We start from the raw sequence: 57,671 nt of genomic DNA, 5'->3' as shown, positions 1-57,671 counted from the left end.
GCGATGCGGCGATCCGCATGTGCTATGTCGAGATCGAAGAACCCGACATGCACAAGCCGCTTGGTGATCTCGACCGGCTGAAGATCGCGCTGATGCACGATTGGGGTTTGAAAAGCCTCGATTTCGATTTTTATCTGCTGCCGCAGGTGCAAGGCATCCTGCGCAAGGGCAACTGGACCGCGACCGCCGCCATCTACAAGGATGCCGACTCTGAGACAGCGCGCGTCGTAGCACTTTGGCCCGGCCTCAAGAACGAAGCCTATGGGCTGGCCTGCGATATCGGCTCGACCACCATCGCCATGCATCTGGTGTCGCTGCTGTCGGGCCGCGTCGCCGCCTCGTCGGGCACCTCGAACCCGCAGATCCGCTTCGGCGAGGATCTGATGAGCCGCGTCTCCTATGTGATGATGAACCCGGACGGCCGCGAGGGCATGACGGTCGCCGTGCGGGAGGCGATCTCGGGTCTCGTCGACAAGGTCTGCGCCGAAGGCAATGTCCAGCGCAACGACATCCTGGACAGCGTCTTCGTCGGCAATCCGATCATGCACCATCTGTTCCTCGGCATCGATCCGACCGAGCTTGGCGGCGCGCCCTTTGCGCTGGCTGTCTCAGGTGCGGTGCATATCAAGGCATCCGACATCGGCCTGAAGCTTAACCAGGGCGCCAGGCTCTACATGCTGCCTTGCATCGCCGGGCATGTCGGTGCGGATGCGGCGGCGGTGACGCTGTCGGAAGGCCCGCATCGCCAGGACGAGATGATGCTGATCGTCGATGTCGGCACCAATGCCGAGATCGTGCTCGGCAATCGCCAGCGGGTGGTTGCGGCCTCCTCGCCCACCGGCCCTGCCTTCGAGGGCGCCGAAATCTCCGGCGGCCAGCGAGCAGCGCCCGGCGCCATCGAACGCGTACGCATCGATCCCGATACGCTTGAACCGAAATACCGCGTCATCGGCTCTGAACTGTGGTCCGACGAGCCGGGCTTCCTGGAAAGCGTCCAGGCGACCGGCGTCACCGGCATCTGCGGCTCCGGCATCATCGAAGTGGTGGCGGAGATGTATCTCGCCGGCATCATTTCCGAGGACGGCGTCATCGACGGCGGGCTTTCGGCGCGCTCGCCGCGCGTTACGGCCAACGGCCGCACCTTCTCCTATGTGCTGAAGGACGGCTCCGCCGCATTGACGGAAGATGGGCCGAAGATCACCATCACCCAGACCGATGTGCGCGCCATCCAGCTTGCCAAGGCAGCGCTTTATGCCGGCACCAAGCTGTTGATGGAAAAGCAGAACACCGAGCATGTCGACCGCATCCATTTCGCCGGCGCCTTCGGCTCCTTCATCGATCCGAAATACGCCATGGTGCTGGGCCTGATCCCGGATTGCGACCTCGACAAGGTCTCGGCGGTCGGCAACGCCGCCGGTGCCGGCGCGCGCATGGCGCTGCTCAATCGCGGCTACCGCCGCGAGATCGAGGACACGGTCAGCAAGATCGAGAAGATCGAGACGGCGCTGGAACCGAAATTCCAGGAGCATTTCGTCTACGCCATGGCGCTGCCCAACAAGGTCGATCCGTTCCCGAAACTGTCGGCAGCGGTGAAACTGCCGCCGCGCAAGACGGTCAGCGAGGATGGCGTTGCCGGCGACGCCGCTCCGCGCCGGCGTTCGCGCGAAGGCCACGAGGGGCGGAGGCGTGGACGGGAATAAGCGGCCCGCCCCCGCCAACACCTTTCGAAACTCATTTGCATGCAAATGTTTCCGGATCGTCTGATCCGGAAACCAAAACGCTGTTTTCGTGAAATTCGCCAGATACATGGCAGGCGCATTCAACCGGCATCGAACGGCAGGCAGGAAATATCTTTCAGCCGCCGCAACGCTCCAGGGGAGACAACGATGTCAATGCTCGAAAGCCTGAGCCGCTATGGCACCGCCATCAGACAAGCCCATGACCGCAGCAAGGCGCGGCGCCTGCTGAACAGCCTGCCGCCCGAAATCCAGAAGGACATCGGCTGGCCGGTGTCGCCGCGATCCAGTGAAAGGGCATCCCTCAGCAACGCTATCTGGAGCGCCGCGCGCTGATGACCTTCGCCGAGAAATGCAAATTGCTCGGCATGCGCCGGGAACCTCGCATGTCCCCGGCGACCACCAGCAACCGGCTGCGAGCCGCACTTTTACCGCGTCGCTGACCACTGCGGCGCGGATCAAACCGCCGTGTAGACGCGGGCGCAAATCTTGACATTTTCAGCCACGGCACAATCTTTCGATTTAGGGGGTTCTCTTAGTCGGCTTTGGCCGAAGTTCGTGTATCCGCATGCCAAGTTTGAAAAGCCATGTCGTGTCTTTTGTCTTGCGGCACAGCCGTAAGCAGGCATTTGCCAGTCCGGAAAATCTGCAGCGCTGGATCGCGGCCGCGCGCAAGACCGAGAACCACCGGCCGCCCGCCTCGCTACACCAGCGTCTCGATATCGAGATGCATACGGTCGGTGGCTTCCCCGTATACGAAATCCCACCCAAGTCCGGCGAACAGAAGCGGATTCTCTACTTGCACGGCGGCGCCTATGTCTTTGAAATCACGCCCTATCATTGGCACCTGATTGCCGACATGGCGGATCGGTTGGGCTACGCAATCACGGTGCCGATCTATCCAATTGCCCCCGAACATGATTTCCACGCCATGTTCGGGATGGTTGGCGATGTTTACCGGCAGATGCTCGCCGAGACGGAGGCCGAGGACATCGTCTTCATGGGCGATTCCGCCGGCGGCAACATGGCTGTGGTGCTGACCATGATGGCCGCCGAAGAAGGACTGTCCCTGCCGTCACGACATGTGCTCATTTCGCCGGGTCTCGACGTGTCGCTCACCAATCCCGCAGTGTTCGAGGCGGAACGCAACGACCCTTGGCTGGGCATAGCTGGCGGACGAGAGGCGATTCGTCTGTACAGTGCCGGCATCGATCCCAGCGACTGGCATATCAGCCCGGTCTATGGAGATCTGTCAGTGCTGCCAAGAACACTGCTTTTGACTGGCTCGCGCGATCTTTTGACGCCCGACAATCTGATCTTCGCGGAAAAAGCCCGCGCCGCCGGCGTTGAAATCGATCTTGTCTATGAGGAAGGCATGTTCCACGTCTGGCCGCTGATCGACATGCCGGAGGCCCGGCGCGCCCGCGAGCGCATCGTCGAATTTCTCGGGGAGAGCCGGATCGTGCAAGACACGAGACTAAGGCCTGAACAGCGCCCCGCCGAAGCGGCGGAGTAGCTCTATATTGTCGTCCTTACCAGCCGGTCAGAACTTGCCGGTTTCCCGGAACACTTCGAAGGTCGCGCGGATGTGGTCGGCGACGGCCTTGACCGGCGCGCTGGCGTCCGGCGCCACCACCATCGCCAGATTGTAGGTGCCGATGTCGGGCATGCCGTCCTTCGGGCAGAGTTCGACCATGTCGTTGCCGAGAAACGACTTCGGCAGCGGCGCCACGGCGAGATCGGACATGATCGCGGCGCGCTGGCCGGCCGTGTGCGCGCTCATATAGGCGATGCGGTAGTTGCGGCCCTCGCGGCCAAGCGCATCGAGCGCTCCGGCGCGCCAGGCGCAGCCCTCTTCCCAAAGCGACACCGGCAGCGGCTCGCGCAGATGCGCGCAGCCGCCCTTGGCGCCAGCCCAGACGATCGGCTCGGTCAGCAGCACCTCGGCGCCGAGCGCGCTGGTCTTGTAGGAATTGGTCAGCAGCGTGATGTCGAGCGCCCGGTCGTCCATGCGCCGGCGCAGATTGCTGCTCTGGTCGATGGTGACGTCGACGGCGATCGACGGATGCGACTGCGCGAAACGCTTCAGCACATGCGGCAGCACGCGCTCGCCGTAATCGTCCGGCGAACCAAGCCGCACGACACCGACAATCTCGGGAATGATGAACTTCGACACCACCTCGCGGTTGATCGACAGCAGCCGGCGGGCATAGCCGAGCAGCATCTCGCCGTCCGTGGTCAGCGACACCGAGCGGGCGTCGCGCGCGAACACGGAGCGGCCGAGAATGTCCTCCAGCTTCTTGATCTGCATGGAGACGGCCGAAGGCGTGCGAAAGACGGCATTGGCGGCGGTGGTGAAGCTGCCGGTCTCGGCAATCGCCACGAAAGTGCGCAAAACGTCGAGATCGAGCAGTGGCAGCGGATGATTGAGCGGGGCGTTCATGGCAACCGACCTTCAATTTTTCTGATACAAAACATCACTCCATTTCGTTTGATTGAACATCAGATTGGGAGGATAGTCAACTCCATCGAATGAGGCAGCTGCCACAAGCAGCCATGAAACGACCCCGACACAGACCTGCATTCGACACGAAATGAAGTTGAAACAAACCCGACGTAACCAACGCGCTGTCTGGCACCCGCCAGCCACCAAAGGAGAAAGAAATGTCTATCCTGTCGTCTCTTGGTCGCATCGCGACCGAATTCAGCGCGGCACGCGCCCGCTACCAGACCGAGCGCGCCATCCGTTCCTTGCCGATCGAACTGCAGAAGGATATCGGCTGGCCTGAGGCTTCCGACACCAAGACCGGTACTCGCAATGGCATCGGATCCTGGGCTGGAGCAAAGTAGATCGTGTGTACTATGTGCTGAAGGCCTGCCGCGCGAACCGCCCGGCAGGCCTTCTTTATTTTATTTGTATACAAATGAGTTTTGGAGCCATGTCGCCAACGCATGACGCATATGAGAAAGCCGCATAGCAGCTCCTGTTTTCACTTAATGTCTTGTAAATGATCGTAAATTTTGAGCACCTTGCCCAAATCTGTCGCAATCGATGTCGCATTTCATATCAAGCGGTTCGCTTTTGCGATTTAGTTTCTGCTTACACAAGCCTATATCAGCGCCAGCAAACGAGCTGCCCCACTCCATCAAGCGAAGGCGACCCGTCTGAGCAACCGAATGGAGATGATTATGAAGCTTTTTGCCCGCCTCTTTGCCCGCCGCGAAATGAACCTGACCACCGCTCTCGAGCGTCAGCGTCTCGCCAACACCATGCCCGGCCAGACTGGCGCCATGAATGCGGCGCGCCTCGGCTTCGTCGCCTGAAGATTTTCCAGGCAGCGCATCCCTGCCGCTGCTTTAAAACTGCAACGCCGCCTGCCTCCAGCCAGAGCGGCGTTTTTGTTCTGCGCACAGGCTGTACGCTGCCTGTCCCTTGAACAGTTCGTGCCACTTCCGGGCCCCGCTGCACGCCGATTGCCCATTTGCGACCCATGTCGCAAATTTAATCTTGTCGTAGCGGCGTAGCCGATTGACAGACATGGTTTTTCCTGATGTCGCTATGCTATTCGCGACATCCTGTTCGCGCCATGGCTGTGTGAGGTTCCCTTGAACGCCGTAAAGCATCCGATCAAGCGGTCGTTTGTATTCTTCCTTATTCCCGATTTCACCATGATCGCCTTTGCGACCGCGCTCGACCCGCTGCGCTCGGCCAATCGCATGCTCGGCTACGAGGCCTATCGATGGCGCCTCGCCAGCATCGACGGCAAGCCGGTGCGCGCCTCGAACGGAGTCGAGTGCGCGGTCAACACGTCGCTCGAGGATGAACGCAAGAAGATGGCAGGTCCCGATCGGCCGAACATGGCCATCGTCTGCAGCGGCATCAATGTCGAGCGCTACCAAAACAAGTCCGCCTTCGCCTGGCTGCGCGAGGAATACAATCGCGGCGTCGCCGTCGGCGGCCTGTGCACCGGCGCGCATATCCTCGCCGCCGCCGGCCTGTTGTCCAACAAGCGCTGCGCCATCCACTGGGAGAACCTGCCGGGCTTTTCCGAGGCGTTCCCGAAGGCCAATGTCTTTGCCGACCTCTTCGAGATCGACCAGAACATCTACACCTGCGCCGGTGGCACCGCCGCACTCGACATGATGCTGAAGCTGATCGGCGACGACTTTGACGAGAACCTCGTCAACCGCGTCTGCGAGCAGGTGCTGACCGACCGCGTGCGCAGCCCCACCGACCGCCAGCGCCTGCCGCTGCGCGCCCGCCTCGGCGTCCAGAACTCGAAAGTGCTGACCATCATCGAGTTGATGGAAGGCAATCTGTCGGAGCCGCTGTCACTGATCGAGATCGCCGATCATGTCGACCTGTCGCGCCGCCAGATCGAGCGGCTGTTCCGCACCGAGATGGGCCGCTCCCCCGCCCGCTATTATCTCGAAATCCGGCTCGACCGCGCTCGGCACCTGCTGATCCAGTCCTCGATGCCAGTGGTCGAGGTGGCGGTCGCCTGCGGCTTCGTCTCGGCCTCGCATTTCTCCAAATGCTACCGCGAACTCTACGCCCGCTCGCCGCAGCAGGAGCGCGTCGACCGCAAGCAGCTGCTGGCCGCCTGAGCAGAGGTGTCACGTGAGGCGGCTCTGGACGCCCCGAAACGTGATCTTCCTCGCCTCAAGCGTCTGTTGAGCGAGCCAAGTATCTTTCCAGATGATCAGGCTGTGTCGGTCTGACTACGCCTGCGCCGTGCGCATCGCCTCGACCCGAATATCCTCGGTCAGCCGCGCTTTCAGCGCCGAGAATTCCGGGCTGGTCTTCAGCGTGTAATGGCGCGGATGCGGCAGGTCGATGGCGACATCCGACTTGATGCGGCCAGGCCGCGCCGTCATCACGATGACGCGCGAGGCCATGAAGATCGCCTCCTCGATGTCATGGGTGACGAACAGCACCGTCTTTTGGCGCCGTTCCCAGATGCCGAGCAGCAGTTCCTGCATCAGACCGCGCGTCTGGTTGTCGAGCGCGCCGAACGGCTCATCCAGCAACAGGATCTCCGGATCGTTAGCCAGCGCCCGGGCGATCGCCGTGCGCTGCTGCATGCCGCCGGAGAGCTGCTTCGGCCAATGGTTCTCGAACCCTTTCAGGCCGACGAGATTGACGTAGGAAGCGACGACCCCGTCCCGCTCCTTTTCGGGCATTCCGCGTTCGCGCAAGCCGAAAGCGATGTTCTGCGCCACAGTCAGCCAGGGAAACAGCGTGTAGGACTGAAAGACCATGCCGCGATCCGGCCCCGGCCGGGTCACCGCCTTGCCGTCGAGCAGCACACGGCCCTCGCTCGATGCTTCCAGGCCCGCGACAATCCTGAGCAGTGTCGACTTCCCGCAGCCGGACGGCCCCAGAATAGTGATGAAGTCGTTGGCGGCGACCGCCAGGTCGATCGGCATCAGCGCCTTGACCGGCTGACCGCCGCGCACGCCGGCAAAGGTGCGCGAAACGCCCTCGATGAGAAGCTTGTTCACGCCAGGCTCCACGGAAAGAGCCAGCGGTTGAAGGCCTTGAAGGCGAAGTCGGACAACAGCCCGATCAGTCCGATGACGATGATGCCGAAGATGATCTGACCCGTCGCCAGCCGCGACTGACTGTTGATGATCATGTAGCCGATGCCGGATGACGAGCCGATCAGTTCCGCGACGATGACATAGGTCCAGGCCCAGCCGAGCACCAGCCGCAGCGTCTCGGCGACCTCCGGCGCATTGGCCGGCATGATCACCCGGTTGACGATGCCGCTGTTGGTGGAACCCAGCGTGTAGGCGGCCTCGACCAGATCGCGTCGTGTGCCGCCAACTTTGACCGCGATGATGAGGACGATCTGGAACACCGAGCCGACGAAGATGACCAGCAGTTTTTCCAGCTCGCCGATGCCGGCCCACAAGATGAGCAGTGGGATGAATGCCGACGCAGGCAAGTAGCGGGCGAAGGAGACAAAAGGCTCCAGAAACGCCTCCACCGGCTTCCAGGCGCCCATCGCGATGCCAAGCGGTACCGCGACGACCGAGGCAAGCAGGAAGCCGCCGAAGACGCGCCAGATGGTGATCAGAACGTCGAGCCAAAAACGGTCTTCGACCAAAAGCCGCCAGCCATCCCGCAGCATCGACAGCGGATCGGCGAGGAAGATGCGGTTGACGTGGCCGCCTAGCGTGATCCAAGCCCAGAAGGCCACGAAAAGCACGAAGAAGGAAATGCCGAGCACGGTTCGGATGCCCGGCGAGACTGGATGCAAGGGGCGCATCGTCAAATCGTCGCCATTTTCAAATGGTCCCCATGCTCAAATCGCGCTTTGTCCAAGAGAAGGCGGCAGCGCCAGGCGCCGCCGCTTGATGGTCAAAGGCCGAACGATCAGTTCGAAACCGGGCTGGTGTCAGCCAACGTGGTGACGTCGGGCGCTTCCTTGATCAGTCCCATCTGCAGCAGCAGTTCGCCAGCGGTCTTGGAAAAGTCCTGGAATTCCTTGGTGAAGAACTGTTTGTTCTCCGCCCGGTCGGCCCATTTCAGGTATTTCGCCGAATCCTCGAATTCCTTGGCCGACTGTTTCACGTCGGCACCCATGGTCTCGTAGGATTTCTGCGGATCGCTCTTGATCAGGTCGAGTGCATCAAAATAGCTGTCGGCCAGCGCCTTGGCGGCATCCGGATTGGTTTTCAGGAATTCGGGTGTGCAGCCCACCGTGTCGAGCACCATCGGGTAGTCGAGCGTCGTCGCCAGGATATGGCCCTGGTCCGACTTGTCGCGCACCGCCGAGATGAACGGCTCGTAGGTGACGGCGGCGTCGTTCTGCCCGGCGAGGAAAGCTTGCGCCGCCGCATCAGGCTCCAGATTGACGACGGTGACGTCCTTCGTCGACATGCCGTTCTTGTTCAGCACCCAGGCGAGCATGAAATAGGGCGACGTGCCCGGCGCCGATGACGCGACGTTCTTGCCCTTGAGATCGGCGACGGTCTTGATGTTGTTGCGGGCGACGATGCCGTCGGCGCCGTAGGATTTGTCGAGCTGGAAGATCTGCTTGGTGGTGACGCCGCTGGCGTTCCACACCAGCCAGGTCTCCACCGTGGTGGCCGCGCATTGCAGGTCGCCGCTGGCGATGGCGAGCGGCCGGCTCGCTTGCGGCACCTTTTTCAGGGTCACGTCGAGTCCGTGTTTCTCGAAGATGCCCGCCTGCTTCGCAAGCGTCAGCGGCGCGAAGCCTGTCCAGCCGCTGATGCCGATAGTGACCGAGGTGGCAGCCATCGCCGGTGCCGACAGGCCGGCGGCAAGTGTCAGAGTTGCGGTAAGAACGGCGATCCTGTTCATGTCGGTTCCCCTTTTGTTTTTGCTGGGGAATTGTCTCACAGACGCCAATCGGCTTGTCAATGAACAGCTTGGTGAGGCAACCGGCAGGCCCGGCTCTGCTGTCGGCCAATGGCTACCACCGCCAGAAATCCATCGTGGCTAATCCAAAATGGCCTCAATAATCGTCGCAGGTGCACTCCGCCGACGATATACGGTCATTCCAGTCGCTGCCGCCGAAATCGCGGATCCGGCGCCGGATCTCGATCGAGCGGCCACCCATCCGGGAGTCCTCATAGGCAATGAGTGTGCAACCCCGGCGCACAATCACCGACGACACACGGTCGTTCCAGAACTGGCCGCCGCGAAAGTTCACGGAATCGTCGGGGCCCATACCGATGGACCGACCGCGAAAATTCGCGTGCTCGAACATCATGCAGGCGGGCTCATCATTGTATTGGGCGCTGGCGGCGTCGGCAAAAAGTACGGACGCGACAGCAGTCAGGATGGCTAGACGTTTCATCTGATGTTTCCTCGGTTTTTGCCGCGGCCCCTCCGACTGGATAGCGCGGTCCGGCCAATTTGCCAATGCTTCGGTCGCCTAGCGGCTGTCAAACATCCAGCTGCGGTTGCGCCACATTTTCTCGCCGACCAGGCAGTCGGTGGCGGGCTTGTCCTGCGCCAATACCACCGGCGGATGCGTGGCTTCTTCTGCCGCCCATTGCGGCGAGGCCGGGCCGGCGAGTTCCAGCACCAGCTTGCGACGGATGGCTTCGGGAAACTGCGTCCAGTCATTGACCGGAATCATGAAGGCTCCGGGTCCGCCGATGACGCAGTCGCTGTAGTAGCGATCGAGATTGCTGACTTCGTAGGCGCCGGAAAAACCGCCTCGCGTCATCAGCGGCAGGCCGTTGATGACGATGCCTTGCTTGATCAGATCGTCGCGGGTCAGGTTGACCGGCGCGCCTTGATTGTTGGGGCCATCGCCCGAAATGTCGATGACCCGCTTCGTGCCCTGGTAGCCGCTTTCGGCGAACAGGTCATTGCCGAACTCCAGCGCTCCGGAGATCGAGGTGCGCCGCGCGCTGTTGGGCGGCTGAGCGGATAGTTGCGCAACCACCCGCTCGGCGTCGGTGCGGCTGGCGATCACCGTCCACGGCACGATGACGCGCTGCCAGTTGGTGCCGGCCCATTCGACATAGGTGACGGCGATCTTGCCATAAGCGCCATCGGCAATGGCCTGCAGCACATTGTCGTGCGTCAGTGCCGCGGCGTAGCCGTGACGCTGGATCTCGAGTTCGTCCGGAGACATCGACAGCGAGACATCGACGGCCAGCACCAGCTCGACATCGACGGGCTCGTCAGCTTGGGCCGCGGGCGTCAACCAGAGCGTCAGTGCGAACGCGGCGCAGCCTGAAAGGAAATGTCTTGCGCAGGCAAAAGCAGACATGCCGCGAAGGTAAGCGAAAACCGTCGGCTTAAAAAGAGAAAAGCCCGGCCGATGGCCAGGCTTTTGCCTTCATGCCCTTTGCGCCGGCTAGCAATCAGCTGCGCGGCTTCAAATTCTCCGGATCGTAGAGCGGCTTGTAGCCGACAGCCGCCACTTCGACCGGATATGTCTCACCGAAATACTCGATCGTGAGCTTGCGGCCTTCCTGGGCGTACGCCCACGGCAGATAGGCAAGACCGATATTCTTGCCGATGGTCGGGCCATAGGCCATCGAGGTGGTGAAGGACCGCCGGCCGAGTTCGTCGACCAGCGTCTCGCCGGTCTTCGGATCCATCACCGGCATGGTGCCGACGGGATAGCGGGCAACGCCTTTGGAATCGACATTCTCGGTCATCACCAGCGTGCACAGCATGGCCGGCTGGTGCTCGCGGGCGCGGTATTCGACGTGCTTCGCCTTGCCGCAGAAATCGTTCTCCTTGACCTTTGGACGAGCGAGATCCGCTTCGAGCAGATTGTACTCGGTCAGAAGGTCGGCGTTCTGCAGGCGCAGGCTCTTTTCCATGCGGCGCGTGTTGGCATAGGTCTCCACGCCGAAAGGCATCACGCCGGTCGAGCGCAGCGCGTCCCACACAGCGAGACCGTCCTCGTAGCGCATATGCAGTTCCCAGCCCTGCTCGCCGACATAGGAGATGCGGAAAGCGGTGACGTCCTTGCCGCCGATCCGGACCGGCTTGATCGCCGCGAATGGGAAGTTCTCAACAGAGAGCCCGTCCGGGTTTTCGACCACCTTCTGCAAGGTCGCCCGGGCGTTCGGTCCCCAGATGCCGATGGTGACGAACTTCTCGGTCACGTCGGTGATGGTGACGTCGAAACCTTTGTCCTGTGCCGTGCGGCGCATGTACTGGAAATCGCGCGGGCCAGCATCCGCGCCGTCGATCAAACGACAGCGGTCGGCCATGCGAATAACGGTAAAGTCGGCCCGCACCATGCCTTCCTCGTCGAGGAAGTGGGTGTAGATGCCCTTGCCGATGTTGTTGTCGCCGCCAATCTTGGCTGCGCACAACCATTCCAGCAGCGCGACATGGTCTGGACCTTCGATGTCGTACATGGCGAAATGCGACAGGTTGACGATGCCGCAATCCTCGCTCATGGCGAGATGTTCGGCATTGGAGACGCGCCAGAAATGGCGGTTGTCCCATTCGTTCTCACGCACCGGCACCCGGTTGCCGTATTTCTCCAGGAGATGCTCGTTGGCGGCATAGCCGTGGGCGCGCTCCCAGCCGCCGAGTTCCATGAAATAGCCGCCGAGTTCCTTCTCGCGTTCCCAGAACGGCGAGCGCCGGATATTGCGGGCCTTGGAGAACGGCTCGCGCGGATGCACCGCCGGATTGTAGACCTTCATCGCCGTCTCGGTGCAGCGGTCCCAGATGAACTGCTCCTTGGTCTGGTGCGGATAGAACCGTGCATAGTCGATGGCATGGTGATCGATTGCGGTGCGGCCGTCGGTCATCCAGTCGGCGATCAGCTTGCCCATGCCGGGACCATCCTTGACCCAGATGGCAACGGCATACCACAGACCCCGCACCTTCTGGCTTTCGCCCATCGACGGGCCGCCGTCCGCGGTTACCTGGAGAAGTCCATTGAACGAATGGCTCTCATTATAGCCGAGTTCGCCGAGGATCGGCGTCAGTTCCATGGCGCGTTCGAGCGGCGCCAGGATCTGTTCCATGTCGAGATCGCGTTGCGACGGCGAAAGCCGCGCCTGGTCCTTCTCCAGCAGGTCGCGCGGGTGGCAAAGGCGCGGATTGGTCTCTTCGTAATAACCCCATTCGATCTGCCCGCCCTCGGCGGTCTTGGGATCACCGGTGTCGCGCATATAGGCCGAGTTGCCCTGGTCGCGCAGCAGCGGCCAGCCGATCTCCTTGCCGGTGCCGGCGAACTCGTTGTAGGGGCCGAAGAAGGTCAGCGGATGGTCGATCGGCATGACCGGCAGGTCTTCGCCGACCATTTCCGCTATCAGCCGGCCCCAAATCCCGGCGCAGACGACGACATAGTCGGCCTCGATGGTGCCGCGGTCCGTTACCACGCCTGATATGCGGCCGTCCTTGACGACCAGCGACCGGGCCGATGTGTTGGCGAAGGATTTGAGCTTGCCCGACGCTTCCGCCTGGTCGACCAGCTTGCCGGCGACCGTCTGCGAACGCGGGATGACCAGACCGGCATCGGGATCCCAAAGACCACCTTGAACAATCGCTTCTTCGATGAGCGGAAATTTTTCCTTGATCTCGGCCGGCTCGATCAGGCGCGCGCGCGTGCCAAACGCCTTGGCCGAGGCGATCTTGCGCTTGATTTCTTCCATTCGGCTGTCGTCGCCGACACGCGCGACCTCGAGGCCGCCGATACGCGCGTAATGACCCATCTTCTCGTAGAAATCGATGGAGTAGAGCGTCGTCCAGCACGACAGGAAATCGTGGCTGGTGGTGTAGCAGAAGTCGGAGGCGTGCGCCGTCGAGCCGATATCGGTCGGGATACCTGATTTGTCGATGCCGACAATGTCATCCCAGCCGCGTTCGATCAGGTGATGGGCGATCGATGCGCCGACAATACCGCCCAGGCCGACGATGACGACCCTCGCCTTTTTCGGAAACTCTGCCATTGCCCGCGACTCCAAAGTGATAAAGCGGGCGGACTATAGGGCGGAGCAGCAGCACGATTGAAGCCTGTTTGCGACATTGGCAAAAAGCCGAGCGACCAGACGGCAGAATGCTTCACACCGGGCGCCTGGGGCGGTTCGCTTTCCGGTAGGCTAACTCAGGCGAAGGCCCAGATGTCCTCGGCCTGGAAACCGACCTGATAGCTACGCATCGAGATCAGCATTATTATAAAAGATCTTACTTATATACTTCGATGAAAGATAAATCTGTAAGTATATTAATTGTTGCAATCGTTATGAGATATGGCATACTAATAACTTAACGAATTAGAGCGCATGCTGGGCGGGAAAACGCGTGCTCAAAGGTCGATTTTCAATTGCGCTCCTCTTGGCTTTGGTCACCTGCGGGCACTCGCAATCCGCATCACTCGACACTGGAGACGAACGTTTTCTCTGGCTCACCTCTTCGTCGATCGATCGCGTTGCCGTGACATACTCGCAGGGAACGCTCTATGTCCCCTCAGATCTATTTCGGGAACGAAATCCGAAGGCAACCATGGATATCAAGCAAGTCGCGCTACGACTGAGCTATCCTGAACTGAAAGCTGGCCGCGGGCCAAACCCCCAGATCCGGGGGGAGGAGGATCTGCTGCCGCTTTCGGACGCACTCGGAGTGGCGGCCTCCGTTCCAGGCGGCCCACTAAAAATTCATATTCCGCAAAACCTCCTGCTTCCAATTATAAATGACCTCGATGCTGGTATTAAATTCGCCTCGTTTCGCGTAAAGGATAATGCTAAGGGGTATCTCTCTCACAATATCTACTATATTTCCGCGCCGGATCCTATGTACATTATGTGCACTGGATATTCTTCTGTATCATCGTGCATGATGAGCTTTGATAGGGCTGGATTGCGCTGGATGATCATGGCGCCTCGTAAATATCTTCGAGAGGACGTCTCTAGGTTTCACAAACGTCTTTCGGCGCTGATTGATTCATTTTCTGAAAAATAGGAGCGTATCATGCCAACTTCACAGCAGATAAACGATATTAACTCTGCATATGCGCTTACCATCTCGACGGGTGACGCGTCTCATTACTACGATGCGCTTTCCGCCGCTGGCATCTACTATGGAAGCATGGCACATGGTGTCGTGAACGCCGACTCGTTAATCGGAATTGTTGCTAACAACTATGCCAAGAACAAAATAGATGGCGATTTCGCGTCAGGACTCTTTGACCAACGTCGCGATGCGCTCATGCTGGAACTCGCTACGCGTGACTACGCTCTTCGGTCAACACAAACTGATTGGAACCTTACGGGGCGGCAAATTTCCGACTATCATGATGCAGCATACCAAACTGTTTTCCCCGAGCTCTCAGGCGCGGCGGAAGGGTGGACACCCTACTACGAGGTTCGAGCTCTCAACGACTATGATTTCTGGCTGGTCACGTCGAGTGCGGATCTGTCTCAGTATCTATCCTACTTTAGAATGAATATTCCGCTGACAGTCGGCGATGCTACGGCGAAAAACTATGCGCTCCAATGGTTCCAGGATATGGATCCATTTGTGTTTAATCTATCTCAGATGAAATTTATTATCGGGGACGATGTTCTCGCCAAAAGCTTGCTCCAGTGGGCCGCTACCCATACGGGATTCTTGGATAGCAAGCAGTCATATCTGTTCGAGCAAAAACCGTATGCCCCAGCTAACGACACCGATGCGTCTGGTTTCCTTGGCAGGTTCATTCATGGTCTCCTGATTGAGGAGGCGGTTTCAGGAACCTCAAATATCCTGCATGCCAGCACTGACTACAAGGAGATATCGTTCGACCGGAGCGATCTCCCCACAACTCCCCATGGGACTGAGTTCGATCACGTGATCAACCAGACCATCGGCACCGCAAACGAGTTGACTCTTGCAGGGTACAATTCCGAGTGGATGCAATCGGATTCCTACAAACTGTCGAACCCTTACTATTGGGGGCTCGACCCGCATAACATCGTCAATATCAACGGCGCCACCTTCATAGCCGGAAATGCGGCAACATCGGCGAACAAGGATGGAAATCTGGTTGTCCTGCAGGGTGACGTTACCAGCTTCACCTTGAACAGCACCTCTCAGTTTATTCTTGTTGGGAATGAAAAGGACAACGAGATAACCTTGGTCAATCCGGATCAGGGATTTGTCTTTTCTGGCGCTGGAAATGACCACATCATAGTCTCGGGTGTTGCAGACAACAGCTGGGGTATAATCCTGCCGGTCATGATTGATACGGGCAGCGGGAACGACACGATCGAGTTCCAGGATTCGAGTCACTTTTTTGTCGGCTATGTCATGACGCCCGATGGCGGGCATGACGTCGCTGTTGGAAATCTAGAGAAGTATTGGCCATCAGATCCCGCTTCAGACTATTCTGCTCCCTTGAATAATTTCCTATTGTCTGGATTAAGCCTCACCGATCTGGATCTAGAGAAGACATTGGTCGCGCAGCGTACAACAACGATACATGCAAGTGAGCAATGGTATGAGATAGACTATGTTACGAACTGGTGGGATGTAAAATATACCCTCAGCGGCAATGACGGAGCCACTTCAATCGAAATTGGTACATATTCATTTAGCTCCAACAAGGCCTACTACATCAGTACCGATGTGCTTTATGGAGACTACACGGTAGACTTTGGTATGTCTTCAGAATGGACAGGGTCGGCGCATGTTATTAACGGGTACTTCGGCAGATCGCAGGTTTTTAATTCATTCTCGTTGGCTTATTTGGACGAAAATGACAACGCGCACAGCGTGGCAATGAACACCGTGTTTGATATGGGATTCGACCCAGCATGGCTTGTTGCCGCTTGAAGTATGTCTTGGGTGAGTCACCTCGGTCTGGATCAGTGGCAGTAACAAGCAATATGCTTGAGCTATGCATAGGATTTTGTGCTGAAGTAGGTGGAACGAGATCTCCATGACCCGATCCCCCGAGAAGATAGGTTCTGGGGGATTTGAAAGGTCACTTGTTGCGGCGAACAAGGCGGTAATCCTCGCAACAGCGGTGATAAGCGGCGTCATAAACGTATTGGCGCTAACTGCCCCCTTGTTCATGTTGCAGGTTTATGACCGTGTGCTTGCCAGCCACAGCGTCCCAACACTGGTCGGCCTCGGGATGCTTGCGTTCGGCCTATATGCCTTTCAATGCGGCCTTGACATCATTCGTGCCCGCGTTCTTCTACGCGTCGGTGAGCGGTTCGATCACCAGCTTTCCGGGCGCGTTCACGACGCAGTCGTCCGCCTTCCACTCGAAACTCGCATGCCCAGCGACGGATTGCAGCCGCTGCGCGATCTCGACAATGTACGCAATTTTCTCTCCGGACCCGGTCCGACCGCGTTTTTCGATTTACCTTGGATGCCCTTTTATCTCGGCCTGTGTTTTCTACTTCATTTCTGGCTTGGTATGACAGCAATGGTCGGCGCGATCTTGTTGGTCTCGCTTACCGTTATTACCGATGCGTCTTCCCGCAACCCAACTCGAGAGGCACTCCGGCATAACACGGTGCGCAATGCCTTGCTGGACGCGTCCCGTCGCAATGCCGAAGCTATACGTGCGATGGGGCTTAGCAATCGCATGACCGCGCGCTGGCGCCTTGCAAATTCGGACTACCTTGCGGCAAATCGCAGGGCCAGCGATGTTGTTAGCGGCCTAGGGGGCGTTGCAAAAACACTTCGTTTGGTTCTCCAGTCCGCAATCCTGGCAGTGGGTGCATGGCTCGCTATCGAGCAGCAGGTCACACCGGGGGTGATGATTGCCAGTTCCATCATAATGGGCCGCGCACTAGCGCCCGTCGAATTGGCAATCGGAAGTTGGAAAGTGTTCCTGATGGCGAGACAGAGTTGGATCCGCCTCAGGGATTTGCTGCTGATGATGCCTGAAGAGACAACTGTCTTGGCCCTGCCCAAACCGCAATGCGAACTGCGTGCCGCAGGCATCACCGTCGTTCCCCCTGGTGAGACGAAGCCGACGGTCTTCGCAGCAAACTTCGTCATGCGCGCGGGGAGCGCGCTCGGCATTATTGGCCCTAGCGGTGCGGGGAAGTCGACGCTTGCCCGCGCTCTCGTTGGCGCCTGGACCCCGGCGAGCGGCAAAGTGCGTATTGACGACGCGTCACTCGACCAGTGGGATCAGGAGGCAATCGGTCGCCACATCGGCTACCTGCCACAGGGGGGCGAACTTTTCGATGGCACGATCGCAGAGAACATCGCCCGCTTCGAATCCGACGCGAAGCCGGAGACAATTGTATCAGCCGCGATGGCGGCTGGCGTTCATGAGCTTATCCTGCAGTTTGATAAAGGATATGAAGCCCGCATTGGAGAAGCCGGATCATCCCTTTCGGCAGGGCAACGCCAGCGGATCGGCCTTGCCAGGGCACTCTACGCCGATCCGTTCCTCGTCGTGCTCGATGAACCCAATGCGAATCTTGACGCCGATGGCGAAGCTGCTGTTGTGAAGGCAATCGCGGCCGTGAGGGAACGCAAGGGGATCGCAATAGTTATAGCGCATCGACCGAGCGCGCTAGCTGCAGTCGATTTCGTTCTCATGATGGAGGCCGGTCGGGTCAAAGCCTTCGGACCACGCGACGAAGTTCTTTCGAAAATATCAAAGGTCCCTTCTCCGAATCCTACCATGGCTGGATATCCGGGCTTTTCTGTATCGGCCAGGATGCTCGCGCCCTTCAAGATGGTCGCAGATCCGAACGAGTCAAAGCCGGAGGTCGCTGAAATCTTGATGGAGGGATCCGATGCCAAACGTTGAGGCCGAATTGGTTTCAAGATCTATCCGGCGGCACCTCTTCATTGGCGGCACTTCCTGCCTTTTCTTGGTGGGAGGCATAGGCGGGTGGGCGGCCGCAACCAATCTCTCTGGTGCAGTCGTGGCTTCCGGCACCTTTGTCGTCGATAGCTATGTCAAGAAAATCCAACATTTGACTGGAGGCGTTATCAGCGAGATTCTCATCAAGGAGGGGCAGAAGATTGCTGCCGGAGATGTACTTGTGCGCCTCGATGCAACGCAAGCGCGGGCAAACCTTGGAATCGTCACCAAGAGGCTGGACGAATTGACTGCACGGCTCGCTAGACTTGAGGCCGAGCGCGACGACGAAGACCAGATTGCGTTTCCAGGAACTTTACTTTCCCGGCTTGACAACACCGATATCGCCGCAGCCGTTCAGAGTGAGCGTCGACTGTTTGAGTTCAGGAAGGAAGACCGAGCGGGGAAGAAGTCCCAGTTGCGCGAAAGAATTAAGCAGTTCGCGCATGAGATCGATGGCCTGAAGTCTCGCGAAACAGCCTTTGATCGTGGGCTCTCTGTGCTTGATGCCGAGATCGCCTCGCTTCAAGTGCTCCGGGCAAAGGGCATTGTTTCTGTGTTGCGATTGAACGACCTGGAGCGAGAGGCGGCGACCCTCGGCGGTGATCGAGGCGAGGCGATGGCCGGCCAGGCTCAAGCAGCAGGCCGAATATCGGAAGCTAGACTGCAGATCCTGCAGATCGACTCCGACCTGAAAACTGAAGTGAGCGCCGAACTTCGTGAAGTGCAAGGTCAGATCGGAGAATATATCGAGCGAAAGATCGCGGCCGAGGATCAACTCAAGCGAATCGACATCATCGCTCCACAGGCTGGCATCGTGCACCAACTGGCATTTCACACTGTCGGCGGCGTCATTTCGCCAGGGGATGTGATTATGTCGATCGTTCCCGATAGCGGCGGGCTCGCGCTGGATGCCCAGATCGCACCGCGCGACATCGACCAGATTGAGCTTGGGCAGAAGGCAGTGCTACGCCTCTCGGCATTCAATCAGCGTACCACGCCAGAACTCAATGGGACGGTTGTCCGTATTGCAGCTGACCTGACGACTAACGAGCGCTCAGGATCTTCCTACTATCAGGTGCGCTTCGTGGTAGCGCCCGAAGAACTGGCGCGGCTAGACGGACTCATTGTTCTTCCGGGAATGCCCGTTGAGGCCTTTATCAAGACCCACGAACGGTCTGCGTTTTCATATTTCGTGAAGCCGCTTTCCGATCAGATCAGTCGTGCGTTCAGAGAGGACTAGGCCACGTCTTTGTAGCAATGGAGGGGGTCGTCTGCTCTATCTTCCTTCACACGAAGGCCCAGATGTCCTCGGCCTGGAAACCGACCTGATAGCCTGATGTCTTCAGCTTGACCACGACCTGGCCGATCTCGGCGGCCGGCAGCGCGCCGACCTCGACCTTGATCATGCCGGGACGGTAGCGCTTGAGGTCGAGTTGTTCGAAGACGATCCAGTCGGCGCCCTCGCAATCGACGAGGAAGGCGTCGATATGGGTGATGCCGTTGCGGTCGAGCAGCGTCAGCAAGGTCTCGGATGGCACCTCGATGTCCCTGAGATGCGGCGCGAACTTGTTGAAGTTGGCGTCGGCCTCGCCCCAGGCATTCTTGCCCGACATCAGATTGGTGTCGGTGACCGACGAACAGCCGATGAATTCGATGGGCAGCGTGCCGGCCTCGAGCGCGGCGGCATCGAAAGTGTGGACGGTGATCGTGCCCTTTGTCTTCGTCACCGCCACCGGCTCGATGATGAAGCGGCTGATGTCGGGGTAGTTGGCGCGCAGCCGTTTCTGATTGTAGGGGATCGGCTCGACCAGCATCGCGCGTGCACCGGGAATCCTGTGCAGCCACGGCGTCACATCGTCGAAGAGCGCGCCGTCGCAGGCGCCGACATTGACCATCTGGAACGGCCGCCCCGCCCCACCAAACCGCGCCTTCAGCGCTGCCTTGGCCAGGAATTTCGTGCCGCGCAGCGACGGCCCGCGATCGAGAACGCCACTGGGAAGACCGAGCGACAGGGCAACGCGCGCCAGGCTGGATAGCGAACTCATGACTTGTCTCCGGGAATGATTTGCATGGCAGCGCGATTCTGGCCGCGAGCCACGGCCGCCCACAACGCCATGAACGGCGTCGCCAGCAGCAGGAATGGCGGGATCAGATGCGGGAAATAGATGCGCGTGTCGTGGATCGGGAAGACGGTGAACTTCGCCAGCGCGCCGAGCACCAGTGCCGCGAACAGGATGCCGGCGCGGCGGTCGAGGCGGAAGCCGGCGCGGTCGGCAGCAAACCAGCCGGCCAGTGCCAGCACCGACACGCCGACCCAGCTGTTCAGGCTGACGGCACGCAGCAGCGAGGTGGCAAATGCCCTGAGATAGGCAACGATGGAGAATGGCGGCTCGAACCCGTCCATATTGTAATGCTGCTCGATGCTGGAGAACCACAGATGCGGCCACCAGCCGGGATGATGCGCCCAGTGCGAGATGGCGAAATAGGCAACGAAGGAAGCGGCAAAGCCGGCCAGCGCGCCCCATGCCCTCTGCCGGAACGCAACCAGCAGCACAGCAAAAACAGCAAGGAAAACAATGTTGTCCGGGCGCACCATGAAGGCGAGGAAGAGCAGGATCGCCGTCGCCACCTCGCGGCCGCGGACATAGGCATAAAGCCCGCCCAGCAACAGCGCCGATGTGAGCAGATCCGGCGTTGAGGCGCGCGCCGCATCGCCGAAATCGGCCATGATCAGCACCGCGCCGACCACCGGCGCCAAGGCCAGTGCCCCCTCGGAGCGCAGCCACATCAGGGCGATCGCGCCGAACAGCAGCACGGAGAACACTGAGACCAGGCGCATCGCCTCGACCGGCGACATCACCGCGCTCATCGTCGACAGGATCTCGGCATAGAGGAACTTGATCCGGTACATGCCGAGCAATGAATGGAAGTCGGCGGCATTCTCCGCCATGTGGCTGCGGAAGCCGCCGCCATCGTCGGTCAGCGCCTTGTAGTCACCGGCCGACACGCCCGATTTGACAGTGTTGTAGGCATAGTCATGCAGCGCCTGTGCATCGGGATAGGTGCCTTCCTCCGCTATGGCGAGATAGGGCAGCATGTCCCAATTGGCGTCGGGCATCACCCACGCGGTGAACGCTGAAAAAAGAATGTAGAGCGCGAAGGCCGCGGCGCCGATCGGTGCCGCCAGCCGCGCATAAGTCCCCACGCCCCACGCCAGACCGGCCCCGGTGAGCCGGTCGAGTGGGTTCTGTGGAGCGGGCGACTTGGTCAGCATGTCTACTCAGCGAGTTTCGGTTTAACGGACCTGGCTTTTGACGAAATCCTTCACGATCGACACGATGCCGCGCGACAGCAGACTGTCGAAAGCATCGACGAAACGATCGACATGCTCACGCTGGCAGATCAGCGGCGGCTCCAGCCGGATGACGTTGCGGTTGTACTCGGTGAAGGCGACCAGCACGTCGTAATCGCGCAGCAGCAGCGCGCCGACGAAGCCCGACAGCGAGCCCTTCAGCTTGTCGTCGAGCACGCTGACGATCGGCCGCAGCACCATCGGCAAGGTCTGCGAGAAGTCGTGGAACTCCAGGCCGACCATAAAACCCTTGCCGCGCACATCCTTGATGATCTTCGGGTACTTTTCCCTGAGCGCCTGCAGGCGCTGCAGCAAATAGTCGCCGGTGACGGCGGCATTGTCGATCAGCCCCTCGTCGTAGAGCACGTTGAGCCCCTCGATCGCGGTGACGCAGGCCTCGCCCATGCCGCCGAAGGTCGCCATGGCATGGATCATCGCCGTTTTCGGCGTGCCATAGGCCTTCATGTAGACCTCGCGCCGCGCGATCATGGCTCCCACCGCCGCCTTGCCGGCGCCGAGCGACTTGGCCAGCGCGGTCACATCGGGAATGACGCCGTAATGCTCGAAGGCGTAGAAGCGGCCCGAACGGCCGTAGCCGCACTGCACTTCGTCGGCGACCCACAGCACGCCGTACTGATCGCACAGCGCGCGCAGCTTCTGCCAATATTCGGCCGGCGCCTGAATGATGCCGCCACCGCCCTGGATGGTCTCGAGCACGATGACCCCGACCTCCGGATCGGAGCGGAACAGGCGCTCGACCGCCTCGATGTCGGCGAACGGGATGCGGACCGTGTTTTCCGCCACCTTGAAGTCGGCGCGGTAAAGCTGGCCGTCTGTGATGCCCAGCACGCCCTTGGTCTTGCCGTGGAAGGAATTCTCGGCATAGACGATCTTCGGCCGCTTCGGACCGGCCGCGCGCTCGGCGAGCTTCACCGCCGCTTCCATCGCTTCCGAGCCGGACGAACCCAAAAATACCATGTCGAGATCGCCGGGCGAGCATTTGGCGATGTTGTGCGCAAGCGCTGCCGCATATTGCGACATGAAGGCGATGGCGATTTCCTGGCGCTTCTCCTCCTGGAATTTCTTGCGTGCTTCCAGGATGCGCGGATGATTGTGGCCAAAGGCCAGCGAACCGAAGCCGCCGAAGAAGTCGAGGATCTTGCGGCCGTTCTGGTCGATGTAGAACATGCCTTCGGCACGCTCGATCTTGATCTTGTGGAAGCCGAGCAGCTTCATGAAGTGGAACTGGCCGGGGTTGAGATGCGCCTTGAACAGGTCGGTCATGCGGGCGACATCCATCGCCTTGGCTTGTTCGACGCTGATCAAATCGGGCTTGGCGATGGTGACAGGCGACAGCGCCGGCGCGCTGACCATGGTGCGCAAATTGGTCTGTTCGGGCTTGGCCATGACGGTCATTTCAATCTCCTGTCTGCGCGCACGACCAGGATCGGGCGCAACGAAAGCTGTTTTTGCAAGCCGCTATTCGGCGGGCACATGTTTGGTGGCGACGGCGTGACCGGCTTTCTTTGCGCGGTACTCGCTGTAGGCGGCGATCAGCATGTCCTCGTCGCGATATTGCGGCACCCAGCCGAGCTGACGCCCGGCCTTGGACACGTCGAGCACGCAATCCTCGTCGGCGATCAGATACTGTTCCGGGTCCATGATCGGCATGTTCAAGAGGTCAAGCAGGTCCAGCGTGCGCTTGACCGCCCAGCCCGGTGTCGGGATCAGGATCGATTTCGAGCCGGCATGCCTGATCAGATCGCCGAGCAATTTCTTGACCGGCGGCGGATTGAGCGAACCGAGATTATAGGCCTCGTTTGGCACGCCGGCCTTCCAGGCCGCGCGCGCAGCCTCGGCGCAGTCGAACACCGAGATGAACTGATAAGGATTCCTGCCCGAACCGATCATCGGCACGGGAAGGTTCCAGTCGATCAGCTTGAACAGTTTTTCCAGAATGCCGAGCCGGCCGGGACCGATGATCAGGCGCGGGCGAAACAGCGAGATCGACATGCCGCGCTTGCGCCATTCGGCGGCGAGCTCCTCTGTCTTCTGCTTCGACCAGCCATATTCGCCCAGCGGCGCCACCGGGTGCTCCTCGGTCATCGGCTGCGTGACCGTGTGGCCGTAGATCATGTCGGTCGTGTAGTGGACGAGTTTTGACGCACCGGCTCCGTCCATGGCCTGCATGATGTGCTCGGTGCCATGGAAATTCACAGGGAAGAAGAAATCGTGCCGCTTGGCGCGCACCTGGATCGGCGATAGCATCTTGGCCGACAAATTGTAGACCATGTCGTCGGCCCTGAGCCCAACCGCGGTGACCGAGGTCGGGTCGGTGACGTCGCATTGGATAAAGCGGACGGTGCGGTAGTGCGGCAGGTCGCTCTTGACGATGTCGGCGACGACAACCTCTTCACCATCGGCCACAAGTTTCGGGGCAAGATGGCGGCCGACGAAACCGTCGCCGCCGAAAATCACATGTCTCATCGAACGATCTCGTTTGCTTGGATCTTGTCGGGCGTGATGGAAGCGGTCTGGTCCTCATGCCCTTGCTCACCCAAATCCCGCCCACTTTGCGCGATCAGCACCGTGCCGACGCAGATGAAGGCGATACCGGCGATCCGCCAGCCATTGAGGTCCTCGCGGAAGACGAAATAAGCGAAGATGGCGACGGCAACATAGGCGAGGCTGAGGAACGGGTAGGCGAAGGAGAGCTCGACCTTGGACAGCACATAGAGATGCGAGGCCATCGAGATGACGAAGGTACACAGGCCAAGGAACACCCAGGGGCTGAAGACGATCTGCAGCAGCTTGACGAGCGGATTGACGCCCTCGAACGAGATCGGTCCGAGCGACATCATGCCTTGCTTCAGCATCAGCTGCGCGGCGGCATTGGTCATGACGGTAAAGAGAATGAAGACGATGTATTTCATGTGTTCCAAGCCACCCCTTCGCGCTTCCTATTACAAACCCGCAAACATTTGGTGAAGTCCCAACAATATTTTGAGTAAATCTCGTTATTAATCATCAATTAACCAAGAATTATTCGAATTTTATCTATTCGGCTGCTTCGACCGCGCCTCGTCGCGCATCCAGTCTCTTCGCGGTGCGCGCCCAGGAATCAGACATGAAGGCGTGGTCGCGGAGCCCTTCCAGCCGCTGCCATTCGGGAAAGGACGAAGCGAAGATTTCGGCCCCCATGCGGGCGTCCTTGTACGGATTGACCGCGCCGCCGGCCTCGACCGTGATGCGGTCGAGTTCCCGCAGCAGTGTCAGCGTCGTGGCGCCCCTGTTGGGGAAATCCAGTGTCAGCGTGTAGCCGGGACGCGGAAACGACAGCAGCGCCGGCGAGCGGATGGAGCCGAAGCGTTTCAGCACCGTGAGGAACGAGCCCTGCCCGGCTTGCCTTGCAGCCGCCAGCAATGCCGGCACGGCCTCGCGCGCCGTCTCTTCCGGCACCACGCTCTGGTGCTGGAAGAGCCCTTTCGGCCCATAAAGCCGGTTCCAGTCGCGCACGCCGTCAAGTGGAAAGAAGAAGCCCTGATATCCGGCCTGGCGCGGCACCGTTGCTCGGCTCTTCCTCCACCTGTAGGCAGCGTTGAAGGCGGTCAGGAACGGCCGGTTGAGCACATTGAACGGCGGCTGCACCGGTACCGAGAAATTGCCGCCGACGCGCGAGGCGGCATGCGAGCCGTGCTCGGCGTGATTGCCCGACAGCAGCAGGCCACGACCGCTGTTGCGGCCGCCGGCCAACTGATCGATCCAGGCGACCGCATATTCGTTGGCCTGATCGGCCGCCTCGGCCAGGTCGAAGAATTCGCAGAGATCACGAAACGGCGTCGCCTTTTCGACGATGTCGAGGGAATGCACCCGCATCAGCCGGATCGAGGCCGACAGGATGAGGCCGGTCAGCCCCATGCCGCCGATCGTCGCCGCAAACAGCCGCGTATTGTCTGTCGCCGAGCAGCGGTGGGTCTTGCCGTCGGACCTGAGCAGCGTGAAGCTCTCGACATGGCAGCCGAAGGTGCCGCGCCGGTGATGGTTCTTGCCATGCACGTCATTGGCGATGGCCCCGCCGAGCGTGACGAATTGCGTGCCTGGCACAACGGCGGGGAAGAAGCCGTAGGGGGCGGCGTGGGCGATGATGTCGGACAACAGCACGCCGGCCTCCGCCTCGAGAACACCGGTTTCGGCGTTGAAGGCGTGGATCCGGTTCAGCGATCGCATATCGACGACCGCTCCGGCCCCGTTCTGGCAGGAATCGCCGTAGGAGCGGCCATTGCCATAGGCAAGCAGCGACGCCGGCTTGGCCTGACCGCCCTTCAGCAGCGCGATCGCCTCGTCGGCACCGATGGCGCGCGGCGCCGGCGGCGTGGCAAGGCCAAAGCTTGGGAAACGTCCGGCGGCCATGCCTACCAGCCCCCGATGACCAGCATCACCGCACCGATCAGCACCACGATCTGGCTGCGCCAGTCGCGGATGATGAAGACGACCGGATCGTCATGCATCTCGTTGCGGCGCGCCAGGATCCAGACGCGCATGGTAAGATAAAGCACGATCGGCGCCAGCGGCCAGATCAGCCATGGATGCGGATAGAGTTCCCGCACCGCGACACTGTCCATGTAGAGCGCCAGCACCAGCGCCGAGGAGAAGGCCGAGGCCATGCCGGCCTGGGCGACGATCTCCTGGTCTTCGGTGCGATAGCCGCGACCGGCAATGCGCTCGCCGGGCGGAATGGCGGTGGTGCGCAGTTCGACGAAGCGCTTCACCAGCGCCAGCGACAGGAAGAAGAAGATGGAGAAGGCCAGCAGCCAGAACGAGACGTCGACGCCGGTCGCCGCCGCACCGGCCAGGACGCGGATCGTGTAGAGGCCGGCGAGCGTCAGCACATCGACCAGCAGCATGCGCTTGAACGACAGCGAATAGGCGGTGGTGACGACCATGTAGCCGCCGAGCACAGCCATGAATTCGGGCGACAGGAACAGCCCGGTGCCGATGCCGATCGCCAGAAGCACCGCGATCGCCCCAAGTCCGAACGGGATCGACAGCGCGCCGCTGGCGAACGGCCTGTTGCGCTTGGTGAGGTGTTTGCGGTCGAGCGCGAGGTCGAAGAAATCATTGAGGATGTAGATGGCCGATGCCACCGCGCTGAACGAGACGAATGCCAGCAGGCATTCCCAGATCATGTCGGTGTTGAAATATTCATGCGAGAGCACCATCGGCACTGCGATCAGCGAATTCTTCAGCCACTGATGCACGCGCAGCATCTTGACGATGGTCCGCAAAGTGGGCTTCGGCGCCGACACCGTCTCGGCGCCATGTGCCGCCTGCCAGCGCGCGGCATGGCGGTCGGGCGCGACGACGATCGCGTTGCGTGCGGCATCGAAGACCTGGAGGTCATGGCGGCTGTTGCCGGCGTAGTCGAAACCGCCATCGCCATAGGCTGCGATCAGCGAGGCGCGCTTCCTGCCCGAGGTGAGATTGGCGAGACCATCGGTGGCCAGCACCTGGTCGAAAATGCCGAGATGGGCCGCGATGGCGTCGGCGAACTTGCGCGGCGTACCGGTCGCCAGCACGATCTTGCGGCCCTCGGCGTGCTCGGTCCGGAGGCGGCAAAGCAGCACCTCGCGATAGGGCAGCGATGCCGGATCGATGTCGATGCGCTGCGCGATCGCCTGCTTCAGCCGCGCCGGCCCGCCGGCGATCCAGAACGGTACGAGGAAGATATAGAGCGGGTTCTTCTTGAGAAGGATGAACAGCCCTTCCCACAACAGGTCGGTTGCGATCAGCGTGCCGTCGAGATCGACCGCAAGCGGTATTGCGTTCCTGTCCGATCGCGCATCCATGTCCGTCCTGCCCTGCCCGCGTAGAGTTGCGCGCCGCTTTTCGGCGTCTTGAGGCTGGTATAGCGGGCGATGGCGTAGCGAACGTTAAAACGCACGGTTGCAGACGGCTGCCATGGCGGTATTTCCGGTGTCATTGTTAAACAACCGCTACCGGAAACGATAAAAGGCCGGGCAAATGCCCGGCCTCTACAATCGTGACGCCAAGATTACTTGATGCGGGCGACACCGCCCGAGATCTCGACCGTTTCCGAACCGGTCAGGGCTTCGAGATCGCCATTGGGCAAGGTGACGAAGCAGCCGTTCGGGCAGAACTCAACCGTTTCGCCACCGGCCAGCGCAAGGTCGGTCTTGCTGCCGCCCTCCGTTACGACCAGCGTGCGGGTCTCGGCGTCCTTGTTGACCGCGCTCGCGGCATGGACCGAGCCGATGGCGGCGACCAGGGCGACTGCAGCGACGAGAGACTTCCACATGGTGCAATATCGGTGTTCCCACCGCCTCTGTTGCATTTGGCAAGGCATTTTCGCCTTTGCATGGAGCTTATATGAGATGGAAGCTGAACCGCAACTGAATGCCCCATTCATGCCGCAATCGATTCCGGGCAGGATTGAGGTCGACGGAGTCCGAGCCTAGTCCGGGTCCGGCTTCTTGGTTTTGCGAGACTTGACCAGTCGCTTCTTCTCCGCCTCGGCTTCGGCCCTTATCTGCTCCTGTTCGGCGAAGTCGGCCTCGATCTTGTCGTCGTCCGTCGGCCAGGCCTTGGGCTTGTGGGCCTCGACCACGGCGCGCGGCGTCGAGGGGATCTCGATGTGTTCGCTGCTGAATTTTTCGAGGACGGCAAAACGGATGTCGTTCTGCGCGATGTTGCCGTTCATCACGTCGGCCAGGAACACGCGGATTTCGAATTCCAGGGCGGCGGGGCCGAAATTGGAAAACAGCACGAAGGGTTCGGGGTTCTTCAGCACCATCGGGTGGCTGCGGGCGATCTCCAGCAGGACGGCATGAACCTGCTTGACGTCGCTGCCATAGGCGACGCCGACCTTGATGTCGACGCGGCCGAGCTTGTTGCGGTGCGTCCAGTTGCCGACGGCGTTGTTGATCAGGTTCGAATTGGGCAGGATCACCGATTGCCGCTGGAAGGTTTCGATCTCGGTGGCGCGCACGCTGATCTTCTTGACCGTGCCGCTGACGTCGCCGGCAACGATCCAGTCGCCCACCTTGAACGGCCGCTCGGCCAGAAGGATCAGGCCGGAAACGAAATTGGACACCACGTTCTGCAGGCCAAAGCCGATACCGAGGGAAAGAGCGCCGGCGACCAGTGCCAGGCTGGACAGGTCGATGCCCGCCGCCGAGATGCCGACCAGTGCCGCCAGCGCGACGCCGGCATAGCCGACCGCCAGCCTGATCGAGTTGCGCACGCCGGTATCGACCTTGCCACGCGCCATGACCGAGCCGTCGAGCCAGCCCTGGAACCACCGCGTCAGGAAATAGCCTATGACGAAGACGACGATGCCGGAGAGGATGCCGGTGACCGAGATCGTCACCGAGCCGATGTTGATCCCGGTTGCGAGCTTGTAGGCCCAAGCCTGGATATCGCCGGGCTGGAAACCCCACATCAGCAGGATCAGCGGCAGGAACACCAGCACGATCATCACATTGATGGCAACGCTGACGACAAGGCCGAGCTGGTCGAGGGCCGTATCCTCGTAGCTGGAATTGGCCGACAGCCAGCGCCCGACGGAGGTGTTGGCGAAAGCACCCTCCTCGCCGATCGCCTGCGCCGACAGGAAGCCGATATAGGCGGTGATCAAGGCTGTGCCGGTGACGACGACCTGCAGCGAAACGAACAGCGCAAGGCCGATATAGCCGAGCAAGGCGGCTATGATGGTGAATAGGCCAAGGCCCAGCGACAGGTAGCGCAGCCATGCCGGCCAGGGCCGCCAGCTTCCGTCGCGCGCCTTGAACGGCCTCAGCATCGCCATCAGGATCAGGATGATGCCGACGATGATGGTGGCGACAAAACTGCGGGCGATGGTCAGCGACAGCGGCGAACCCATCTTGTCGTTGATCACCGACAGGAAGGTGTTGACGCTGATGACCACGGCCATGGCGGTGGCCAGGCGCACCAGCCAGCGCGCCGGCCCGGTTTCGACCGGGATCAGGCGCCAGTTCGGCAGCCGCGGTTCCAGCGCCGCATTGGTCAGCCGGTTGACGCAGAACACCACGCCGATGACGGTCGCCAGCGCGTTGAGGAAGAGCCCAATGTCGCCGCGCAACACATTGTAATAATTGAAAAAGAAAATCGTCGATCCAAGAAAGGCGGCAACCGCCAGCGTCGGCAGCAAGGTCGACCAGAAGGCCACCGAAAGGCGGCTGAGATAGGATGGGTCCTCATTGGTGGGGTCGGCTTCGAACACCCGCCCGAACAGACGCCTGCCGCCAACCAGCAGCACCAGCGCCAGCCCGAGCGCCACGAAGGTTGCCGCCAGGATCGCCTGGAACTTGAACTTGAAGGCAAAGCTCAACCAGGACGACACCGCCTTGTAGAGATTGCCGAACTCGTCGCGGGCGTCGGAAAACACCTGCGGGCTCAGCGCATCCGACAGCACGTAGCGCTTGGTCAAAAGATTGCGGAACAGCTCGCTGCGCATATTGCCGATCTTGTCGATCAGCCCGCTGATGCGGATCGACAGGTTCTGTGCGCTGGCAACGACCGCGTTGATCTCGGCCTTTTCCGATGCAAGCGCCTGACGCTCGCCCGTCACGATGTCGGGCTCCTGCGGCTGGCCCGCCGCCGGTGGAGGACCCAGCACCTCGATGCGATTGTTGATCTCGGTGAGCCGCGAGCGGAATACCAGCGCACTGGTGAGTGCCGCCCGCGACAGGTCCTCCAGCTGCAGACGGATCTCCACGAGTGAGGCATCGTCCTCACCGTCCTGCTGTATCTTCTTCTCGAGATCGTCCGTCTTGGCCGTTAGATCCTGGATGACCTTTTGCTGATCGGTGACCAAACCGGCCGAGCCCTGGCCGAGCGCTTGCGCCATCGCCTCAAACGAAAGCGGCGCCGAAACGACCAGCGTGAGTACCAGGATGAGACGAAGCAATCGGAAAAGCATGATTTGTTGGCGACTCATCGGCGGCAAAGGCAATTTGAAAGCCTGTCCTTGATAAAGACGGCCCTATCATGGGGCAAGCCGTCGTATCGCGAGCCCATCCGATCATTGGCCCCAACCGATCACTCACGCCGAGTGATCCCATCCCGGGCGTCGGCCAGTCGAAAGGCGATGGCGCAATATTGGCTTTGCGGATGCGGCCTGCTCTATAGTCTGCCGCATCGCCCGAACCGGATGACATCAATGGCAGAGTACTCGGCCTTTTCGCTGCTCGCGAACGCGCTCAAGGGAAACAAGGATTGGAAGCCGGCATGGCGCAAGCCTGACCCGAAGGCGTCCTATGACGTCATCATCATCGGTGGCGGCGGTCATGGGCTGGCGACCGCCTATTATCTTGCCAAGGAACACGGCATCACCAATGTCGCCGTTGTGGAAAAGGGCTGGCTCGGTTCCGGCAATGTCGGCCGCAACACCACGGCCGTGCGCTCGAATTATCTGCTGCCTGCCAACACCCGCTTCTACGAACACTCGATGAAGCTGTGGGAGAACCTGTCGCACGAGCTCAACTACAATGTCATGTTCTCGCAGCGCGGCTGCCTGAACCTGGCGCACACGCCGGCCCAGTTCGACGACTATGCAAGGCGCGGCAACGCCATGCGCCATCTCGGCGTCGATGCCGAACTGATGACGAAGGCTGAGATCAAACGCCTGATTCCGGCGCTCGATATCTCCGACAGCGCTCGCTTCCCGGTGGTCGGCGGCCTGATGCAGCGCCGCGCCGGCACCGCCCGCCACGATGCGGTGGCCTGGGGCTATGCGCGCGGCGCCGACAGGCGCGGCGTCGACATCATCGAAAATTGCGAGGTCACCGGCTTCCTGCGCGACGGCGACCGCATATCAGGCGTCACCACTTCGCGCGGCGACATCCGCGCCAGGAAGGTGGCCGTGGCGGTCGCCGGCAGCACCGGACGCGTCATGCAGATGGCCGGCATCGAGACGATGCCGATCGAGAGCCATGTGCTGCAGGCCTTCGTCACGGAATCGCTGAAGCCCTTCATCGACACGGTCGTCACCTTCGGCATGGGCCATTTCTACATGTCGCAGTCGGACAAGGGCGGCCTCATCTATGGCGGCGACATCGACGGCTACAACAGCTACGCCCAGCGCGGCAATCTGCCTGTCGTCGACGAGGTGATGAGTGAAATGCTGGCGTTGTTTCCGGGACTCGCGCGCGTGCGCATGCTGCGCTCCTGGGGCGGTGTTTGCGATATGTCGATGGACGGCTCGCCGATCATCACCGCCGGCCCCCTGCCTGGCATGTATCTCAACTGCGGCTGGTGCTATGGCGGCTTCAAGGCGACGCCGGCTTCCGGCTGGTGCTTCGCCTGGACCATCGCCAAGGACCAGCCGCACGACCTCAACGCGCCCTTCACGCTCGACCGCTTCCACCGCGGGCTGGTGATCGACGACAAGGGCCAGGGTGCAAACCCGCGGCTGCATTAGGCAATAGGTAGAGTCCAATGTTGATCACTTGCCCCTATTGCGGCCCGCGCGACGTCATCGAGTTCACCTATCAGGGTGACGGCAATCGTGAGCGTCCCGACCCCGCCTCGCAGAATTTCGAGGCGTGGAACGCCTATGTCTATGACCGGCTGAATCCGGCCGGCGACCACAATGAGATCTGGCAACATTCCGGCGGCTGCCGCGCGCATCTCAAGGTCGTGCGCAACACGCTGACGCATGAGATTTCCAGCGTTGCCTTTGCGCGGGGCGATCATGGGCCGGCCGCGCGCCGCAAGGCGGAGGACAAGGCATGAGCCCGCGCCGTGCCGACACCGGCGGCCGCATCGACCGGCTGAAAACCATCCGCTTCACCTTCGATGGCACGGCCTACACCGGCCATGCCGGCGACACGCTGGCGTCAGCCCTGCTGGCCAAGGGCGTCACGTTGTACGGGCGTTCGTTCAAATACCATCGCCCACGCGGCCTGCTCACCGCAGGCGTCGAGGAACCCAACGCGCTTGTGACGGTGCTGAAGGGCGAGGTTCGCGAGCCCAACATTCCAGCGACCATGGTCGAGATCCATGACGGGCTGGTTGCCATCAGCCAGAACCGCTTTCCCTCGCTTGCCTGGGACATCAACGCCGTCAACCAGCTCGGCGGCAAGATCCTGTCGGCCGGGTTCTACTACAAGACCTTCATGGGACCGGTGTTCGGCCCGCTCAAGGGCACGCGTTTCTGGATGTTCTGCGAACACTTCATCCGCCGCGCAGCCGGTCTCGGCAGTGCCGGATCGGCGAAAGACCCGGCCCGCTACGAACGCATGAACGCCTTTTGCGACGTGCTGGTCGTCGGCTCGGGGCCGGCCGGCCTGATGGCCACCAAGGCCGCCGCCGATCAGGGTGCGCGCGTCATGCTGGCCGATCTCGAGCCGCATTTCGGCGGTTCGGCCAACTGGTCCGAGGAAACGATCGATGGCGCGCCTGCCGCCGATTGGGCGCGGCGCACCGTCGCCCAGCTCGCAGGCCGCGACAATGTCCGGCTTCTGCCGCGCACCACGGTGTGGGGTTACTACGACAACAACACGCTTGCGGCGCTCGAACGGGTCAGCGACCACAAGGAGCACCCCGGCAAGGGCGAGCCGCGCCATCGCTATTGGGCGATCCGCGCCAAATCCGTGGTCCTGGCCACTGGTGCGTTCGAGCGGCCGCTCATCTTCCCCGGCAATGACCGGCCAGGCGTGATGCTGGCGCATGCCGCCGAGCGCTATGCCAACGAATTCGGCGTGCTGCCGGGCGAGCGGATCGCGTTGTTCACCAACAATGACAGCGCCTATCGGGCGGCTGTCGCCTTGAAGAAGGCCGGCGCCGCGGTCGTCGCCATCGCCGATGTCAGGCCGGAACTTTCGCCGGAGATGCGCAAGCTGGCCGCGGAAGCCGAGGCAGAGATCTTTGCCGGCCATGCCGTCGTCGCCACCGAAGGCGGCAAGGCGCTGTCCGGCCTCAAGCTGCAGCGCTTCGACATGGCCAATGGGGCACTCATCGGTGATGCACGCAGTATCCATGCCGATTGCCTGCTGATGTCCGGCGGCTGGTCGCCGACCATCCATCTGGCCAGCCAGGCCGGCGCCAAGGCGGAATGGAACGCCGCGCGGCAAGCTTTCCTGCCGCCAGAGCCGACACAGAGCTGGATCGGCGCAGGCGCCTTCACCGGAAGCTTCTCGACGGCCGAAGCCATCGCCGAAGGCCGCGCCGCCGGCCTCGCCGCCGCAGGCGGGCAGAGCACACCGTCCATGCTGCCGACCGTCGAAGCAGTGCCTGGCGATCCCGACCCCGCCCCGGTGTTCGAGATCAGGGCCAAGGGCAAGAGCTTTGTCGATTTCCAGCATGACGTAACGGCCGAGGACGTGCGGCTGGCTCACCGGGAAGGCTTTGTCTCGGTCGAGCATCTCAAGCGCTACACCACGCTCGGCATGGCGACCGACCAGGGCAAGAGCTCCAACGTGCCTGGCCTTGCCATCATGGCCGAGGCGCTGGGCAAGCCGATCCCCGAGGTCGGCACGACACGCTTCCGGCCGCCCTTTGCTCCGGTGTCGATCGGCTCGCTGGCTGCCGAGCGTTTTGGCGACCTGAAGCCAGAACGATTGACGCCGATGCATGACTGGCATCTGGCCAATGGCGCGACGATGTATTCCGCCGGCCTCTGGTACCGGCCGATGATCTATGGGCTTTCAGGCGAAACGGTCGAGCAGGCCTATGTGCGCGAAGCCAAGGCGACGCGCGAAAGCGCCGGCATCGTCGATGTCTCGACACTGGGTAAGATCGCGGTGCAAGGCCCTGATGCCGCCGCATTCCTCGACCGCGTCTACACCAACATGTTTTCGACGCTGGCCGTCGGCAAGGCCCGCTACGGGCTGATGCTGCGCGAGGACGGCCTCGCCTTCGACGATGGCACCACCTGGCGGCTCGGCGAGCAGGATTTTCTGATGACCACCACCACGGCCAACGCCGGCAAGGTGATGCAGCATCTGGAATATTTCCTCGACGTGATCTGGCCGGAGCTGAAAGTCCACGTCACCTCGGTGACAGACGAATGGGCAGGTGCCGCGATCGGCGGCCCGAAGGCCAGGCAGATCCTCGCCGCCTGTGTCACCGGCACGTCGGTCGACAACGCCACCTTGCCCTTCATGGGCATCGTGCGCGGCGAAATATCAGGCGTGCCGGTGATGATCTGCCGGCTGTCCTTCTCCGGTGAAATGGCCTTCGAGGTCTATTCCGGCGCCGGCCATGGCACCCATGTCTGGAAAGCGCTTGTCGAAGCCGGCAAGCCGTTCGGGCTGGTCACCTACGGTCTTGAGGCATTGGGCACCATGCGCATCGAAAAGGGCCATGTCACCGGCGCCGAGATCGACGGCCGCACCACGGCGCGCGACCTGCATCTCGACTGGATGCTGTCGAAGAAGAAGCCGTTCATCGGCTCGGCGATGATGGACCGCGAAGGCTTGATCGCATCGGACCGCCTCGAACTGGTCGGCCTGATCGCTCTCGATAACCGGCCGCTCAACGGTGGCGCCCACATCGTCGAGGAGGTTGACGAAGCCAATCCGCACGACTCCATCGGCCATATCACCGCCTGCTGCTATTCGCCGGCGCTCGGCAGACATATCGCGCTGGCGCTGGTCGAGGGCGGCAAGGCACGGCACGGCACGCGCGCCCACGTCTCCGATCCCTTGCGCAACCGGTTCGGACCGGTCGAGATCGTCTCCAACCACTTCTTCGATCCGGACGGGAGCCGCATGCATGGTTGAGCACCAATCCCCGCTTGAGCCGGAATTTCACGTCGGCTCGCACGGCAATTTCGAGCATGGCGTCGAGATCATCCTGACCGAGACGAGGCCGGGCTCGATCGTGCAACTCGCCGCCTGGCCCGGCGAGGAGAAGAGGCTGATCGCAGCCATCCGCACCGTCACCGGGCTGGCGCTTCCCGATGGCGCCGGCGGCGGAGTGAGCGACGGGGTCAAGTCAGTGTTCGGCTTCGCGCCGGGAAAGTTCACCGTTGCCGACGAGGCCGAAGGGCTGGCCGCTGCCTTTGCCAAGGTGGTGACCTCGGCCATCGGCACGGTGACCGATCTCTCGCACGGCCGCACCGCCATCCGCATTGCCGGGCCGAAGGCCGAATGGGTGCTGGCGAAATTCTTCGCCATCGACTTTTCGCTGCCGGCCTTTCCCAATGGCGCCGGCCGCTCGACCGCTCATCACGACGTCTTCGCCCAGATCCAGCGCACCGGCGCCGACCAGTTCGACATCTATGTCTTCCGCTCGTTTGCACGCTCGTTCTGGAAGGCGCTCTGCCACGCCAGCGAGGAAGTCGGCTACGAGGTGCAATAGGCGGCGCCGAAAGGTCGCATCGCTCCTGCTTCTGGCATCAACGCCAGCCGTTTCTGCCGCTAGAGACTCAGGCCGCAGGCGCCCATGGTGCGAAAATGCGGCCGCCCAACCGGCCCAGGGATATGAAATCCCTTCTTCAAGAGTCGGCACATTCGTTTGGTTCGAACATCTCCATGACCGCAGAACTATCCGCCGGCGCCACGGATCGCGCCGATGTGCCGGCCAGAGCCTTGCTCCTGCTGCCGCTGACGGTCGCCTGCGGCGTGTTCATGACCAGCCTCGACCAGAATGTCGTGGTGACCGCGCTGCCGGGCATCAGCGAAAGCCTCGGCCGTCCGCCCAGCCAGCTCGGCCTGCTGATCACCGTCTATGTCGCCAGCCTGATCATCTCGATGCCGCTTGGCGGCTGGGCCGCCGACCGCTTCGGCCTGCGCAACGTCTACTGCTTTGCCTTGCTGGTGTTCGCCGCCTCGTCGGCGCTTTGCGGGCTGTCCGACAACATCTGGACGCTGGTTGGTGCGCGTGCGTTGCAAGGCTTCGGCGGCGCCTTGATGGGCACACTAGGCCAGGTCGTCATCCTGTCGACTTTTCCGCGCAGCCGAACGCTCAAGATCAACATGTACATCTCGCTGGCCGGCCAGTCCGGACCGTTGGTCGGTCCGCTCGTCGGCGGTGCGCTGACCACCTACATTTCCTGGCGCTGGATCTTCTTCATCAACGTGCCGTTCGCGCTGGCGGCGGCAATTCTTGCCGCCTCGCTGTTTCCGACGATGACCAAGCCCGTGCGCACGCCGTTCGATTTTCCGGGCTTCCTGCTGGTCGGCAGCGGCATGGTCCTGCTGGTCTTCGGCATGGATTCGCTTGCCGCCAAGGACGCCGCGGGCGGCATCATCGCCGGCGAACTGGCGCTGGCGCTCGTCATCCTGACCATCGCCTCGTTCTACTGCCTGCGCGTGCGCAATCCGCTGCTCGATCTCAAGCTGTTGCGCATCCGTACCTTCCGCATTTCGTTCCTCACCGGCGGCGGGCTGGACACGATCGGCCTTAGCTCGGTCGTCTTCCTGCTGCCGCTGATGTTCCAGCTCGGCTTCGGCATGAGCGCGGTGCAGGCGGGATCGCTGACCTTCGTAGCCGCGGTCGGCTCGGTGGCCATGCGGTTCTTCATGCCGCGTGTCCTCAACCGTTTCGGCTTTCGCCGCGTGCTGGTCTACAACACGCCCATCGTCGCCGCCCTGGTTGCCGGCTTCGCGCTGATGCAGGCGACGACGCCGGTGTGGATCGTGCTCACTTACATCTTCGTCTTCGGCGTCTTCCGCTCCGCGCAATGGGCCTCGACCGGCAACCTCGCCTATTCCGACATCGCGCCCGAGCAGCTCGCCCGTTTCAGCGCGCTCTATTACATATTATGGCAGCTGGCGGTGGCGATCAGCGTCGGCCTGGCCGCCGCGGCATTGTCGTTTCTGGCGGGCGGCGGCCCCGCCGTCGCCGACGATTTCCGCATCCTGTTCGTGATCGAGGGCATCATCACGCTCTGCGCGCTGCTCGCCTATCTCAAGCTGACACCCCAGGACGGCGCCCATGTCAGCGGCCACGGCGCACAGATGAACACGGAATGAGGCCGGCTGGCTTATTCGCTGAACGTCACCCACTCTTGCAGCGGCACGCGGTCGGTGCGGAAGGCGTTTTCAGGTTTTGACGTATCTTCATAACCAAGCGCCATGCCGCAGACGACGATCTCCTCGTCCGGAATGTCGAGCACCGGCCTGATCTGCCGGTGATAGGGCGCGAACGCCGCCTGCGGACAGGTGTGCAGACCCCTGCCTCTAGCTGCGACCATGATGTTCTGCAGGAACATGCCGTAATCGATCCATGAACCCTGGTTGAGGCGGCGATCGATGGTGAAGATCATGCCGACCGGCGCGTCGAAGAAGACGAAGTTGCGGTCGTGCTGGGCGCGCATCTTGTCGACCTCGCGGCGACCGATGCCGAGCGCGCCATAGAGGCCGAAACCGTTGGCGCGGCGTCGCGTCAGATACGGCTCGAAGAACTGCGTGGGATAATACCGGTACTCGTCCCAATCGGCTTTTTCGGCGCGAATGCCGGAATTGAGAATGGCGTCCGATATGCGCTGCTTGCTCTCGCCCTTGGTGACATAGACCTTCCATGGCTGCATGTTGGTGCCGGATGGGGCGCGCGCCGCAACCGCCAGAATGGCGCGGATGGTGTCGTCTTCGACCATGTCGGGCAGGAATGCGCGCACCGAACGGCGCGACAGGATCGCCTCGTCGACAATCTCGGCGTCGCCCTCGATTCGGGGGTTATTTTCCAGCATGGGCCGTCCCTTACCCTTTGTCTCGATCGGACGTCCCCACTCGCCGCTCTCGGCGGAGCCTTTGCATGAACCGTCAAAATCGCGCAAGCAAATCTTGTGCATCCGTGAAAATCTGCTTGATTTTTTCATGAGCTTGATTTCTCATGAAATTTGTCGGTGATTTTTCATAAAGAGAGCGTTTTGCCTTCGACTACCGCAAGAACATTGCAGGGACCTGACGAACGCGTGCTGGCCGGCGACATCAGGGCCCTGCGCAAGGCGCGCGGGCTGACGCTCGCCGAGATCGGCCTGAAGCTAGGCCGTTCGGTCGGCTGGGTCAGCCAGGTCGAGCGTGGCCTGTCGACGCCGTCGCTCGGTGACCTCAGAGCCTTCGCCGAACTGTTCGGCGTGCCGATCAGCCTGTTCTTCAGCCATGACGTACCTGTCGAAAGCGAGCGCGGCGTGGTCGTGCGCGCCGGCAGGCGCCGCACGCTTGGCACAAGCGAATCCGGCCTGGTGGAGGAGCTTCTGTCGCCCGATCTCGGCGGTAGCTTCGAGATGGTGCGTTCGGTCTTCGCGCCGGGCGCGGAACTGAAGGCCGAGGCGCAGCGGCCGACCGAGGAAGCCGGATACGTCGCGTCCGGACTGTTCGACATCGAGATCGGAGGTGTCTGGCATCGGCTTGGCGAGGGCGACTCCTTTCGCTTCGAAGGCAAGCCCTACCGCTGGCGCAATCCGGGTGCCGAGCCGGCAATTGTCATCTGGGTGGTTTCACCACCCGTCTATTGAGTTCAAGTTTGGAGAAGAACATGGCGGGTTTGCCGAGCACGGCGCGCGTGGTGATCATCGGAGGCGGCGCCGTCGGCACCTCCGCGCTCTATCATCTCGCCAAGGCGGGCTGGACCGACTGCGTGCTGCTCGAGAAGAACGAGCTGACCTCCGGCTCGACCTGGCATGCCGCCGGCAACGTGCCGACCTTCTCCTCGTCCTGGTCGCTGATGAACATGCAGCGCTATTCGACCGAGCTTTATCGCGGGCTGGCCGACGCGGTCGACTACCCCATGAACTATCACGTCACCGGCTCGCTTCGCCTTGCCCACTCGCTCGAGCGCATGCAGGAATTCCAGCGCGCCAAGGGCATGGGCCTCTACCAGGGTATGGACATAGACATTGTCGGTGTCGACGAGATCCAGCGTCGCTATCCCTTCATCGAGACGCATGAGCTGAAAGGCGCGCTCTACGACCCGAGCGACGGCGACATCGATCCGGCGCAACTCACCCAGGCGCTGGCCAAGGGTGCGCGCGACATGGGCGCGAAGATCATCCGCTTCTGCCCGGTCACAGGCGTGCGCCGCGAGAACGACGACTGGGTGGTCGAGACGGCACAGGGTGAGATCCGCTGCGAGATCGTCGTCAATGCCGCCGGCTACCGCGCCGCCGAAGTCGGCCGGATGTTCGGCCGCGACGTGCCGATGATGGTGATGAGCCATCAGTACATTCTGTTCGAGGAGATCCCCGAACTCGCGGCATGGTCGAAGGAACAAGGCAAGAAGCTGCCGCTGCTGCGCGACGTCGACACCTCCTACTATCTGCGCCAGGAGAAGAACGGCATGAATCTCGGCCCCTATGAGCGCAATTGCCGCGCGCATTGGGCCAGCCACAATGACCCGATGCCGGAGGACTTTTCCTTCCAGCTGTTCCCCGATGATCTCGACCGGCTGGAACATTATCTGGCCGACGCCGTCGCCCGCGTGCCGATCCTTGGCACGGCCGGCCTGTCCAAGGTGATCAACGGGCCGATCCCCTATACGCCGGACGGCAATCCGCTGATCGGCCCGATGCCCGGCGTTCCCAATGCCTTCGAGGCCTGCGTCTTCACCTTCGGCATTGCCCAGGGTGGCGGCGCCGGCAAGGTGCTGGCCGAATGGGTGACCGAGGGCCGGACCGAATGGGACATGTGGTCGTGCGACCCGCGCCGCTTCACTTCCTATGCCGCGGCGCCGGACTATTGCGTCGCCAAGGGCATGGAGATCTACGGCAACGAATACGCCATCCAGTTCCCGCGCCATGCCTGGCCGGAGGGCCGCGACCGCAAGCTGTCGCCGATCCACGATCGCATCAAGGCGCTCGGAGGCCGCTTCGACGCCTATAATGGCTGGGAGCGTGCCACCTGGTACGCGCAGGACGGCGATGACATCTCCGAGGAAGCCACGCTGACCTTTCGCCGCGACGGGCCATGGCAGCATCGTGTGCGCGAAGAATGCCTGGCCGTGCGTGACGCTGCCGGCATTTTGGACCTGCCTGGGTTCTCGCGCTTCAATCTCGATGGTCCAGGTGCCGCCGAATGGCTGAGCCTGCAGGTCACCGGACTGGTGCCGAAGCCAGGCCGCATCGGTCTCGTCTATTTCGCCGACGACAAGGGCCGCATCGTCACCGAAATGTCCGTCGTGCGTCACGACGAGAACCTGATGACGCTGATCACCGCGGCGGTCGCGCAGTGGCATGATTTCGAATGGCTGAAGTCGCGCATGCCCAAGGACGCACCGTTCAAGCTGATCGACCGGACCGAAGAATTCTCGACCCAGATCCTGGCCGGCCCGAACTCGCGAAAAATCCTCGCCGATGTCTGCGAAGCCGACCTCACTCTGCCATGGCTGACGCATCAGGAGACGAAGATCGCCGGCCGCTGGGCCAAACTGGTGCGCGTCTCCTTCGCCGGCGAACTCGGCTGGGAAATCCACACCAGGATCGACGACACCGCCGCCATCTTCGATGCCGTCTGCGCCGCAGGCCAGCAGCACGGGCTGAAGCCTTTCGGCATGTACGCGCTGGATTCGCTCCGGCTTGAGAAAGGCTACCGCACCTGGAAAGGCGATCTGTCGACCGACTATTCGATCCTGCAGGGCGGGCTCGAACGCTTCGTCAAATGGGACAAGCCCGACTTCCGTGGCAAGGCGGCACTGCTGAACGAAAAGCAGCAAGGCGTGAAGAAGCGCTTCGTCACGCTGGTGGTGGAAAACCCCGGCGATTGCGACGCTCCGTCAGTTTCTACACTCTGGCATGACGGCAAGATCGTCGGCGAGACGACGTCCGGCGGCTGGGGCCATCGCATCGACAAGTCGATCGCGCTCGGCATGCTGCGCGCCGACCTGGCCAAACCAGGTACATCAGTCGAGGTCGAAATCTTCGGTGACCGCTTTCAGGCAATCGTGCAGAAGGATGAACCGCTGTGGGATCCGAAGAACGAAAGGCTGCGCGCATGAAGAAAATCATCCTCACCGATGGCGGCATGGGCCAGGAACTGGTCCGCCGCAGCCAATCCGAGCCGACGCCGCTATGGTCGGCCAGGGTGCTGATCGACGAACCGGATCTGGTGCGCGACCTGCACGCGGAATTCATCCGTGCCGGCGCACGTGTCATCACCATCAACACCTATTCTGCGACACCCGAACGCCTGGCGCGCGAAGGTGCGGAAGACCTATTCAAGCCATTGCAGAAGCGCGGCATCGAATTGGCCAGGCAGGCCCGCGACGAGGCCGGCGATGCAGCCATCGCCGGTTGCCTGTCGCCGCTTTTCGGCAGCTATGCACCGGCACTGACCATTTCCTTCGAGGAGACGCTCGAGATTTACCGCCGCATCGTTGCCGAGCAGGCCGATGGCGTCGACCTGTTCCTGTGTGAAACCATGGCGTCGGCGGACGAAGCCCGCGCAGCGGTGACCGCTGCATCGGAAAGCGGCAAGCCGGTATGGGTATCGTGGACGCTGGCTGACCACGGCAAGCCGCGGCTGCGCAGCGGCGAAGCCATTGCCACCGCGGCAAGCGCGCTCGACGGCCTGGCAGTCGCAGCGCGGCTGGTCAATTGCTGCCGGCCGGAAGCAATCGCCGCGGCTTTGCCTGAACTGATCGGCCTCGGCGGCCCGGTCGGCGCATATGCCAATGGCTTCACGTCAACCGAAGCACTTAAGCACGGCGGCACCGTCGATGTGCTGCACGCTCGTCACGACCTTGGCCCGGATGCCTATGCAGACCAGGCGATCGGCTGGGTGGAGGCTGGCGCAAGCATCGTTGGCGGCTGCTGCGAAGTCGGACCACCGCACATCGCCGCCCTGCGCGACCGGCTCGAACAGGCCGGCTACGAAATTTCGGGAGTTTTGCATGCCTAGACCATCATCGCGCATTTCCGGCATCGTGCCTTCGGGCAAGGACGGCTGGGAAGTCCATTTCGCCGCCTGGACGCGCAAGGAGGCCGGCGAAGACATCATCATGCTGTCGGTTGGCGACCATGATTTCGACACGCCTTCGCAGACCATTGAAGCCTGTGTGACCGCGGTTCGCGGCAGCAATCATCACTACACCCCGCTTCCCGGCTTGCCGCGCCTGCGCAAGGCGATGGCCGCAGCCTCGAGCGCCTGCACCGGCGTCGAGACATCGCCGGATCAGGTGATCGCCACGCCGGGCGGCCAGGCCGCACTCTACGCGGCCGTGCAGGGCGTGCTCGACCAGGGCGATCACGCCATCGTCGTGGCACCCTATTATGCCACCTATCCCAACACGTTCAGCGCCGCTGGCGCTGATTTCACCGTCGTCGAGACACCGGCCGAGGATGGCTTCCAGCCGCGAGCCGACATGATCCGCGCGGCAATCCGGCCGAACACGCGCGCCATCCTGATCAACACGCCGAACAATCCGACCGGTGCGGTCTATTCGCGCGAGCGGCTGGAACAGTTGGCAGAAGTCTGCCGGGAGCACGACCTCTGGCTGCTGTCGGACGAAGTCTACTGGACGCTCGGCGGCGGCGAGCACGTCTCGCCGCGCTCGCTGCCAGGAATGGCCGAGCGCACGCTGGTCATCAATTCGATGTCCAAGAGCCACGGCATGACCGGTTGGCGCATGGGCTGGCTGACGGGACCGGAGCAGATGATCACGCTCATGATCAATCTCAATCTGGTGACGACCTACGGCCTGCCGGCCTTCATCTCGATCGCTTGTTCCGAGGCGCTGGAGAACCGTTACGGCGTCAAGGAGATCGCCGAACGCTACGCGGCACGCCGCACCGTCTTGCTCGACGCCGTGCGGGGCATGAACGATGTCACCGTGCGCGGTTCGGAGGGCGGCATGTATGTCATGCTCGACATCTCGGCCGTCGAGCCGGACGACGAGAAATTCGCCTGGGCCCTGCTCGACAAGGAAAAGGTTGGCGTGATGCCCGGCTCCAGCTTCGGCGAGGCGGCCGCCGGCCACATTCGCATCAGCCTCTGCCAGCCCGAACCCGTGCTGCAGGAAGCTGCACTTCGTCTGCGCCGCTTTGCTTCCAGCTACCGTTGCGAGGCAGCATGATCGCCAAGGCAGTTCCCGCCAAAGCAAGAGCGGTCATCATCGGCGGCGGCGTTTCCGGCTGCTCGGTCGCCTATCACCTGGCCAAGCTCGGCTGGACCGATATCGTGCTTCTCGAACGCAAGCAGCTGACGTCGGGCACGACATGGCATGCCGCCGGCCTGATCGGCCAGCTGCGCGGTTCGCAGAACATGACGCGGCTGGCGAAATATTCCGCCGACCTCTACGTCAAGCTGGAAGCAGAGACCGAAGTCGGCACCGGCATGCGCCAGGTCGGTTCGATCACCGTGGCGCTGACCGAGGAGCGCAAGCACGAGATCTACAGGCAAGCGTCGCTGGCGCGTGCCTTCGATGTCGACGTGCGCGAGATTTCGCCCAGGGAAGTCAGCGAGATGTACCCGCATCTCAATGTTTCCGATGTCGTCGGCGCCGTGCATCTGCCGCTCGACGGCCAGTGCGACCCCGCCAACATCGCCATGGCACTGGCCAAGGGCGCGCGCCAGCGCGGTGCGACCATCGTCGAGAACGTCAAGGTCACCAAGGTCCACAGCAAGGCCGGCCGCGTCACGGGCGTGTCCTGGACACAAGGCGAAGAGCAAGGCACGATCGAGGCCGACATCGTCGTCAACTGCGCCGGCATGTGGGCGCGCGAACTGGGAGCGCAGAACGGCGTCACCATCCCGCTGCACGCCTGCGAGCATTTTTACCTCGTCACCGAGCCGATCCCCGGCCTCACCCGCCTGCCGGTGCTGCGTGTGCCCGACGAGTGTGCCTACTACAAGGAGGACGCCGGCAAGATGATGCTGGGCGCTTTCGAGCCGGTGGCAAAGCCCTGGGGCATGGACGGCATCCGTGAAGATTTCTGCTTCGACCAACTGCCGGAGGATATGGAGCATTTCGAGCCGATCCTCGAAATGGGCGTCAACCGCATGCCGATGCTGGCGACCGCCGGCATCCACACCTTCTTCAATGGTCCCGAGAGTTTTACGCCCGACGACCGCTACTATCTCGGCGAGGCGCCGGAACTGTCCGGCTACTGGATGGCGACCGGCTACAATTCGATCGGCATCGTCTCCTCCGGTGGCGCCGGCATGGCGCTGGCGCAGTGGATCAATGACGGCGAAGCCCCCTTCGACCTGTGGGAAGTAGACATCCGCCGCGCCCAGCCGTTCCAGAAGAACCGCCGCTATTTGAAGGAGCGCGTCTCTGAAACGCTTGGTCTGCTCTATGCCGATCATTTCCCCTATCGTCAGATGGCGACGTCGCGCAATGTCAGGCGCTCGCCGCTGCACGAGCATCTGAAGGCGCGCGGCGCTGTCTTCGGCGAAGTCGCCGGCTGGGAGCGCGCCAACTGGTTCGCCCGCGAGGGCCAGGAGCGCGAATACCGCTATTCCTGGAAGCGCCAGAACTGGTTCGACAATCAGCGCAAGGAACACCTTGCGGTCAGGAATGGCGTCGGCCTGTTCGACATGACCTCGTTCGGCAAGATCCGTGTCGAGGGCCGCGACGCCTGTGCTTTCCTGCAAAGACTATGCGCCAACGACATGGATGTCGCGCCGGGCAAGATCGTCTACACCCAGATGCTCAACCAGCGCGGCGGCATCGAGAGTGACCTGACGGTCTCGCGGTTGTCCGAGACGGCGTTCTTCCTCGTCGTCCCAGGCGCCACGCTGCAGCGCGATCTGGCTTGGCTGCGCAAGCACGTCGCCGACGAGTTCGTCGTCGTCACCGACGTAACGGCGGCCGAAAGCGTGCTCTGCCTGATGGGCCCGGACGCGAGAAAGCTGATCCAGAAGGTCAGCCCGAACGATTTCTCCAATGAGAAAAATCCGTTCGGCACGTATCAGGAGATCGAAATCGGCATGGGCCTGGCTCGCGCCCACCGCGTCACCTATGTCGGCGAACTCGGCTGGGAGCTCTATGTCTCGACCGACCAGGCGGCCCATGTCTTCGAGGTGGTCGAGGAGGCAGGTGTGGATGTCGGCCTGAAACTCTGCGGCCTGCACACGCTGGATTCCTGCCGCATCGAAAAAGCGTTCCGGCATTTCGGCCATGACATCACCGACGAGGACAATGTGCTGGAAGCCGGCCTCGGCTTCGCGGTGAAGACCGCCAAGGGCGACTTCATCGGCCGTGACGCGGTGCTGCGCAAGAAGGAAGCCGGCCTGTCACGCCGGCTCGTACAGTTCCGGCTGAAGGATCCGGAACCCCTGCTCTTCCATAACGAGGCGATCCTGCGCGACGGTAAGATCGTTGGTCCGATAACGTCTGGCAATTACGGCCATCACCTCGGCGGCGCCGTCGGGCTGGGCTATGTGCCTTGCGAGGGCGAGAGCGAGGCGGATGTGCTGGCGTCGTCCTATGAGATCGAAATCGCCGGCGAGCGTTTTGCGGCGGAAGCCTCGCTGAAGCCGATGTACGATCCGAAATCGGAGCGGACGAGGATGTAGTGCCTTCTCGCCTCCCCCTTTGTGGGGGGGAAGGAAGGGAAAGTCGCCCTCTCAAAACCTTTCCAGCTTCCCTCGCACCTTCGCCAGAAACGCCGCCCTTGTCGCCGGCGTCGAGGCATCCATCAAATAGTGCGCCAGGAAAAACGTCCGGCAGCGCGTGGCGCACAGCGCCCGCATGCCGCGCAGCAGGGTCTTGCGTCCCGGCTGGCCGACGACGACGCTCCACCAGGTCGGCGCGCCGCAGGTGGTGATGACGCCGACCTTGGTTACATGCGTCATCAGCGACTTGATCCGTCCCTTGCCGGTCGGCAGCTTGAAGGCGACGTCCGTCGCCCACACCCGGTCGAGCCAGCCCTTCAGCATCGCCGGCAGTCCGTACCACCAGGTCGGATAGACGAACAGGATCGCTTCGGCCCAGTTGAGCAGTTCGAAATGCGGCTTCAGTGCCGGGTCCTGCGGCGCCTGGTCATTGTAGGAGCGCCGCTCGTCGCAGCCCATCACCGGGTCGAATTTCTCCGCATAGAGGTCGAGCAGCCGCACCTCCCAGCCTCGTCGCATCAGCACGTCGATGGCAGTGTCGCGGATGGCGGCGCAAAAGCTCTCGGGTACCGGATGGCAGTAGACCACCAGTGCGCGCATCAGAACTCATCCATGCGGGCCGCGACCTTGGTCGTGAAAGCCTTGCGCGAGCCGTCGGTAGACAGGTTCATCGCGTAGTGCGCGAGGTAGGTCACCGGCGCGCCCGGTTTGACGGTGGCGCGCAGCATCCGCTTGATCAGCCTGCGCGGCGGATCGCCCATCAGCAGGGCGCGGAACCGGCTGCCGCCGTAGGTGGTCACCGCCGCAACCTTGCGAATGTTGTGCAGCGACGGCTGCGCCTTGCCGTCGACCAATTTGAACGACACGCCGGGCAAGAACACGCGATCGAAAAAGCCTTTCAGGATCGCTGGAAAGCCATAGTTCCAGACGGGATAGGAAAGCACCAGCGCATCGGCGCGCAGCAGGCGCTCGACATAAGGCGCGACAGCGTCGGCGGGGCCACGTGGGTTGTGGTAGTCCAGCCGCTCCTGGCGCGTCAGTCGCGGATCGAAACCCTCGGCATAGAGATCGCAGTCGTCGACCGTATGGCCCGCCGCCGTCAGGCGCTCGACGATCATCCGGTGCAGGCCGGCATTGAAGCTGGTCTCGACCGGATGGGCGTAGAGGACGAGGATGTTCATCATCCTACCTTCTGCAGCCCCCTGAACAAAAAAGTCCGCCCGGAACGGTAGTCGTAGTCCGGGTTCTCCCAGGCGATCATCTTGCCGGGGTTGAGGAGCCCTTGCGGATCGGTCTGGCGCTTGAAGGCGAGTTGCACCGCGTCGGTCTGCTTCATGCCGCCCTCTTCCAGCGTGTAGCGATGCGGGTTGAAGATCGGGCAACCGTTCGCTTCATGCAGGCGCACGATCTCGTCGAGCCGCGCTTCGGTCGTGAACTTGACCAGCGGCAGGCCGAAGCAGGTAATGTTGCCGTCCAGCCGCACGAATTCGAGATGCGAGAAAACCTCGCCCGGAAACATCGCATCCATCTTCTCGACAAGCGCCAGCTGGTTGGGAAAGGGATAGAGCGACTGCAGATAGGTGATCGAAGGGTCGACGCGCAGCGCCCTCAGCGTGGTGTGGTTCCAAGCCAATTCATAGGCCGGCGGCAGGCCTTTTTTCTCATCCGGCGTCGCCGTGGCCGCATTGTAGATCACCTCGCCGCCGGCACGCCGGGTGAAGGCAAGAAAAGCGTCCAGCCCGGGCTGCGCCACCATGACGACGCAAATGCTCTGCCCGTCGCTCAGGAATTTCTGGTGCCGCTTGAAATAGAGCTGCGGCACGGGTGCCGCTATCGGCGTGATCAGCTTGGTCAGGATGCCATCCTGACAGGCCAGCGCATTGCCATAGCGGGCCGCATCCATGAAAGCGTCGAAGCCGACAATGACGTCGATCCAGTCATACGCCGCGGTCAGCGGCATCTCGACTTCCGATATGATGCCGTTGGTGCCGTAGGCATGGGTCACCTTGTGCAGATCCGCGCCGGTGAGCTCGAGCGCTTTCGGCTCGGCCTCCATGGTCACCACGCGCAGCCGAAGCACATTGCCGAAATCGCGCAACCCGCCGAAATTGATCGAGCCGATGCCGCCCGAACCGCCGGCGATGAAGCCGCCAATCGAGGCTGTGTTGTAGGTGGAGGGCGATAGCCGCAGTTCCTGCCCGGAATGCGCCCGCGTTGCCTTGTCGATATCGGCCAGGATCGCCCCCGGCCCGGTCACGACGCGACCCGGAGCGATCGACTTGATCTCGTTCATCTCGGCAAGGTTGAGCACGACGCCGCCGGAGAGCGGCATCGCCTGGCCGTAATTACCGGTGCCGCTGCCGCGCGGTGTCACCGGCACGCCATGACGATGACTGGCGGCAAGCACGCGGATCAGTTCGGCCTCGTTCTTCGGCGTCACGATCAGGTCGCCGGTGACATGGTCGAGCTGCTGCTTCAGCACCGGGCTGTACCAGTAGAAGTCACGGCTCTTCTGCTGGACGATGGCCGGATTGTCGTCGACCTTCAGGCCTTCGAGATCGCGTTTGAGCGCCGAAACATCCATCATTCCACCATCAGTTCGTCGAGTTCGGCATAATCTGGCAATTGGCGGTCGATCGCCTTGCCGCCGCGCACCACGATGCGATCCGATTCGGGCCGCGACAGCAATTCCGTCCAGCTTCGGCCTTTGAACACGATGAAATCGGCATCACCGCCGGCAGCCAGCGTGCCGAAGCCATCAAACCGCATCACCTTGGCCGGCGTCGCGGTGACCGCTTGCGGCCAGTCGGCGACCGGATGATCGAAATGCAGGATGCGCGTCGCCATGCGGTAGACCTCCAGCATGTCGAGATCGCCATAGGCATAGAAGGGATCACGCGTGTTGTCGGAAGCAACCGCCACCGGAATGCCCCTCGCCTTCATCTCGTGCAGCAGCGTCACGCCACGCCAGCGTGGCGTGGTGCCGTCGGCGCGCCGGTCCTGCAGATAGAGATTGCACATCGGCAGCGAGACGACGGCGAGCCCCGCTTTCGCCACCTTGTCCAGCGTGTCGAGCACGTCGAGATCCGGCTGGCGCGCCAGCGAGCAGCAATGGCCGACGAGGATCTTTCCTTCGAAACCGTTCCACAGAGCGGCCTCGGCGATCTTCTTCAGCGATATGGCGGAAATGTCGTTGGTCTCGTCGGCATGGAAATCGAGATCGAGGCCATGCTTGATGGCCTGCGCGAAGACGTGATCGAGCAGCTCTTCGAGGTCCGGCGCCATATAGGTGACGACACCGAGCACGCCCTTTGCCGCGGCAACCCTCTTTGCCAGCCTGTCGAACCACTTTTTGTTGCGCACGCCTTCGACGCCGAGCAGGCAGGCGCCCTGCAACTCGATGCGGCCGCGCCATTCCTCGCGCATCGCCTCGAACGCCGGCCAGGAGATTTCCTCCTGCGGCGCGACGCTGTCGATGTGGGTGCGCAGCGCCCTTGTGCCATGGGCGTAGGCGCAGCGCAGCGAGAAATCCATCCGCCGCGCCAAATCCTCGGCGCTCCAGCGTGCCACACGATCGGCATCGGCGGCATTCAGCGCGCCCATGAACGTGCCGTCGGGATTGGGCTTTCGCGGCCAGATATGGCCCTTGTCGATATGCGTGTGGCAGTCGACGAAGCACGGCAGCACGATGCGACCGCCGAGATCGACGGCGTCGGCAGACGCTTTCAATCGGCCATGCGCGGCGATGTTGGAAATCTTGCCGTCGGCGACAGTGACGTCGGCAAGCGCGAAGCCATCGCTATCGGGGACAGCAGCGAGCCCCGGTGTCAGGGACGCGTGAAGCCTGACGTTGGTAAGCCGGTATGAACCAGTGTTGGGAATCAAGGCCTAGCGCTCCTGCTTCAGCGCGCTTTCATGCCAGCGCCGCAAGATGAGATGCGATATCAGCGACAGCACGAGGAAGATCAAAATGCCGGTCAGCGAGATCAGGAACAGCGCCGCGAACAGCCGCGGCGCGTTGAGCCGGTAGCCGGCCTCGATGATGCGCGAGGCAAGGCCGGACGACTGGCCGGTGGTACCGGCAACGAACTCGGCCACCACGGCGCCGATCAGCGACAGGCCGCCGGCGATCTTCAACCCGCCGAGGAAATAGGGCATCGCCGCCGGCAGCCTGAGATAGCGCAATTGCTGCCAGCGCGTCGCGCCGTTGAGCTTGAACATATCGCGCAGATTGCGGTCGACGGAGTTGAGGCCAAGCGTGGTGTTGGACAGGATCGGAAAGAAGGCGACGATCCAGGCGCACAGCAGAAGCTTGGTCGTCTGGTCGTTCACATAGATGTTGATCAGCGGAAAGATCGCCACGATCGGCGTCACCTGCAGCACGATGGCGAAGGGGAAGAACGACATCTCGACCCATTTCGACTGCGCGAACAGCACCGCCAGCCCGACCCCGCCTATGACCGCCAGAGCCAAGCTGAGAAAGGTGATGCGCAAGGTGACCAGCAGCGAGGAAAACAGCAGGCCGGCATCGTTGTAGAGCGTCCACAGCACCACGCCGGGACGCGGCAGGATGTATTGCGGGATCTCGTTCCACACGCAGATGCGATCCCACAGCCAGATCGCCAGGATCATGATCGCCAGCGGCAGCACCCAGCGGCCGATCCGTTCGAACCGCGCCTGGCGCACGCGGCGTGCTTCCTCGGGGTCGAGTTCGAGCACGCGCTCGTCAATGGCCGTCATAATGCGCGCCTGCTGTTGAGTTGATGGCCTTGACCAGCACGTCGGAAGCCTGACGGCACAGTGCCGCATAGTCTGGCGAGGTGCGAAACGCCTCGTCGCGCGGATAGGAGGCCTCGATGGCGAGTTCGTCGAACACCCTGCCCGGCCGCGCCGCCATGACGACGACGCGGTTGGACAGGAACACGCTTTCGAAGACACTGTGGGTGACGAAGACGACGGTGAACCGTTCGTCCTGCCACAGTTCCAGGAGATCGTTGTTGAGCTTGAAGCGGGTGATCTCGTCGAGTGCCGCGAACGGTTCGTCCATCAGCAGCACGCGCGGTTTGGTCACCATGGCGCGCGCTATGGATACGCGCATCTTCATGCCGCCTGACAGTTCGCGCGGCACCGCGTTTTCGAAGCCGGTCAGGTGAACCCGCGCCAACATCTCCGTTACCGCCGGTGTCGCCTTGGCGTGCGAAATGCCTTTCAGCCGAAGCGGTAGCCAGACATTGTCGAAAACATTGGCCCAAGGCAGCAGCGTCGGCTCCTGGAAGACGAAGCCGATGTTCGAGCGGTCGAGCGAGCCGCCACCGCGCCAATCGAGCACGCCGGAAGTTGGCGTCGACAGGCCGGCGATCAGCCGCAGCGCCGTCGACTTGCCGCAACCCGACGGCCCGAGCAGGCTGACGAAATCGCCTTCCCGGATGGTCAGGTCGACGTCGCTGAGCGCCGTCACGCCGTTGGAGAACACCTTGCCGACGCCCTTCAGCGCCAGGAGCGTCGGGGCCGCACCCGACGCAGCCGGCGCTTGCGCCACTTTTTCCCTTATCATTCCGGGGCGGCCTATTTCTTCAGCTCGAGCCCGACGCCTTTGTTGATGAAGGTCAGCGTGTAGGCCTTCTTGATGTCGATGCCGGCTGGCGTGACCTTAGCCTTTACCATCTTGTCGTAGAAACTCTTGATCCGCGCGTCGGTCATGGCGCCGATGCCGAGCTTTTCGGTGTCGCCGGAATCGGCCAGGCCGAACTTCTTCATCTGCTCGATCGAGAACGCGATCTGCTCGTCGCTCATGTCGGGATTGTCTTTCTTGATCATGTCGTTGGCGGCTTTGTTGTCGCCGTAGAGATATTTGTACCAGCCCTTGGCCGAGCCATCGACGAAGCACTGGACCACCTCCGGCTTCTTGTCGATCGTGTCCTGCATCACTTCGATCGTCGTCGAATATGTGTCCCAGCCATAGTCGGCGAGCAGGAACTGGTTCGGCACGAAGCCGCCTTCCTTCTGGACCGCGAACGGCTCTGAGGTGACGTAGCCCTGCTGGATCGACTTCTTGTTGGCGAGGAAGGGAGCGGTGTTGTAGGTGTAGGGCGCGCGTTTGGAGGCGTCGAAGCCGAGTTCGATGACCATCCACTGGAAGAAGGTCTGCACGCCCTCGTCGCCCAATATGTACTGGTCGGCGTTCTTCAGGTCCTCCCATTTGTCGAGCCCCTCGCCGGGGTGGGACATGATGACCTGCGGGTCCTTCTGGAAATCCGCCGCCACCACGCGCATCGGTATGCCTTGCTGGACCGCATCGAAGGCCGACAGCAGATTGCCGCCCATGTAGAAATCGATCTTGCCGGCCAGCAGCATCGGCCGGCCGCTGACTTGCGGACCGCCCTGCATGATGGTGACGTCGAGGCCGCAGGCGGCGTAGGTGCCGTCCGCCACGGACTGGTAATATCCGCCATGTTCCGGCTCGGCCAACCAGTTGGTGCCGAAGGTGACTTTCTCATTCGCAGCCGCACCCAGCGTGCTGGCTGCAAGCAGGGCCACAACCGCCACCGAGATCTTCTGTTTTCCGTACATCGACACCACCCTCTGTTTGCTCCGGCGCGCCACGCGCCAGGCTCGACACCAAAGATTCAAGAAGCAAGACACATGCCACCGGCGTCTGGCGCCGGGACCGCCCGCTTGAAAGACGTTGCCATGCCAAGCGCGAACGGGTCATGCTGTACGGAAGGCATCGTGCCTATTTTTTGAACGGCTGTCCACAATCGCCCGGGCAACATGCACCGCCATCTTGAAGGTGTAATGAGTCCGGCTTTAGGTGGCGGCATCCAGGAGATTGCCATGTTCAAATTCCTCACCCCGAAGTCCATCAAGCCGCCCTTTGCCCGCTACAGTCACGGCGTCGAGGTGCCGGCCGGCAAGCGGCTTGTGCTGTGCTCGGGCCAGGTCGCCATCACCGCCGACGACCTGATTCCCGAAGACGCCGGAGCGCAGGCCGAACTCTGCTTTCAAAACATCGCGGCGATTCTCGGCGAAGCCGGCCTGGGTCTCAGGGATATCGTGCGCATCAACGCCTATGTCACCGACCGCGCGCATCTGCGGCCCTATATGGACGTCCGCGACCGGCTGTTTTCGAGCCCCGCGCCAGCGTCGACATTGATGATTGTTTCCGGCTTTGCCCGGCCCGAATTCAAGGTCGAAATCGAGGCCATCGCGGCGGGGTGATCGACAGGCCGCCCGTCCCGCGCTAGGTCTGCCTGACCATTGAAGAGGCATGACATGACCGTACCCAAAAGACGCGTGTGGTGGGGCGACTACCGGACCACCGAATACGCCTCGATCGATCCCGAGGCGACCATCGCCGTGCTGCCAGTGGCGGCGATCGAGCAGCATGGGCCGCATCTGCCTGTTTCGACCGACACGTCGATCATGAACGGCATGCTCGACACGGTCATTTCGCGCCTGCCCGACGATCTCGACATCCGCATCCTGCCGGTGCAGGCCGTGGGCAAATCCAACGAACACCTGCATGCGCCGGGCACCCTCACTCTGCCGGCAACCACGCTGATCGAAGCCTGGACCGAGCTTGGCCTGTCGATCGCGCGCGCCGGTGTGCGCAAGCTGATCGTGGTCAATTCGCATGGCGGCAACGAGGAGATCATGGGCATCGTCACGCGCGAATTGCGCGTGCGCGAAAAGATGCTGGCGGTGAAGACCAGCTGGCAGCGTTTTGGCCGTCCGGCCGGCATGTATACCGAACTGGAGGACCGTCACGGCATCCATGGCGGCGATGTCGAGACCTCGCTGATGCTGCATTTCCGGCCGGACCTCGTGGACATGGGCAAATCAGACAATTTCGTTTCCAATGTCGCCAAGGCCGAAAAGGAATTTTCGCTGCTGCGCCACACCGGCACCCACGCCTTCGCCTGGATCGCCAGCGATCTCAACCCGAACGGCGTCGTCGGCGACGCCAGCATCGCGACGGCGGAGAAGGGCCGGCTGACGGCAGAATATCAGGCCGACGGCTTCATCAGCCTGCTGCAAGATGTGCGCAAGGCGAAGCTCGCGGAGTGGTTGACGTAGCCTCCAAACCAGTGGCAAGCGCTGTCATCGCTATTCCAGATCCTCTTGAACAAACGAGGCGATGGAGGAGGCGGATCAGACGAACAACGATATGGGGGCAAAGCTAGCTGTCGATCCTCAGCGCAAAGGGCGTGCCTTCAAAGGCGTCCGCGCCGCGCCCGATCGATTCGATCGCCTCGACCATGCGGCCGTTGCGCTCAAGCAACGCATCGGCCACGGCGATCAGTCGCGGATTGGGCGTTGCCGAAGGCGACAGCGCCCGCAGCGTCCGCGCCAATTCGGCCTCGTCACGCTTCGGCGCCAGTGCTGCCGCGATGATATAGGCCGAAGCCGTCGAGCGGCTGATGCCGGCATAGCAATGCACGAGCATCGGCCTTGCCCGGTCCCACCGGCGCGCGAAATCGAGCAGATTGCGGACATGGTCTTCGCCCGGCATGGTCATGCCGTCCTGCGCCACCGCGATGTCGTGCATGACCAGATGCAGGTGGTTTTCCCTCGAGATCGAGGCCGGCCGCACCACCTCCGTTCCGGCGGCGAGCAGCGAAAGCATGCGGTCGGCGCCGGTCCTGGCCACCGTTTCCTCGATCTTTGCAAGCGAGCAGACATGGATCATCGTTTTGAACCCTTCGATTGATGCTTGCGCCGCGACGCCCACTCGGCAAGTGCGGATTCGAGCCGCTGCCATTCCTCCTCACTGCCCGGCAGGCCGGCGCGCAGAACGTCAGGCCGGTCGGCAAAATGGCGAAGCAGGATGCCGCGCTCGCCGAGCGCTGCAAACAAATCGGCGGCATTGGTCAGACTGAGGAAACGATACAGTGTGGTTCCGCCCGCAACAGGAACGCCGAAGCGGCTGAAAAGCGCATCGAGACGCGCCGATTCACCGGCCAACGACGCCCGCATCACGTCCTGCCACCCGATGTCGGCAAGCGCGCGGATGCCATATTCCAGCGCCGGGCCGGCGACGGCCCATGGTCCGAACTGCGTATCCAGCCGGTCGACCGTCGCAGTATCGGAAAGTGCAAAGCCGAGCCGCAGCCCGGCCAGGCCAAAGAACTTGCCGAACGAGCGCAGCACGACGAGGCCGCCCCGACCGACATCGCCCGCGACGCTGTGCTGACGCGGGCCGACATCCATGAACGCCTCGTCGACGACCAGCAGTCCGCCCTTGGCGCGCAATCCGGCGGCCAGAGCCAGCAACCGGTCGCGCTCTATGACACGTCCATCCGGATTGTTCGGATTGACGATGATGACGAGGTCGGCGTCCGCCAACGCTTCGAAATTATCGACCTCCGCCACCTGGTGCCCGGCGATCGCGGCAGCGCGGGCATGTTCGGCGTAGGTCGGACCCAGCACCAACGCCTTGCCGGGCGAAATGAGCGACGCAACGCGCGGCAACAGGATCTGCGTGCCCGGCGCCGCCACGACGTTGGCTGGCGACGGCGCGCCGTAAGTACTGGCCGCGATCTCTGTCAGGTCGCGTGTGCGCGCGGCTTCCGGCAACCGCGACAGCGAGGTGGCGGGCAGGTCGAAAAGCGGGTAGGAGTGCGGATTGATACCGGTCGAGAGGTCGACGAAAGGCAGCAGGGCGTTGGGGAAAAGCACCCTCGCGCGGCCAAGACTTCCACCATGGTCCACAACCGCCCCATTAAGAAGCTTCATGTCAGTCCTGATCGCTTTCCTGTCATTGGTCGTCGAATTCGCCCTCGGTTACCCCGACTGGCTGTTTCGCGCCATCGGCCATCCGGTGACGTGGTTCGGCAGGCTGATATCCTTTCTCGACCGCAGGCTCAACCGCGCCACTGATCCCGACGCGCTGCGTCGCAAGCGCGGTGTCCAGGCGCTGCTGGTCATCGTGCTGGTGCCGGCGATAATTGGCCTGGGCGTGCAGATCCTGTTCTGGTTCGTTCCCATGGGCCTCGTCATCACGGCCCTTCTGGCAACGTCGCTTCTGTCGCAGAAGAGCCTCTATGAGCATGTCGAGGCGGTGGCTGACGCCCTCGACACCGGCGGCATCGCCTTGGCCCGCCTTGCCGTTTCGCGGATCGTCGGTCGCGACCCTGAAACGCTCGACCGGGCCGGTGTCTGCCGCGCGGCGATCGAGAGCCTGGCCGAGAATTTTTCCGACGGCATCGTCGCCCCTGCCTTCTGGACCGGCGTCGGCGGCCTGGCCGGCGGCGCCGCCTACAAGGCCGCCAACACCGCCGATTCGATGATCGGCCACCGCACCCCGCGCCACGAGGCGTTCGGCTGGGCGGCGGCGCGCTTTGACGATTGGATCAACCTGCCGGCGTCGCGGCTGACGGCGCTTCTGATCGTGCTGGCGGCGTTCTTCGTCAAAGGCGCTGATGCGAAAAAAGCCTGGCATGCGGTGCGGCGCGACGCGAAAAAACACCGCTCGCCCAATGCCGGCTGGCCGGAAGCGGCGATGGCCGGTGCGCTCGGCCTGGCGCTCGCCGGCCCGCGCTTCTATGGCGGCGTGCTGGTCGACGACGTCTTCATGGGCGAAGGTGGGCGGCGTGAAGCCGACAGCCTCGACATCAGGCAGGCGCTGAAACTCTATCGCGTCGCCGACTATCTGCTGATCGCTCTGTTCGGGTTGGTTTCGGTCGTTGTCATCGTTGTGACCTAACCTCACCCTCCCCCGTCTGGGGAGGTTGAGGAACACTCAGAACTCGATCCCCTGCTGCGCTTTCACGCCGGCGGAAAAATGATGCTTGGTCACGCTCATTTCGGTGACGAGGTCTGCGGCCTCGACCAGCGCCGGCTTGGCGTTGCGGCCGGTGACAACGACATGCAGGCCCTCGCGCCGCGCTTTTAGCGCGCCAACCACTCTGTCGAGATCGAGATAGTCGTAGCGCAGCGCAATGTTCAATTCGTCGAGCACCAGCAGGCTGATCGACGGATCGGCCATCAGTTCGAGCACCTTGGCCCAGGCGGCTTCGGCGGCAGCGATGTCGCGCTTCAGATCCTGGGTTTCCCAGGTGAACCCCTCGCCCATCGCGTGCCACACGACACGGTCGCCGAAGGCGGCGAAGGCGTCTTTCTCGCCGGTGTGCCACTTGCCCTTGATGAACTGGACGACACCGACGCGCTTGCCGTAGCCGAGCATCCGCAGCGCCAGCCCGAAGGCGGCCGTGGTCTTGCCTTTGCCCGGGCCGGTGTTGACGATGAGCAATCCCTTCTCGACCGTCTTGCTCGCCACCTCGGCATCCTGCACCGCCTTGCGCTTGGCCATCTTGGCGCGGTGGCGCTCTTCGTCCTTATCGTCGATATCGGTCATATCATTTCACCTTGAGCGGCAGCCCCGCCACCATCAGCAGCACCGTATCGGCAATCGCCGCGACCTGCTGGTTGAGCCGGCCGGCGGCATCGCGAAAGCGGCGCGCCAGTGCATTGTCCGGCACGATGCCTTGTCCGACTTCATTGGACACCAAGAACCAGGGTCCGCGCGGCCGCGACAGCACCTCCGCCAATCGCCGGCATTCCAGCTCGAAATCGTGTTCGGCCAGCATATGGTTGGTCAGCCACAGCGTCAGGCAGTCGACAAGCACCGGCCGATCGTCCGGCAAGGCGGCAAGCGCGCCGGCGAGATCGAGCGGTGCGTCGATGGTCGTCCAGCCTTCGCCGCGCCGCGACCGGTGCAACGCGATGCGCTCACGCATCTCGTCATCATAGGCTTGCGCCGTGGCGATATAGGTCCAGGGCGGCGGCAAGGCGGTTGCCAAAATTTCGGCGTGCGCGCTCTTGC

General features: G+C 62.2%; 51 protein-coding genes (1 of these 51 running past the window's edge). 23 read left to right on the top strand and 28 right to left on the bottom strand.

What is annotated here, in order from left to right; all coding sequences use genetic code 11:
* The 3 genes from EOC83_RS23520 to EOC83_RS23510 form a co-directional block, all read left to right on the top strand.
* On the top strand, positions 1-1,700 hold the 3' portion of the coding sequence (locus EOC83_RS23520; RefSeq protein ID WP_063168205.1) for an ASKHA domain-containing protein. The gene continues 454 nt to the left of window position 1, outside the view; the window shows 1,700 of its 2,154 coding nt (coding positions 455-2,154); the start codon falls outside the window, past its left edge; its stop codon occupies positions 1,698-1,700.
* A 186-nt stretch (positions 1,701-1,886) separates the two neighbouring features.
* Positions 1,887-2,072: a hypothetical protein gene (locus EOC83_RS23515; protein WP_027160508.1), complete on the top strand. Its 186-nt coding sequence runs from the start codon at positions 1,887-1,889 to the stop codon at positions 2,070-2,072.
* A gap of 232 nt (positions 2,073-2,304) precedes the next feature.
* Positions 2,305-3,252, top strand: a complete 948-nt coding sequence (locus tag EOC83_RS23510; RefSeq protein WP_024501316.1) for an alpha/beta hydrolase — start codon at positions 2,305-2,307, stop codon at positions 3,250-3,252.
* A gap of 27 nt (positions 3,253-3,279) precedes the next feature.
* Here the strand turns inward: EOC83_RS23510 and EOC83_RS23505 are convergent, their stop codons facing one another.
* On the bottom strand, positions 3,280-4,179 hold the full coding sequence (locus EOC83_RS23505; RefSeq protein WP_013531163.1) for a LysR substrate-binding domain-containing protein: 900 nt from the start codon (positions 4,177-4,179) through the stop codon (positions 3,280-3,282).
* A 221-nt stretch (positions 4,180-4,400) separates the two neighbouring features.
* Between EOC83_RS23505 and EOC83_RS23500 the strand changes: the two genes are divergently transcribed.
* From EOC83_RS23500 to EOC83_RS23485, 3 genes are all read left to right on the top strand, one after another.
* Positions 4,401-4,586, top strand: a complete 186-nt coding sequence (locus EOC83_RS23500; RefSeq protein WP_013531162.1) for a hypothetical protein — start codon at positions 4,401-4,403, stop codon at positions 4,584-4,586.
* A 339-nt stretch (positions 4,587-4,925) separates the two neighbouring features.
* Positions 4,926-5,060, top strand: coding sequence for a hypothetical protein (locus EOC83_RS33610; RefSeq protein WP_013531161.1), 135 nt, complete (start codon positions 4,926-4,928; stop codon positions 5,058-5,060).
* A 345-nt stretch (positions 5,061-5,405) separates the two neighbouring features.
* On the top strand, positions 5,406-6,344 hold the full coding sequence (locus EOC83_RS23485; RefSeq protein ID WP_348625597.1) for a GlxA family transcriptional regulator: 939 nt from the start codon (positions 5,406-5,408) through the stop codon (positions 6,342-6,344).
* Positions 6,345-6,458: 114 nt separating this feature from the next.
* On the opposite strand, the gene EOC83_RS23480 is transcribed toward EOC83_RS23485, so the two are convergent.
* From EOC83_RS23480 to EOC83_RS23455, 6 genes are all read right to left on the bottom strand, one after another.
* The gene (locus EOC83_RS23480; RefSeq protein ID WP_013531158.1) at positions 6,459-7,241 is read right to left on the bottom strand and encodes an ABC transporter ATP-binding protein; all 783 of its coding nucleotides are present in this window, start codon (positions 7,239-7,241) and stop codon (positions 6,459-6,461) included.
* A complete protein-coding gene (locus tag EOC83_RS23475; RefSeq protein ID WP_063168206.1) occupies positions 7,238-8,011 on the bottom strand; it encodes an ABC transporter permease in 774 nt (257 codons plus the stop codon). The genes EOC83_RS23480 and EOC83_RS23475 overlap by 4 nt, the downstream gene beginning before the upstream one ends.
* A gap of 107 nt (positions 8,012-8,118) precedes the next feature.
* The gene (locus EOC83_RS23470) at positions 8,119-9,069 is read right to left on the bottom strand and encodes an ABC transporter substrate-binding protein (RefSeq protein ID WP_063168207.1); all 951 of its coding nucleotides are present in this window, start codon (positions 9,067-9,069) and stop codon (positions 8,119-8,121) included.
* Between the two features lie 154 nt (positions 9,070-9,223).
* Entirely contained in the window at positions 9,224-9,568 is a 345-nt protein-coding gene (locus tag EOC83_RS23465; RefSeq protein ID WP_024501320.1) for a peptidase inhibitor family I36 protein, read from the bottom strand.
* A gap of 78 nt (positions 9,569-9,646) precedes the next feature.
* A complete protein-coding gene (locus EOC83_RS23460) occupies positions 9,647-10,495 on the bottom strand; it encodes a DUF1194 domain-containing protein (RefSeq protein ID WP_063168208.1) in 849 nt (282 codons plus the stop codon).
* Between the two features lie 94 nt (positions 10,496-10,589).
* On the bottom strand, positions 10,590-13,151 hold the full coding sequence (locus EOC83_RS23455; protein ID WP_063168209.1) for an FAD-dependent oxidoreductase: 2,562 nt from the start codon (positions 13,149-13,151) through the stop codon (positions 10,590-10,592).
* A gap of 553 nt (positions 13,152-13,704) precedes the next feature.
* Between EOC83_RS23455 and EOC83_RS23450 the strand changes: the two genes are divergently transcribed.
* From EOC83_RS23450 to EOC83_RS23435, 4 genes are all read left to right on the top strand, one after another.
* Entirely contained in the window at positions 13,705-14,160 is a 456-nt protein-coding gene (locus EOC83_RS23450; RefSeq protein WP_127224123.1) for a hypothetical protein, read from the top strand.
* A 9-nt stretch (positions 14,161-14,169) separates the two neighbouring features.
* Positions 14,170-16,011, top strand: coding sequence for a hypothetical protein (locus tag EOC83_RS23445; RefSeq protein ID WP_063168211.1), 1,842 nt, complete (start codon positions 14,170-14,172; stop codon positions 16,009-16,011).
* 106 nt (positions 16,012-16,117) lie between these two features.
* A complete protein-coding gene (locus tag EOC83_RS23440; RefSeq protein ID WP_063168212.1) occupies positions 16,118-17,959 on the top strand; it encodes a type I secretion system permease/ATPase in 1,842 nt (613 codons plus the stop codon).
* On the top strand, positions 17,946-19,256 hold the full coding sequence (locus EOC83_RS23435; RefSeq protein WP_063168213.1) for an HlyD family type I secretion periplasmic adaptor subunit: 1,311 nt from the start codon (positions 17,946-17,948) through the stop codon (positions 19,254-19,256). The genes EOC83_RS23440 and EOC83_RS23435 overlap by 14 nt, the downstream gene beginning before the upstream one ends.
* Positions 19,257-19,302: 46 nt before the next feature.
* Here EOC83_RS23435 and EOC83_RS23430 read toward each other — a convergent pair whose 3' ends face one another.
* The 9 genes from EOC83_RS23430 to EOC83_RS23390 all read right to left on the bottom strand — a co-directional run bounded on the left by EOC83_RS23430 (position 19,303) and on the right by EOC83_RS23390 (position 30,327).
* Positions 19,303-20,061 (bottom strand): FkbM family methyltransferase, encoded by a 759-nt coding sequence (locus EOC83_RS23430; protein WP_063168214.1) that lies wholly within the window; start codon positions 20,059-20,061, stop codon positions 19,303-19,305.
* Entirely contained in the window at positions 20,058-21,290 is a 1,233-nt protein-coding gene (locus EOC83_RS23425; protein ID WP_063168215.1) for a glycosyltransferase 87 family protein, read from the bottom strand. Before EOC83_RS23425 ends, EOC83_RS23430 begins: the two co-directional genes overlap by 4 nt.
* Positions 21,291-21,311: 21 nt before the next feature.
* The gene (locus tag EOC83_RS23420) at positions 21,312-22,742 is read right to left on the bottom strand and encodes an aspartate aminotransferase family protein (RefSeq protein ID WP_244514351.1); all 1,431 of its coding nucleotides are present in this window, start codon (positions 22,740-22,742) and stop codon (positions 21,312-21,314) included.
* 105 nt (positions 22,743-22,847) lie between these two features.
* Positions 22,848-23,855 carry an NAD(P)-dependent oxidoreductase gene (locus tag EOC83_RS23415; protein ID WP_063168217.1) on the bottom strand — a complete coding sequence of 336 codons (1,008 nt, stop codon included), beginning with the start codon at positions 23,853-23,855 and terminating at the stop codon, positions 22,848-22,850.
* Positions 23,852-24,301: an EamA family transporter gene (locus EOC83_RS23410; RefSeq protein WP_063168218.1), complete on the bottom strand. Its 450-nt coding sequence runs from the start codon at positions 24,299-24,301 to the stop codon at positions 23,852-23,854. The genes EOC83_RS23415 and EOC83_RS23410 overlap by 4 nt, the downstream gene beginning before the upstream one ends.
* A 124-nt stretch (positions 24,302-24,425) precedes the next feature.
* Positions 24,426-25,778: an FAD-binding oxidoreductase gene (locus EOC83_RS23405; RefSeq protein WP_063168219.1), complete on the bottom strand. Its 1,353-nt coding sequence runs from the start codon at positions 25,776-25,778 to the stop codon at positions 24,426-24,428.
* 2 nt (positions 25,779-25,780) lie between these two features.
* Positions 25,781-27,214 carry a UbiA family prenyltransferase gene (locus tag EOC83_RS23400; RefSeq protein WP_063168220.1) on the bottom strand — a complete coding sequence of 478 codons (1,434 nt, stop codon included), beginning with the start codon at positions 27,212-27,214 and terminating at the stop codon, positions 25,781-25,783.
* A gap of 206 nt (positions 27,215-27,420) precedes the next feature.
* Entirely contained in the window at positions 27,421-27,684 is a 264-nt protein-coding gene (locus tag EOC83_RS23395; RefSeq protein WP_023812335.1) for a hypothetical protein, read from the bottom strand.
* A gap of 156 nt (positions 27,685-27,840) precedes the next feature.
* A complete protein-coding gene (locus tag EOC83_RS23390) occupies positions 27,841-30,327 on the bottom strand; it encodes a mechanosensitive ion channel family protein (RefSeq protein ID WP_027160520.1) in 2,487 nt (828 codons plus the stop codon).
* 240 nt (positions 30,328-30,567) lie between these two features.
* Here EOC83_RS23390 and EOC83_RS23385 point away from each other — a divergent pair, with 240 nt between their 5' ends.
* From EOC83_RS23385 to EOC83_RS23365, 5 genes are all read left to right on the top strand, one after another.
* Positions 30,568-31,827 carry a sarcosine oxidase subunit beta gene (locus tag EOC83_RS23385; RefSeq protein ID WP_063170258.1) on the top strand — a complete coding sequence of 420 codons (1,260 nt, stop codon included), beginning with the start codon at positions 30,568-30,570 and terminating at the stop codon, positions 31,825-31,827.
* A 17-nt stretch (positions 31,828-31,844) separates the two neighbouring features.
* Positions 31,845-32,141, top strand: coding sequence for a sarcosine oxidase subunit delta (locus EOC83_RS23380; RefSeq protein ID WP_027160522.1), 297 nt, complete (start codon positions 31,845-31,847; stop codon positions 32,139-32,141).
* Complete coding sequence (locus EOC83_RS23375; protein ID WP_063168221.1) at positions 32,138-35,131, top strand: sarcosine oxidase subunit alpha; 2,994 nt, start codon at positions 32,138-32,140, stop codon at positions 35,129-35,131. The genes EOC83_RS23380 and EOC83_RS23375 overlap by 4 nt, the downstream gene beginning before the upstream one ends.
* Positions 35,124-35,711: a sarcosine oxidase subunit gamma gene (locus EOC83_RS23370; RefSeq protein WP_013531140.1), complete on the top strand. Its 588-nt coding sequence runs from the start codon at positions 35,124-35,126 to the stop codon at positions 35,709-35,711. The genes EOC83_RS23375 and EOC83_RS23370 overlap by 8 nt, the downstream gene beginning before the upstream one ends.
* Positions 35,712-35,884: 173 nt before the next feature.
* Positions 35,885-37,327, top strand: coding sequence for an MFS transporter (locus EOC83_RS23365; protein WP_013531139.1), 1,443 nt, complete (start codon positions 35,885-35,887; stop codon positions 37,325-37,327).
* Positions 37,328-37,338: 11 nt separating this feature from the next.
* Here EOC83_RS23365 and EOC83_RS23360 read toward each other — a convergent pair whose 3' ends face one another.
* Positions 37,339-38,043, bottom strand: a complete 705-nt coding sequence (locus tag EOC83_RS23360; protein ID WP_063170259.1) for a nitroreductase — start codon at positions 38,041-38,043, stop codon at positions 37,339-37,341.
* 225 nt (positions 38,044-38,268) lie between these two features.
* Between EOC83_RS23360 and EOC83_RS23355 the strand changes: the two genes are divergently transcribed.
* Genes EOC83_RS23355 through EOC83_RS23335 form a run of 5 tightly spaced genes read left to right on the top strand, consistent with a single transcriptional unit; the run spans position 38,269 to position 45,808 of the window.
* Positions 38,269-38,811 carry an XRE family transcriptional regulator gene (locus EOC83_RS23355; protein ID WP_032807957.1) on the top strand — a complete coding sequence of 181 codons (543 nt, stop codon included), beginning with the start codon at positions 38,269-38,271 and terminating at the stop codon, positions 38,809-38,811.
* Positions 38,812-38,831: 20 nt separating this feature from the next.
* Complete coding sequence (locus EOC83_RS23350) at positions 38,832-41,285, top strand: FAD-dependent oxidoreductase (protein ID WP_027160526.1); 2,454 nt, start codon at positions 38,832-38,834, stop codon at positions 41,283-41,285.
* Complete coding sequence (locus EOC83_RS23345) at positions 41,282-42,187, top strand: homocysteine S-methyltransferase family protein (RefSeq protein ID WP_013531135.1); 906 nt, start codon at positions 41,282-41,284, stop codon at positions 42,185-42,187. The genes EOC83_RS23350 and EOC83_RS23345 overlap by 4 nt, the downstream gene beginning before the upstream one ends.
* The gene (locus EOC83_RS23340) at positions 42,180-43,361 is read left to right on the top strand and encodes a pyridoxal phosphate-dependent aminotransferase (RefSeq protein WP_013531134.1); all 1,182 of its coding nucleotides are present in this window, start codon (positions 42,180-42,182) and stop codon (positions 43,359-43,361) included. The genes EOC83_RS23345 and EOC83_RS23340 overlap by 8 nt, the downstream gene beginning before the upstream one ends.
* The gene (locus EOC83_RS23335) at positions 43,358-45,808 is read left to right on the top strand and encodes an FAD-dependent oxidoreductase (protein WP_013531133.1); all 2,451 of its coding nucleotides are present in this window, start codon (positions 43,358-43,360) and stop codon (positions 45,806-45,808) included. Before EOC83_RS23340 ends, EOC83_RS23335 begins: the two co-directional genes overlap by 4 nt.
* A 51-nt stretch (positions 45,809-45,859) precedes the next feature.
* Here EOC83_RS23335 and EOC83_RS23330 read toward each other — a convergent pair whose 3' ends face one another.
* From EOC83_RS23330 to EOC83_RS23300, 7 genes are read right to left on the bottom strand one after another with little or no spacing between them, the layout of a single operon-like run.
* A complete protein-coding gene (locus tag EOC83_RS23330) occupies positions 45,860-46,447 on the bottom strand; it encodes an NAD(P)H-dependent oxidoreductase (RefSeq protein ID WP_013531132.1) in 588 nt (195 codons plus the stop codon).
* Entirely contained in the window at positions 46,447-47,028 is a 582-nt protein-coding gene (locus EOC83_RS23325) for an NAD(P)H-dependent oxidoreductase (protein WP_063170260.1), read from the bottom strand. Before EOC83_RS23325 ends, EOC83_RS23330 begins: the two co-directional genes overlap by 1 nt.
* Entirely contained in the window at positions 47,028-48,431 is a 1,404-nt protein-coding gene (locus EOC83_RS23320) for an FAD-binding oxidoreductase (RefSeq protein ID WP_063168222.1), read from the bottom strand. Before EOC83_RS23320 ends, EOC83_RS23325 begins: the two co-directional genes overlap by 1 nt.
* Positions 48,431-49,732 (bottom strand): cytosine deaminase, encoded by a 1,302-nt coding sequence (locus tag EOC83_RS23315; protein WP_013531129.1) that lies wholly within the window; start codon positions 49,730-49,732, stop codon positions 48,431-48,433. Before EOC83_RS23315 ends, EOC83_RS23320 begins: the two co-directional genes overlap by 1 nt.
* A 3-nt stretch (positions 49,733-49,735) precedes the next feature.
* The gene (locus tag EOC83_RS23310; RefSeq protein ID WP_063168223.1) at positions 49,736-50,587 is read right to left on the bottom strand and encodes an ABC transporter permease; all 852 of its coding nucleotides are present in this window, start codon (positions 50,585-50,587) and stop codon (positions 49,736-49,738) included.
* Positions 50,574-51,401 carry an ABC transporter ATP-binding protein gene (locus tag EOC83_RS23305; RefSeq protein WP_063168224.1) on the bottom strand — a complete coding sequence of 276 codons (828 nt, stop codon included), beginning with the start codon at positions 51,399-51,401 and terminating at the stop codon, positions 50,574-50,576. The genes EOC83_RS23310 and EOC83_RS23305 overlap by 14 nt, the downstream gene beginning before the upstream one ends.
* A gap of 11 nt (positions 51,402-51,412) precedes the next feature.
* The gene (locus tag EOC83_RS23300) at positions 51,413-52,417 is read right to left on the bottom strand and encodes an ABC transporter substrate-binding protein (protein ID WP_013531126.1); all 1,005 of its coding nucleotides are present in this window, start codon (positions 52,415-52,417) and stop codon (positions 51,413-51,415) included.
* Between the two features lie 264 nt (positions 52,418-52,681).
* Here EOC83_RS23300 and EOC83_RS23295 point away from each other — a divergent pair, with 264 nt between their 5' ends.
* Positions 52,682-53,065, top strand: coding sequence for a RidA family protein (locus tag EOC83_RS23295; protein ID WP_024501344.1), 384 nt, complete (start codon positions 52,682-52,684; stop codon positions 53,063-53,065).
* A gap of 54 nt (positions 53,066-53,119) precedes the next feature.
* Positions 53,120-53,923 (top strand): creatininase family protein, encoded by an 804-nt coding sequence (locus EOC83_RS23290; protein ID WP_063168225.1) that lies wholly within the window; start codon positions 53,120-53,122, stop codon positions 53,921-53,923.
* A gap of 103 nt (positions 53,924-54,026) precedes the next feature.
* Here the strand turns inward: EOC83_RS23290 and EOC83_RS23285 are convergent, their stop codons facing one another.
* Both EOC83_RS23285 and cobD read right to left on the bottom strand, forming a co-directional pair.
* The gene (locus tag EOC83_RS23285) at positions 54,027-54,536 is read right to left on the bottom strand and encodes a tyrosine phosphatase family protein (protein WP_063168226.1); all 510 of its coding nucleotides are present in this window, start codon (positions 54,534-54,536) and stop codon (positions 54,027-54,029) included.
* Positions 54,533-55,582, bottom strand: coding sequence for a threonine-phosphate decarboxylase CobD (gene cobD / locus EOC83_RS23280; protein ID WP_082826475.1), 1,050 nt, complete (start codon positions 55,580-55,582; stop codon positions 54,533-54,535). The genes EOC83_RS23285 and cobD overlap by 4 nt, the downstream gene beginning before the upstream one ends.
* On the opposite strand from cobD, the gene cbiB reads away from it, so the two are divergent.
* Positions 55,581-56,552, top strand: a complete 972-nt coding sequence (gene cbiB, locus EOC83_RS23275) for an adenosylcobinamide-phosphate synthase CbiB (protein ID WP_063168227.1) — start codon at positions 55,581-55,583, stop codon at positions 56,550-56,552. The genes cobD and cbiB overlap by 2 nt on opposite strands.
* Before the next feature lie 36 nt (positions 56,553-56,588).
* Here cbiB and cobO read toward each other — a convergent pair whose 3' ends face one another.
* Together cobO and cobU are read right to left on the bottom strand one after the other, a co-directional pair.
* A complete protein-coding gene (cobO, locus tag EOC83_RS23270) occupies positions 56,589-57,203 on the bottom strand; it encodes a cob(I)yrinic acid a,c-diamide adenosyltransferase (protein ID WP_063168228.1) in 615 nt (204 codons plus the stop codon).
* Position 57,204: 1 nt separating this feature from the next.
* Positions 57,205-57,671, bottom strand: a 467-nt coding sequence (cobU, locus tag EOC83_RS23265) for a bifunctional adenosylcobinamide kinase/adenosylcobinamide-phosphate guanylyltransferase (RefSeq protein WP_127325987.1), incomplete at its 5' end; no start/stop codon positions are given.

The sequence above is a fragment of the Mesorhizobium sp. Primo-A genome (assembly GCF_003997175.1).
Lineage (GTDB): Bacteria > Pseudomonadota > Alphaproteobacteria > Rhizobiales > Rhizobiaceae > Mesorhizobium > Mesorhizobium ciceri.
Note: the sequence above shows the minus strand (reverse complement) of the source record. Positions and strands in the feature narration are given on the sequence as shown.

Coding starts and splice junctions, on each gene's coding strand:
- EOC83_RS23515 (WP_027160508.1), top strand. CDS start 1,887: ATGTCAATGCTCGAAAGCCTGAGCCGCTATGGCACCGCCATCAGACAA.
- EOC83_RS23510 (WP_024501316.1), top strand. CDS start 2,305: ATGCCAAGTTTGAAAAGCCATGTCGTGTCTTTTGTCTTGCGGCACAGC.
- EOC83_RS23505 (WP_013531163.1), bottom strand. CDS start 4,179: ATGAACGCCCCGCTCAATCATCCGCTGCCACTGCTCGATCTCGACGTT.
- EOC83_RS23500 (WP_013531162.1), top strand. CDS start 4,401: ATGTCTATCCTGTCGTCTCTTGGTCGCATCGCGACCGAATTCAGCGCG.
- EOC83_RS33610 (WP_013531161.1), top strand. CDS start 4,926: ATGAAGCTTTTTGCCCGCCTCTTTGCCCGCCGCGAAATGAACCTGACC.
- EOC83_RS23485 (WP_348625597.1), top strand. CDS start 5,406: ATGATCGCCTTTGCGACCGCGCTCGACCCGCTGCGCTCGGCCAATCGC.
- EOC83_RS23475 (WP_063168206.1), bottom strand. CDS start 8,011: ATGCGCCCCTTGCATCCAGTCTCGCCGGGCATCCGAACCGTGCTCGGC.
- EOC83_RS23470 (WP_063168207.1), bottom strand. CDS start 9,069: ATGAACAGGATCGCCGTTCTTACCGCAACTCTGACACTTGCCGCCGGC.
- EOC83_RS23465 (WP_024501320.1), bottom strand. CDS start 9,568: ATGAAACGTCTAGCCATCCTGACTGCTGTCGCGTCCGTACTTTTTGCC.
- EOC83_RS23460 (WP_063168208.1), bottom strand. CDS start 10,495: ATGTCTGCTTTTGCCTGCGCAAGACATTTCCTTTCAGGCTGCGCCGCG.
- EOC83_RS23455 (WP_063168209.1), bottom strand. CDS start 13,151: ATGGCAGAGTTTCCGAAAAAGGCGAGGGTCGTCATCGTCGGCCTGGGC.
- EOC83_RS23450 (WP_127224123.1), top strand. CDS start 13,705: ATGGATATCAAGCAAGTCGCGCTACGACTGAGCTATCCTGAACTGAAA.
- EOC83_RS23445 (WP_063168211.1), top strand. CDS start 14,170: ATGCCAACTTCACAGCAGATAAACGATATTAACTCTGCATATGCGCTT.
- EOC83_RS23440 (WP_063168212.1), top strand. CDS start 16,118: ATGACCCGATCCCCCGAGAAGATAGGTTCTGGGGGATTTGAAAGGTCA.
- EOC83_RS23435 (WP_063168213.1), top strand. CDS start 17,946: ATGCCAAACGTTGAGGCCGAATTGGTTTCAAGATCTATCCGGCGGCAC.
- EOC83_RS23430 (WP_063168214.1), bottom strand. CDS start 20,061: ATGAGTTCGCTATCCAGCCTGGCGCGCGTTGCCCTGTCGCTCGGTCTT.
- EOC83_RS23425 (WP_063168215.1), bottom strand. CDS start 21,290: ATGCTGACCAAGTCGCCCGCTCCACAGAACCCACTCGACCGGCTCACC.
- EOC83_RS23420 (WP_244514351.1), bottom strand. CDS start 22,742: ATGGTCAGCGCGCCGGCGCTGTCGCCTGTCACCATCGCCAAGCCCGAT.
- EOC83_RS23415 (WP_063168217.1), bottom strand. CDS start 23,855: ATGAGACATGTGATTTTCGGCGGCGACGGTTTCGTCGGCCGCCATCTT.
- EOC83_RS23410 (WP_063168218.1), bottom strand. CDS start 24,301: ATGAAATACATCGTCTTCATTCTCTTTACCGTCATGACCAATGCCGCC.
- EOC83_RS23405 (WP_063168219.1), bottom strand. CDS start 25,778: ATGGCCGCCGGACGTTTCCCAAGCTTTGGCCTTGCCACGCCGCCGGCG.
- EOC83_RS23400 (WP_063168220.1), bottom strand. CDS start 27,214: ATGGATGCGCGATCGGACAGGAACGCAATACCGCTTGCGGTCGATCTC.
- EOC83_RS23395 (WP_023812335.1), bottom strand. CDS start 27,684: ATGTGGAAGTCTCTCGTCGCTGCAGTCGCCCTGGTCGCCGCCATCGGC.
- EOC83_RS23390 (WP_027160520.1), bottom strand. CDS start 30,327: ATGCTTTTCCGATTGCTTCGTCTCATCCTGGTACTCACGCTGGTCGTT.
- EOC83_RS23385 (WP_063170258.1), top strand. CDS start 30,568: ATGGCAGAGTACTCGGCCTTTTCGCTGCTCGCGAACGCGCTCAAGGGA.
- EOC83_RS23380 (WP_027160522.1), top strand. CDS start 31,845: ATGTTGATCACTTGCCCCTATTGCGGCCCGCGCGACGTCATCGAGTTC.
- EOC83_RS23375 (WP_063168221.1), top strand. CDS start 32,138: ATGAGCCCGCGCCGTGCCGACACCGGCGGCCGCATCGACCGGCTGAAA.
- EOC83_RS23370 (WP_013531140.1), top strand. CDS start 35,124: ATGGTTGAGCACCAATCCCCGCTTGAGCCGGAATTTCACGTCGGCTCG.
- EOC83_RS23365 (WP_013531139.1), top strand. CDS start 35,885: ATGACCGCAGAACTATCCGCCGGCGCCACGGATCGCGCCGATGTGCCG.
- EOC83_RS23360 (WP_063170259.1), bottom strand. CDS start 38,043: ATGCTGGAAAATAACCCCCGAATCGAGGGCGACGCCGAGATTGTCGAC.
- EOC83_RS23350 (WP_027160526.1), top strand. CDS start 38,832: ATGGCGGGTTTGCCGAGCACGGCGCGCGTGGTGATCATCGGAGGCGGC.
- EOC83_RS23345 (WP_013531135.1), top strand. CDS start 41,282: ATGAAGAAAATCATCCTCACCGATGGCGGCATGGGCCAGGAACTGGTC.
- EOC83_RS23340 (WP_013531134.1), top strand. CDS start 42,180: ATGCCTAGACCATCATCGCGCATTTCCGGCATCGTGCCTTCGGGCAAG.
- EOC83_RS23335 (WP_013531133.1), top strand. CDS start 43,358: ATGATCGCCAAGGCAGTTCCCGCCAAAGCAAGAGCGGTCATCATCGGC.
- EOC83_RS23330 (WP_013531132.1), bottom strand. CDS start 46,447: ATGCGCGCACTGGTGGTCTACTGCCATCCGGTACCCGAGAGCTTTTGC.
- EOC83_RS23325 (WP_063170260.1), bottom strand. CDS start 47,028: ATGAACATCCTCGTCCTCTACGCCCATCCGGTCGAGACCAGCTTCAAT.
- EOC83_RS23320 (WP_063168222.1), bottom strand. CDS start 48,431: ATGGATGTTTCGGCGCTCAAACGCGATCTCGAAGGCCTGAAGGTCGAC.
- EOC83_RS23310 (WP_063168223.1), bottom strand. CDS start 50,587: ATGACGGCCATTGACGAGCGCGTGCTCGAACTCGACCCCGAGGAAGCA.
- EOC83_RS23305 (WP_063168224.1), bottom strand. CDS start 51,401: ATGATAAGGGAAAAAGTGGCGCAAGCGCCGGCTGCGTCGGGTGCGGCC.
- EOC83_RS23300 (WP_013531126.1), bottom strand. CDS start 52,417: ATGTACGGAAAACAGAAGATCTCGGTGGCGGTTGTGGCCCTGCTTGCA.
- EOC83_RS23295 (WP_024501344.1), top strand. CDS start 52,682: ATGTTCAAATTCCTCACCCCGAAGTCCATCAAGCCGCCCTTTGCCCGC.
- EOC83_RS23290 (WP_063168225.1), top strand. CDS start 53,120: ATGACCGTACCCAAAAGACGCGTGTGGTGGGGCGACTACCGGACCACC.
- EOC83_RS23285 (WP_063168226.1), bottom strand. CDS start 54,536: ATGATCCATGTCTGCTCGCTTGCAAAGATCGAGGAAACGGTGGCCAGG.
- cbiB (WP_063168227.1), top strand. CDS start 55,581: ATGTCAGTCCTGATCGCTTTCCTGTCATTGGTCGTCGAATTCGCCCTC.
- cobD (WP_082826475.1), bottom strand. CDS start 55,582: ATGAAGCTTCTTAATGGGGCGGTTGTGGACCATGGTGGAAGTCTTGGC.
- cobO (WP_063168228.1), bottom strand. CDS start 57,203: ATGACCGATATCGACGATAAGGACGAAGAGCGCCACCGCGCCAAGATG.